The organism is Acinetobacter sp. ANC 4636, from assembly GCF_054454555.1.
In genome coordinates this window covers 111,128-168,798 of sequence record NZ_JBTKVD010000002.1, presented here as the reverse complement: position 1 = coordinate 168,798, position 57,671 = coordinate 111,128, and the positions used below count along the sequence as shown (strand labels likewise).

The following is a 57,671-nucleotide window of genomic DNA, read 5'->3' as shown; positions in this document are numbered from 1 at the left end:
CAGAAAAACCAAAATGTCCCTGAAATGCCCAGTAAATCATGGCTGCAATCAGAAAGCTGCCCAAACCGAGCGTACTGGATTTGGTCGGTGCATGTAAACGGGTAAATAAATCGGGTAGGCGAATCATGCCAATACCGCCCACTAGCATAAAAAAGCTACCGACCAGTAAGAAAAACGACACCAAGATTTCCATCAATAATTGCATGTTTGATTCTCCTGCTTAGTCGATCACATGACCTGTGGTGAAGTAACGTGCCAAAGCAACAGTCGACACAAAACCCAACATGGCAATCAGAAGTGCGCCTTCAAATAGTTGCGTGGTTGTCCAGTACACACCCAGCACTATCACAAGACCTGTGGCATTGAGAAACAGGGTATCTAGTGCCAGCAGGCGGTCAACAATCGAAGGACCAAATACCAAACGCACCAGACATAACAACATGGAAATACAGATCATGATTAAGCAAATGCCCAATACATACGGCAAAATCATCATGGTGTTTCTCCTTGTTTGGCATGGAAAATTTTCAGCAAAGGCGCTTCATAGCGCTGTTTGATCTGATCAATTTCGGCTTGTGGGTCGCTGCAACTGAGTGCATGTACCAAAATGTCTCCACGTTCCTGATCAATCCCTGCGCTGACTGTACCGGGTGTCGTGGTAATAATCATTGCCAGTAAAGAATTGACCTGTTCATGCTGAGAGTCGAGCGGAACACGGAACCATTTGGGTTGCAGTTTTTCGGTTGAACCCAGTACCAGTTTTGCCACCACAAAATTCGCAATAATGACATCGTAAAGCACCACAAAAAACAGTCGAATGGCTTGCTTCGAGTCAATATGGGGAGTGTGGGTAATAAAATGCTGGAGCAGTTTGGGAATCAATATTGCCAGTAGTGCTGCCATGAGTAGGTCTGAAGCATCCAGACTATGCGACAGCATGAGCCAAGATAGCCCGACCATAACCGAAACAAAAGGGTGGGGCAAGCGGTCGATCCAAAGGAATTTTGTCATGCTTAGCGCTCCACAGACTGTAGTTTCAGTTGTTCATGATCAGGCGTGTCGGGTACATCATGAAGATTGTTCAGCTGGTCATGAATCTGTTGTTGCTTGTAAAGTGAAATATGTTCGCCATGCAGCGTATTCGGGTGAATCATGGCAGGAATTAGATGGGCGTTAGCATCGGGGTTTTCACCGCCATATTTGGTTTCGGGAATATATTCAGGATCAAAGGGCTGGGTGCTGATATATTGCCTATCTTGATCACGTTGCAAAATATGCTGTTGATAAAGACTTTGTTGCTCCAGTTGTAGGCTGGCTGCACTTAAATAACGCTGTACAGGTTGTGCCGCAGCAACGTATGCCACCAATATTAGCAATAGCAGATACAGCGCCATCGCATTGCCTTTTGGCGCAATTGCAGGCAGTGCCTGATAATTTCGATAAGCTTGAGTTTCTGGATTATCCTCAGGTTCGCTCGATTGCCAAAATAAAATAAAGCCGACACGAATAAACGCCACAATACTGAGTAAGCTCACCACCAAAATGCCTGCAATAATCTCGAGTTGCCATGGGTGTTGCTGAACAGCATGTAAAATAAACACCTTACCCAAAAAACCACTAAATGGCGGTAAGCCTGCCATCATCAATGCAATAATAAAAAAGCAGATCGACAGTAGCTTTTCCTGTTTCATCCGCGGCGCAACTTTGAGGTGGTCTTTAAATTCACCACGCTGCGCTGTAATCCAGCCACAGAGTAAATAAAATGCTGCACCAATGATTGTGCTATGAAACAGATAATATAAGCCTGCCGCCCATGCTTCTGTACGGTGTAAGCCAATCGCAATACAGATCGTACCCAGCGATGATAAAATCATAAAACCGACAAAGCGTCGTAACCGCAAAGCACCAATCGCGCCAATCACACCATAGAGTGAACTGAGTAATCCCAAAATTAACAAGATATCAAACAGGGAGTGATCATGGTCATTGAGGAAAATCAACGAGTTGACCCGCAAAATTGCATATAAGCCGACTTTGGTCATCACAGTGAAAATTGCAGCGACAGGGGTGCTGGCAACGGCATAGGTTTTAGGCAACCAAAAGCCCAAAGGCAAAACCGCTGCCTTAATCGCAAATACAGTAAATAAAAGATAGCCACCTGCCTGAGCCAGTGCTGCCTGATCAGGGGCAAGTGTTGGAAATAAACGCGCGACATCTGCCATGTTCAGGCTGCCAACACTGGCATAAATCAGCCCAAGCCCAATCAAAAATAGAGCACTGGCGAGCAGGTTAATCACCACGTAGTGAATACCTAATTGAAAGCGTGCTTTGCCTTGTCCATGAATCAGCAAAACATAAGATGCCATCAGCAGGATTTCAAAAAATACAAACAGGTTAAATAAGTCGGCAGTCAGAAATGCACCGCATAACCCCATCAATAAAAACTGGAACAGTGCGTGAAAATAGCGCCCGCGAGCATCCCAGCCCTGACTGGCATACGCAACAATCGGTAGTGCAAGCGTATAGGTCAGGAGCAGCATAAATGCTGAAAGTCGATCTAACACAAGGACTATACCAAACGGCGCGGACCATTCGCTGAGTTGATAGACACTGATTTGCCCTGAACTTGCATGTACAAAATAGCTGATTGCTGTGATGAAACCCAAAGCAGTCGCTACAATACTAATCCCACGTCGCCATGTTTGACGATGATCTTTCGCCAGTTGCCCTGCACCAGGATTGCCTAAAAGCAGCAGAATAAAGCCTGTAAATGCAGGAATGAGAATACTAACAATAGGCGTATGTTGTTGCCAAAAATCAAACCATGTCATCATGATGCTTTATCCTCACTCGGGTCATCAGGTAACTCGGTAATTTCTTTGGAATCGACATGATCCGTCCCTGACTCATAGCGACTGCGTAGCGCTAATTGCACAATAAATGCAGTCGTGGCAAAACCAATCACAATTGCGGTGAGTACCAGTGCTTGAGGTAAGGGGTCTGTCACATGTGTAGTTCTGGTCAAGATTGCAGGTGCATTGACCTGAATCCGGCCTGTGGCAAATAAAAACAGGTTCACGGCATAGCCAATCATGGCAAGACCCAGCACCACGGGGAAGGTACGCGCCCGTAGCAATAAATACACACCTGTTGCAACCAGCAGTCCTATTCCTGAAGCTAACAGTAATTCTAAGCTAATCATTGTTTTACTCCTTTGGGATAGGGCCTGAAATGTTAGTGTGCCTTGAGTCGCCCAAGACTGAAATCATCAGCATGGTGGCACCGACAACAGTCAGGTACACGCCTAAATCAAACAGCGTCGCTGACGCTAAATGCAGCTTGCCAAAGATAGGCAGATATACATACACATGAGCACTGGTCAAAAAAGGACGTGACCAGAGCCATGCCAGTACGCCTGTTATGCCTGCAATGCTTAAACCCGTGCCAATCCAGATTTCATACAGTCGTCCAGATTTGGCTTTGAGCAGTTGTTCTGCATAGTCCTGACCTAGGGCAATATATTGAATAATCAATGCCATTGCCGTGATTAAACCTGCAATAAAGCCACCCCCAGGGAGGTTATGTCCACGCATGAAAATATACAGGCTGACCACTAATGCGATAGGCAGCACCCATGATGCAGTTGTGCGTACCAACAGTGGAGATGGATTAAAACGGTAGCTCAGCCCTTGGGTAATGGTGGTGCCGTGCGTACGCATCCCATCCATAAGCGATAATGTGCCAAGCGCAGCAATACCCAGTACCGTAATTTCACCGAAGGTATCGAAACCACGAAAATCGACCAGAATCACGTTAACAATATTTGAGCCGCCTCCCAATGGTAAGGACTGCTGCACAAAAAACCATGAAATTGAATCATGATCTCGGGTCAGAATCAGCCAGCTGATCCAGCCGACACCTCCACCTGCAACAATTGCTAAAATTGCATCGCGCCAGCGTTGGGTTTGAGTCGACTCATAGGGAGTCAATTGAGGTAATAGTGACAGGCTCATTAACAGTAGCACGGTGGTCACAACATCGACGGTAATTTGAGTCAGTGCCAAATCAGGTGCCGACAGCGCGACAAAAACCAGAGTCACCACCAGACCGACTGCGCCACTAATCAAGACAGCCTTGATCCGTTCATGATGAAACCACAACATCATCCAGCAGGCACTAAACAACAGTAACCAGAGCACGATGCCAATCCACGGTGCCTGAGTGAGGAGATGTGTACCTGTACGCAGTGGTTGGCTGCACAATGGAATGAGCAGCATGACAATACTAAAACTGATGATCCAGAACAAATAATGTTGCAGCTTGCCTGTTTCAGTTTTGAGCTTGACCACACGTCCAAAATAAACAATCTGCTGCATGAGGTATTCAAAAATTAGTTTGCCTTGCAGCTTGCGCAGATAATCTTCGATGTCAATATGACGGATCAGTGCCCCACGACTTAAATGCAGATAAAAGACCGAGCCGCCGACCAGCGCAACCATACTCATGAGTAGGGGTAAATTGACCCCATGCCAAATCGCTAAATGTACGCTGTGAAATTCATTGAGCTGTAACGATGCCCGAGTCACCTGATTGACTAGTGTTTCAGCAAAAAATGCTGGGAAGATGCCCACTAAAATGCACAGGCTGGCCAGTAAAATGATCGGGCCACGCATACCAAGTGCAGGTTCATGTGCATGAGGATTGGGAATCTGCTCGCCGATTTCGCCATCGAAAAACACTCCATGTACCAGACGGAACGAGTAGGCAACTGCAAAAATCCCTGCCAATGTGGCAACTGCAACACCTAAAATGAGGCTAAAACCAGACAAATGCTGAACCAGTTCAGTAAAGAACATTTCTTTGGATAAAAAACCATTGGTGAATGGCACGCCTGCCATGGCAGAAGCGGTAATCATGGTCAGTGTGCCTGTGAACGGCAGTAAGTACCAGATTCCTTGCAGTTTTTTTAGGCTACGCGTACCTGTTTCATGATCAATAATGCCTGCGATCATAAACAAGGCAGCCTTAAAGGTTGCATGGTTTAAAATATGGAAAATTGCAGCTGCAACGGCCAGAGGTGACCCCAGTCCAAGCAGACACATAATCAGCCCCAGATGGCTGATGGTTGAGTAAGCCAGCAAGCCTTTAAGGTCTTCTTTAAAAATCGCAAAAAATGCACCGAGTGCAAAGGTGATAAGCCCGACAATGGTGACTAAATTGTGAAACAAGCTAAAACCGACAAAAATCGGCAGTAGGCGAGCCACTAGAAAAATCCCTGCTTTGACCATGGTCGCCGAGTGCAAATAGGCTGAAACAGGCGTTGGGGCTGCCATTGCATTGGGGAGCCAAAAATGAAACGGGAACTGCGCACTTTTTGTAAATGCACCCAGTAAAATCAACAATAGCGCAGGGACAAATAACGGTTGCGTTTGCAAAGTTGAACCCAGCGCCAAAATCTGATCCAGCTGAAAACTACCTGCCATTTGTCCCAGCAGCATAAAGCCACCGAGCATCGCCAGCCCCCCCGTGCCTGTAATAATCAGTGCCATGCGTGAACCGCGCTGTGCAGCTTCATAGCGATGCCAGTACGCCACCAGTAAAAATGAGGAAATACTGGTCAGCTCCCAAAACACCAGTAAGATGATCAGGTTGTTGGACAGGGAAATACCGAGCATGGCCGCCATAAACAGCATCAGCAAGCCATACAGTTTACTCAGGGAGTTTTTTTCACCTAAATAATAATAGGCATAAATAAAAATCAGGGTTCCAATTCCACTGATAAGCAAGCCAAATAACAAGCCCAAAGCATCAAGGCGAAAACTGAAATTAATACCAATTTCAGGGAGCCAAGCCCAGGTTTGTAACAGGGTAGCACCATGAAAAATTGAATTTGACTGACTGAGCAAAAGCCCGAAACAACTTAAGCTAATACTTATAGCGGCGAGCATGTTGAGGCGGCGTGGTGCGTGTGATAAACACGAAACCAGTCCTGTGCCGAAAAGCAGAGGTAACAGTATGATAATGGCTAACACACTTGAATCCCTAAGTTGTCAATTAGGTCATGACCTAAAGTTATGTTTCTTTTAAAAATCAGAGGCGTGCAAAGAGCATTCCAATATTCAATTTTTAAAAGCCGAAGTGCGCTCTACTAGGCTGTAACCGAGAGACCGACTGGGTTAGATGGGTAAAATATGTGCTGAAATAAATTAAGTACAAGATTATTCTACATTTTTTGACGGCTAAAACTAGCCCTTTTAAAGGCTGTTGCGCCGTTTGTCCTGTAAATGCCTATTCTGATTATAATTTTTAAGTTTTATAAATTTGTTACTTAATTTCAGCCAATCGCATCTACAGTGAAGTGGGTGCAAGGGTATGCGGCTTAAATGGAGTTTTTTGTTTAAGTTGTTGGATTAGATCATAAATATAATGGATATTTAGACTGACTTTGGCACGGGTACATGCCACATAAAGTAAACGCAATTCTTCATCACTGATTTTATGATCATGTGCATTGAGCTTAAACTGATAGTCATCTTCCAGATGTACCCGATCCCATTCCAAACCTTTGGCTTTGTGCGCAGTAGAAATCACATAGTCCGCTTCCTGAATCGGCGTGATTTTTTCCAAAGCGCGTTTGAGTGGCGCAGTCCCATGATCATCCACCAGTTTGACGAGGGGTTTAATATCACTGCCTTCATTGGTTTCGCAGTATTCATGCACGTCATGCCATGAATTAAACCATGCCAGTTCAGGCACATCAGTGACGCGTTTGCCCTGTTTTAAAATGCTCGCGGCATCAATAAAGCGGTTCAGGCGAGCATGATCGGCCTGCAAACTGACTCTCTCACCACTGACCAGACCTGCCAGAAGCAATTCCATGGCGCGTGCGTTGGTACGACATAAAATCGCATCACGCTTTTTGGTATGTGGCTTATTAAATACTAAAGATTTACGTTCAGGATTGCCGCGCAACGGAACGGTTTCTTTCAGCCCACCGAGCAAGCTGTTGGCAACCTCGGCAATCGGTTCGCCAAAACGAAATGAAGTGGTCAGGCGTGACTCTGTCAGTGGCAGTTTTTGCATGGCATTGACTGCGCCACGCCATGCGTAAATCTGTTGATGGGCATCACCGACATAAATCACTTGGGTATTTTTCTGTTGTAGCAAAATCCCGAGCATGAGCGGGTCAGCATCTTGAGCTTCATCAAACAAAATATAGTCCGCAGGAATATACGGTTCAGAGAGTGCCCATAGCTTGAGGTAGATGTCATGCCCAATGCCTGCCTGATGTTGTGGATTCACCGAATCCAACCAGCGGCGTTCCAGTGCAGGGTATAAATGCTGTTGCAGGGCAGTTGCATCATCGGGATGCAGCCAGCTCGGCACCTGAATATGCCGTGGTGCAGGGTATTGTGAACTGGTGGCACAAAAGTAGCCCACAGCATTGACCACGATACTTGCAAGGCGACTTGGCATTAGTGCGTATTTTTCGTAACGCCCACCCATCAAACGGCGCAGGGTAATGGGTTCAAGCCGATATTCTTTGGCAAGAAAACTCGGACTCAGACGTGGCAGACGCAATTTGTCGGTAATGTTGCGTGGCACACTGCGATAGGCAAGCGAGTGAAAGGTGCGGCTGTCGACATTGCGGTGAAATTTCTGTTGGGCTTCACTGGCAATGGCTTTGTTAAATGCCAGATACATGCCACGCCGTTCAGGCATGGCAGCACTAATCATTTGCAGGGTGGTAGTTTTACCCGTACCCGCGTAGGCCACCACTTTGAACGATTCGCCACGGAGCGCATGCTCAATGGCGATCTGCTGTTCGGCAGTTGGTTTAGTGGGCTGCACGATTTGCTTTTTCAACCAGCCCTGACAGGCCTTGACGGCGTGCCAGTTCATTTAGCACGATTTGCGGGTCAATATCAAAATAACCGAGCATGACAATGCTGTGGAACCACAAGTCGGCCACTTCATAAATCAGGTCATTCTTGTTGTCTTCGCTTGCATGGCTGGCGAAATCTTTCGCGGCAATGATGGTTTCGACACTTTCTTCGCCGACTTTTTCTAAAATCTTGTTGAGACCTTTGTGATACAGCTTCGCCACATAAGAACTTTCAGGGTCGGCTGCCTTACGCTCAATCATCATTTTACCGAGGTAATCAAGCACTTCGACACTTTCCGCCTGTGCATTTGAAGCGGACATGGCAAGGGTATGCGGATTGCTAGAAGCGGTATTGTGATAGATCTCGCTCGGGTCTTTCAGCTGTGCATCGACAATTTCCCAACCATTTTCAGTCAGCTTGCGGTAGAAACATGACTCGCGACCTGTATGGCAGGCGATGCCGCCATGTTGTTCAATTTGCAGCACAATCACGTCGGCATCGCAGTCAAGGCGAATTTCATGCACAGTCTGGAAGTGCCCAGACTCTTCGCCTTTGTGCCACAGTTTTTGACGTGAACGGGAAAAATAGACCGCCTGTTTTTTCTCTGCAGTCAGCGCCAGCGATTCACGGTTCATCCATGCCACCATCAAGATTCTTCCGGTATGATGATGCTGTGCAATCGCAGGAATGAGACCTTGTTCGTTAAATTTTACTTCATCGAGCCATTGCATATTGTTCATGGAAAATCACCAAATTTCTTGCGTGGAAAAAAGAGGCTTAAATTAAGCAGGGCTATAGTGTACGGCAAAGCATTGCAATGCGGAAATATTCTTTTGATCTGATTCAACTGAAACATGACAGACAAACATGGTATGCAAGTATCAAAAATCAACAGACAATATGCAGATCTTGAAATCTCGCCTAACGCACAATTCGCCACAGCGCGATCAGACTGGCAACAACAATCAGTGGAATCGACACAAACCACGGACTGATGATGGCGATGCTGAGTAAAATCGCGATCATGCTGCCAAAAATCCAGCTGCGTTTTTGCTGCTGTTGCATCTGTAAACGTAAATGCTGTAATTCACGTAATTGCTTGTCTTGCCATGCCGACTGATTTTTTAAGCCATTGAGGCTGTCCACAATCAGCGTTGGAATATCCTGTGCACCCAAGAGCAAGTCTGGAATTTGCTGTCCTAACTGTTTGATATTTTTTACAGGATCCATGTTGGACTTGACCCATTCAGTCAGAATCGGTTTTGCCAGTTTCCAGATATCCAGCTCAGGGTAGAGGTCTGTACCCAAACCTTCCACGTGTACCAAGGTTTTCAGCAACAGCATCAATTGCGGTGGAATTTCCAGATGGAAACGACGGGCAATATCCATCACCTGAATCAAGATGCCTGCAAAATCTAGCTCATGCATGGGCTTGGAAATCATAGGTCCCACAGTACGGCGCATTTCACGTGCCAACGCATCCTGATCGGTGCCTGGTGGAATCCAGCCTGCCTGATGCACCACCTGAATCAGCTGCATGAAATTACCGTTCATCACAGCAAGTAGCATGCGGGCAACCGTCATTTGGTCTTGTTTGGAGAGTTCACCCATAATGGCGCAGTCGAGTGCAATATAGCGCGGCTGCTGAGGATTAATGGTTTCCACAAACACGTTGCCAGGGTGCATGTCGGCATGGAAAAAGTTGTCACGGAAGACTTGGGTGAAGAAAATGGTCAAGCCTTTTTCTGCCAGATCTGCACGGTTCATGCCGAGACGGTCAAAGGTTTCAGTATTTGAAATCGGTACGCCCGTAATGCGTTCCGCTACCATGACATCGGTACTGTCCATATAGACATCAGGCACATACATCATGCTTGAGCCTGTGAAGTAATGGCGCATACGGCGAGTATTATCCGCTTCGAGAGTCAGATCCAGTTCATTCAGAATGGTTTGGCGGTAGTTCTGAATAATTTCCGATAGATGCAGGGCACGAGCAGCTTCCAAACGGTTTTCGAGGTTATGTCCAAGCCACGTCAGAATTTCAAAATCTTGCAGAATTTGTGCGCGAATATTCGGGCGGGTGACTTTGACTACTACCTCACGTCCATCATGCAGTGCAGCAGTATGTACCTGTGCAATCGATGCTGCGGCAAGTGGTTGTTCGTCGAAACGGGAAAATAGCGAGTTGATATCCGCTTTCAAGGATTGCTGAATGCGTATTTTGGCGACATCGGCATCGAAAGGCTTCACCCGATCTTGCAGTAACACTAACTGTTGCAAGATTTCAGGGGCAATCAGGTCACGACGGGTCGATAATAACTGGCCGAGTTTGATGGCTAAAGGCCCCATCTCCTCTAAAGCTTCTTTGAGCTTGAGCGGATTTTTGCCCTGTTTGCTTGACCATGCCGCAGGATGCAGGCGAATCAGTTTCAGTAAGGGGCGCGCCTTGATAGGAATGTCTTCCGCAGCAACCAACGTGTCGAGTCTATAGTGCGCAGCAATACGCCACAGTTCGAGTAAACGGGAAATATGCGGAATCATTGAAGCGGTCACCTAATTTTGTTTTGGGAGAATTGTCTGCTGTAATGCCTGAACTTTGGCTTCCAGTCGGTCAATATTTTGTTGCAAGGCACGCGTGCCTTGTTGCAGTTCGTCCATTTGCCAGCGTGGTGCAAATAAACCACTGTCTTCTTTTAAGGTATCTGCGGCAAAAAACAGTTTGCTTTGCAACGAGCGTTTCGCCAGTTGGGGTAAATGCTGAATTTTACCCAGCTCATGTGCTAGCGTTGGACCAATCCACGGCGATAAATGTGCCGCCAAGTCTGGTTCAAGGCGTTGCAAAATATCTTGCAAAGTTTGCAGCAGGCGAAAATCACCCTGTACAGGAATCGTACCGACTTCTTTGTCCAGTAATAATTTCAGCAGCTCGACCACATTGGCAACCTGTAAGGTGGCGTTGGCAGTGCTTGGGCTATGCTGTGGGTCGAAAGGGCGTTGTTCAAACAGGCTTGGAGTTTCGCTGTGTCCTGTTGCCGTTGGCTCTAGACGTAAGATGTTTTCATCAAAAAAAACATCGACCGAGAGTTGTGGCGAGGCAATCACGACACGGAGGAGTTGCCCTTGGAGTTGGTTGAGTTGGATGCGTGTAATCGCGTCAAGGTCAATCACACGATTGACCAGACGTTCAGCAGCACCTAATGCAAGAATTGACCACATCAGGAGCGTCCTCGATTAGAGTTTGAAACCACGGTGTACTGCAACAATACCGCCAGTCAGGTTGTGGTAATCACAGTTCTGGAAGCCTGCTTTTTCCATCATGCCTTTTAAGGTGCGCTGGTCTGGGTGCATACGAATCGATTCAGCCAAATACTTATAGCTCTCTGAGTCATTCGCCACCAATTTGCCCATAATTGGCAATGCGGTAAATGAATACAGGTCATACAGTTTAGAGAATGGTTCAAATACAGGTTTAGAGAATTCCAGAATCAGTAAACGACCGCCTGGCTTCAATACACGATACATCGATTCAAGTGCTGCATCTTTATCGGTCACGTTGCGTAAACCAAAGCTGATGGTCAACAGATCAAAGCTGTTGTCAGCAAATGGCTCTAAGGTTTCGGCATTGGCAAGCACGAAATCGACATTGGTACAGCCTGCATCCAGCAAACGGCTACGACCGACATTGAGCATTGATTCGTTAATGTCAGACAGGACTACATGACCTTGAGGGCCAACTTCGCGGCTAAATACTTTGGCAAGATCACCCGTACCGCCTGCAATATCTAGAACATGCTGACCACGACGTACGCCAGACATGTTGATGGCGAAACGTTTCCATAAACGGTGAATTCCGAATGACATCAGGTCATTCATAATGTCGTATTTGCTAGCCACCGAGTGGAACACTTCCGCGACTTTTTGCGCTTTGTCTTCGGTACGCACGGTTTTAAAACCAAAGTGGGTAGTGTCGCCGACATTGCCTGTTTTGCCTGCACCGCGTGGCAAGTTGTAGTGAGGAACTGACTCTGTAATCGGAGTATCTTGCGGAGCTTGGTTGAGGCTAGTTTGCTGACCTTGTGGTGTGCCTTCAGGAAGCGGCGAAGTTAAAAAAGGACTAACTTTATTGGAATTTTGTGTCGACTCATTTGGTGTATTTGGCGTTGGGTATTCGTTCGACATGAGTCTCTCCTCATTCACCGGTATAAAAGAATTAGTGCGCATGATGACAGATTATGCAGAATTTTGCAGCGATCATCATGCTTGAATAGATGAATAATATACAGAAAAAAGTCTGCTTTGTGCGGAGCGATTATTGAAAAGGCTGTAGATCGCCTGTATGTACGCGGTGAATCACCTGACGTTCCTGTGCGGTAAAATCACGCACAAATTTTTCGGCAGACTTGAGTGGCTTCATGGCTGTAAATCCTTCATCCATAAAGTCATACATCATTTGGAAATGGTGCTTATAGGCCACTGATTTACAAATTTTAAAGGCAGTATGAACCACAAAAGAGCGCAAATAACGATCTAGATAATGCCCAAATTCATCCGCCATGCTGAGCTGTTGCAGGCGTGCCTGTGCCTGATCAAGCTGTAAATAGGTTTGGCGCATGATTTCATCATTCAACACTTGATTATGCGGATAATTGTTCTGAATGTGTGCCGCAACTTGTTCATCAAGTTCAACCGCATAAATGGCGAGTAAAATCCCGTGAGTTCCTGCTTTAATGGCATTTTCGGGAATAAACTTTTCAGCTTTATGGGCATGTTTCAGCAAGCGTTCAATCTGTTTGGCCAAGGTATCAAAATCTGGTCCGCCATATAAACGGTCGACAAAGTAAGCTGCCATGAGCCGATTATTTTTTTCGGAAAATAATGCCTGATGTGAGTGCTTTAAGCGGTTCTTTTGCCATTGTTGTACATCTTGTAGGCGTTGAAATAACACAGGATCTTGATGATATTGCAATTGTTTATAGCGTTGTAGCAACTGATCTAATGCACTGAGTTTCGACATTTTTTGAAAAATTACGCAAAAAGAAAGCTATCTTAAAGCAGAGATTGCCTTCAATTCTATGCTTTTGCGCAAATTAACTTGGTGAAACTGTTACAAATGGTCTGCTTACAAAGACTTAGGATATATAACCAGCTTCGCGTCCAACCATGTTGCGTAAGCCTTGTATCAGGCTTTCAATCAGTTTTTCAATCACTAAACGTTGCCCTTTACGTGACGCATAGACCAGTTGAACTGTGCCAATATTGGATTGCCAATCGGGCAATACCTGTATTAAGTCGCCGTTTTTCAGATCTTTTTGCACACTCAGCACAGGTAAGTCAGCAATACCCAAACCATCTTTGACTGCATAATAGACACCTGCCAGATCATTACACTTTAAACGGGGATCAAAATGAAAATTTACGGTTTCACCCGTAGTGAGGTGCTGCAAATGCCACGTATACTGGTTTTTCATTAAGCCTAAAGCCAATGCTGGGTACTGTGCCAGTTCCTGATAATGTTGAATGGTATGACCTTGTAACAGGCTTTGGCTTGCCACCAGACAATGTGTAGTTTTTACCACATCGCGGACAATTAAGCTGGAATCTACATTGGGGTTGAAACTGGTGCGAATCGCAATATCGATATTGTCATGCAATACATCGACACGGCGGCTGGTCAGTTCCAGTTCCAGTTGAACTTTGGGATATTGTTGCAAAAAAGCATTTAAAATCGGACGAATCTGAAATTGCAGCATGACATTGGGACAACTAATGCGTACCAAACCTTGAGGTTCGCTTTTTTGTTGTAATAGTACATTTTCACTGCATTCAATCTGGTTAACGACTTTCTGGCATTCTTCATAAAACTGTTGCCCAAGTGGTGTCACCTGAAAATGCCGTGTGGTACGCTGAATCAATTTAATATTAAAGCGTTCTTCAAGTTCTAAAATTCGCCGACTGAGTTTGGATTTGGTAATTTGAGTCGCTTCACTGGCTGCACTGAATCCGCCATGTTTGACCACCAGATAAAAATAATAATAATCATCAAAAATATGCATGGCAGCCTCTTGCGTTCAGACAACTAATTGATTGTAGCGGAAGTTGTTTATTGCATATATAAGATAATCCGTCTTATTTTTATGATTTTTTGACGGCTGCTTAGAATGTAAAATTATGCTCTAAATCAAGTGAGGATTCCGACATGAAAAAAGTCATTGGGCAGTATCGGACACAGCAAAAACATTGGGTGGGCGATGGTTTTCATGTCAGCACCTTATTTTCTTATGACCGTTTAGGGCAAGTGCTGAGTCCATTTCTGATGCTGGATTATGCTGCACCTGAATTTTTTAGCCCAACTAGCACGCCACGCGGGGTCGGGGAACATCCACATCGTGGTTTTGAGACGGTGACCATCGCCTATAAAGGTGAAATTTCGCATCGTGATTCGCATGGTGGAGGTGGAACCATCCAGACAGGTGATGTGCAATGGATGACCGCAGGTGCAGGCTTATTACATGAAGAATTACATTCGAAAGCTTTTGCCCAGCAAGGTGGTGAGCTAGAAATGGTACAGCTTTGGGTCAACTTGCCCGCCAAAGACAAAATGACTCACGGCAAATATCAAGCCATTACCCGAAGTGAAATTCCTTCAATTGTACTGGATGATACAGGCAGTTATTTGCGGGTCATCGCAGGACAATATGCCGATGTGCAAGGCGCGGCTTCGACCTTTAGCCCTGTGAATGTCTGGGATATTCAGTTGATGGCAGGGCAGCAGCATGAATTTAACGTGCCTGTGGGGCAAACCTGTATTGTGGTCGTACGACAAGGAACAGTTTCAATCAATCAACAGTATCAGGTTGCTGATCATAGCTTTGTCCTGTTTGACCGAGACGATGCCGAACCGATTCAGATCAGTGCTGAACAGGGAGCAGGAATTCTGATTTTAACTGGACAACCATTGAATGAACCGATTCAGGGTTATGGGCCATTTGTCATGAATACCCAGCAAGAAATTATGCAAGCTATTCATGACTTTAACCGTGGTGACTTTGGCGAAATGTAACGACATTCGCCAAGGTGTAAACTATGCTACAGGGTCGAAAATTTGTGTTTCGATCTTGACACTGCGCAACAAGGTTTTTGTGACGGGTGTTTTTTGACAAACGGCCAGAAGTTTCTGACGCAACTCATCGGTTATGGGCTGAGGAAATTCAATCTGACGCTGAATGTGTTCAGAACCATCCCGATGGCTTAGAAACTGAGCAGTGACCTTAAACTCGCCCAAGTCGAAACCTTTATGTTTGGCATACATGCGTAGCGTAATCATGGTGCATGCCACAAGACTACTGCATAGCAAGTCATAAGGCGCTGCACCCTGATCATGACCTTCCAGATGTTCAGGTTCATCAGTAAAAAAGTGATGTTCACCACAATGAACCAGCCCTTTCCATGGTTCAGGTAAGCTTTGAACTTGACTACGACCAACGATACTCATTTCGATGCCCTCATGTGTTCGGGAAATGCAGGTGCTTGTAAGCGTTCACCTGGATAATCGGGAATTTCTCCAAAGCGGCTGTCATGCTGTAACCAGTGTTGATGCGCAGCTTTAATCTCATCTTCGCTACGACCAACATAGTTCCACCACAGTAAAATCGGCGATTCAAAGGGTTCTCCACCAATCAGGAGCACGCGGCTATCGGCGGACAGTACCAGACTGATGTCACTTGAACCTGTTTCAAAGATGAGCATATTGTCTGTGGTCAGCACATGTCCATTGACCTGTGCCTGTCCTGAGAGTAGTAAAATGCCATATTCAAAATCGGGCTTCAGCGGCAATGTGGTCTGACTTGCCTGTGCTGCATACAGGTCGACGGCAAGTAATGGGCTATAGACTTCAACAGGGGATGTATGCCCCAAAAAATCCCCGACCAAAACCCGACATTCGATCTGGTCTTTCTGTATGACGGGTAGTTCAGGATAATGCTGAAACTTGGCAGGCATATTGCGTTTGTTATCGGGTAGGGCAATCCAGAGCTGTGCCGTGTGCAGTTGGGTTTCATGAGGTGGCGTGACTTCTGTATGAGAAATACCGTAGCCTGCAGTCATGAGGTTGACCTGCTTGGGCTGGATCAGTTGTTTTGAACCCAGACTGTCAGTATGCATTAGCGTACCTTCAATCATCCACGTGAAGGTCTGTAAGCCAATATGTGGGTGTGGGCCAATATCAAGTCCCTCACCCTGAACAAACTCGACTGGACCAGCATGGTCGAGAAAGCACCATGCGCCAATCATGCGTTTTTCTCGGTGTGGCAAGGCACGGGCAATGACTGTACCTTGCCCAATTTCGGCGCGACGTAAATGAAGCTCTTTTCCTTGATGTGGCATGCGATGCGTCCTTTGTTGTCAATGTCATGAGTATGATCTTAGCAAGCTCTGCCTTCGTGGCATGTTTGAATTTTATAAATCATCATCCTATAAATAGAAAAATTTATTGAAGATTAGGCTGTAATGGTCAAGTTGTGCTACATAGCTTTACTCAAAAATATCCTATAATACGTGCTTTATTTTTCACCTGTTTTGCTCATGATGCAAAGATTACTGTTTCTTGCGATTGCGGTGCTGCTGGCATTGTCATGGCTATCTCCATATCACTATACCCCGTGGCTGACACTATCTAGCGAATTATTAGCGTATGCGGCTGGCTTATGTACGTTGGCTTTATATATTGACAAGCCCTTACAATTGCCCAAGCTGAATGTGCCACTATTTGTGATGGCCTGTATCCCGTTTGTGCAGTGGGTATTTGGCATTGAGTTTTATTTTAGTAAGGCATTGTTGTCTGGATTGTATGTTTTTGCTTTTGCCATGATGGTTGTACTTGGATTTAATCTGACCCAAGATCCCGTGCAGCGTGAAAAAGTTTTTAAAGGCTGGAGCTTACTGACTTTTGTGGTCGGTTTAATCAGCGTTGGCATAGCGTTGTTGCAATGGTTGCATCTCGATCAGGGATTATCACTGATTATGCCATTACGTGGTAATCGTCCTTATGCGAACTTTGCTCAGCCCAACAATATGGCAACTTTCCTGATGATGGGGCTGATGGGTTGCCTGTATTTGTTTGAAAAACGCGCCTTACCCACTTGGCTGGTGACATTGGGGGCATTATTGCTCACCTTTACCATCGCACTCAGTCAGTCTCGTACGCCTTGGGTGGCCTGTGCAGTACTCAGTATTTATCTGTTTTTTAAACTCTCCCCAGCATATCGTTTCAAGCGTTACCATGTTGCCGCATGGGTGATGATTTACGTGGGTTGCTTACTGGCAATTCCAAGTCTAAATGCGATTTTGGTGCATCTGGGGTTATCTCATTCAGAAATGTCGGATGTGATTGCACGTGCCAGTTCGAGTCACTCTCGCTTTAATATCTGGATGCAAATGCTGTATGCCATTCAGCAACATCCGTGGCTGGGCTATGGCTGGAATCAAACCAGCTATGCACAATTGGTCGGGGCAGATTTTCTTCAGCACAATGAACGAACCAACAGTGCACATAATCTCATTTTAGAATTACTGGTCTGGAATGGTGTTATTGTTGGAACAGCGATTGTTGCTTATATCGCATGGTGGATTTGGCGACTCAACAAACAGGTGGAAAAAAGCGAGTCATTGGTTGCAACGCTGATGGTCTGTTGTGTATTGATTCATGCAATGTTTGAATTCCCTCAAGATTATGCTTATTTCTTATTACCTGTTGGCTTTTTACTAGGAGTCATTCAGGCGCAGACAGCCAAACTGAAGGCATTTTCACTATCTGCAAACTTGAATACTGCTATTTTAGTGATCGGTATTTTGCTCTACGGTTTAATCTGGCGCGATTATCTAAGTTCAATTGATGCCTTAAATCAGGGGCATAAACATTCTGATCAGGGAATTCCAGCAGTTAAACCCTATCGAGTTTATGTTTTGGATCAGTTCGATCAACGTGCTAACTGGTATTATCTGGATCGTTTTAGCCGTTTATCACCACAACAATTAGAACATTATCATCAGGTTGCGGTCACTACACCAACGCATTATGATTTATATAAATACGCTCAGCTTTTAGCATATAACGGGCAGAACCAAGAAGCCCAGCATCAATTAGCCTTGATCCATGGTTTATATCAAGTCGATCATCCTTATAGTCAACTCTTGCTTGACCAAGATCACAATGGTCGTGCTATTCGTAAGTAATGCTCAGTAGAAAAGCTGCTTTATAGCCTAATGCCAGTCAGTTAAGTAATTGACTGGCATTTTATTTTTCGAATTGATGATGCGATATGCTTCACAGAAGTGTTACCTACCATAATTCAAGATAAAACATATTGAGGACAAGACGCTTCCGAGATTTATCCATTCCATGAGGGTAATGACCTGTTTTTTGGGCGAGGAATATTGATTGTGTAAATTGGTAAGAATGAAGTTGATAGAATTATATGAATTATATGAATTATAAAAATTTATTTAAATTTATCGAGAACAGGAAGGAGATGATTAAAAATCTCCTTCACTGATCAGCATTTATCTTTTGGCAGGTTGTTACTCATCAGACATGTTGCTCTGAATATAGTTTTCGATACCTACACTTTCTGTTAGGTCGATCTGGGTTTCCAGCCAGTCCCAGTAATTTTCTTCATGCTCTAGAATTTCCTGAACCAGATCACGCGATACATAATCTTGTAGTTGTTCTGACAATGCGACTGCTTTTTGCAGTGCTTCAATATTTTCTTTAACTTTCCGCACATCGCACTGCAACACTTCTAAAGTATGCTGACCGATATATAATTTACCTAAATGTTGCAGGTTTGGCAGACCTTCAAGAAATAAAATACGTTCAATGACTTTGTCCGCATGTTTCATTTGACGGATCGATTCTTTGTACTCGGCAGAGCCAAGTTTCTCAACGCCCCAGTCATTAAACATACGTGAATGCAGAAAATATTGATTGATCGCCGTGAGATGGTGATACAACACCTGATTTAACTGATTGATAACATCGCGATTGCCTTTCATTATTATTTCTCCGCAAATAATGCAAGCCTCAACAGGGTTAAGGCAATGATAAGTTTATCTTAGCCAAGAAGTTGTATTGCTGCGAGTAATTTATCGAACGGCAAATGAAAATCACAATCACATGGTGAAGGTGAGTTTTGACACCTAAAATAAACCCACTCTAAATCAAAAGCGGACAAGGAGACGTTGCCCTTGTAATGGGGCTATGCGGCGATAGAAATCTTTGCAGCAATGGCAGCCAATTCTTCATTAATCAGGCTACGGGCTTCAGGTGCACAACGTCCACAGCAAGTGCCTAAATCGAGTAAATCACGAATTTCCCGAAAACTTTCTGCACCATTGGCAACAGCATCTTTGATATCTTGGTCGGTAATCCCACGACATAAACAAACATACATGTGCGCACCCATGAAAAGATAAATACGATTACTGATATTATTGATAATTGTTATCGTTTGTCAATGGGTTTCATCTTCATATTTACAAAACTATAATTGGCTTTTTGGATGAAAAAAAACCACCTGATCGGTGGTTTTATATACATCATTTTGTACTTAAGGAATGATTACAATACCATCCATTTCAACCAAAGCCCCTTTAGGTAAGCTTGCCACGCCCAACGCTGCACGTGCAGGGTAAGGTTGTGGGAAGTATTCGCCCATAATCTGGTTGACCAATTGAAAATTAGACAAGTCTGTCAAGAAGATATTCAATTTTGCAAAATCTGCTAAAGAGCCGCCAGCAGCTTCACAAACAGCCTTGATGTTGTCAAAAACACGACGAATTTGTGCTTCAATACCATCCACCAATTCCATGCTGTATGGATCTAAACCAATTTGTCCAGAAAGATACAGTGTATTCCCAACTAAAATGGCTTGGGAGTAAGTTCCAATTGCAGCAGGTGCATTTTCAGTATGAATCACTTGGCGTGACATACATGTCTCCTTTACAAATTCAATGACCTATATCATTTATATATAGCACACAATCTATGTGGGATGCGCTTAAATTATACAACTTTATGCGTTTCGCTAATCATTACAGGCGTATCTTGGCGCAGAATTCGTGGAAAACCAAAGTGTAAACGCAGCTCACGAATCACTTGAGCAATTTCTTTACGGTTATTGACGACGACATTGACATAGGTTTTGTTGTCTTGGGAATTAATCATTTCTACCCCAAATTTAGCTTTACGACATTGATATATCAGGTCAGAAATCTGCTCGTCATTCATGCTCATATCAATGCATAAATATGCGGTAAAACTCACATCATCGACTTCGTAATCACTCCACTGTAATGGCATGATATTTTCAGGATGTAGATGCTGCTCATGTAGCAAGTTATGGCAGCGTTCACGGTGTACAATCAACCCACGGCGCGATAAATGCCCTTGAATTGGATCGCCCAAAATTGGGTTACAACAGCGTGCATACTTGACATCAATACCGTCTGTACCCTGAATCAAACGATGTGAACTTGGTTCTTCCAATTGACTGTCGATGGAAAATAAATGATTGGCAACCAGTTGTGGTAGCAGATCACCGACAGCAATTTGTTCATATAGGGTATTTTTATTGTCTACATGACGCCATTCTAAAACATTGATCCAGTCATCTTCAGATAACTCATGACTAGAACTGTTAAACAGGCGTAAAGCACGGTCAAGTGCCTGTTTACCAATAATACGCTGTTCTTCAACATCTTGATCACGCAAGATATTTTGAATCGCACGGCGTGCTTTTTGTGTATTAATGAAACTCAGCCAGTCAGGGTTCGGGCTTGCGAGCACATCGGTTAGAATTTCTACAACTTGCCCGCTAGCAAGAGGAGTAGACAGAGGTTTGGTTTCTCCATCCACTTTTGCCCCAATCGCATGGTTACCTAAAAACAGGCTGGCAGCATAGGCAAAATCGACAATGGTCGCACCTTGCGGTAGCTCATGCAGATGGCCATGTGGTGTATAAACCCAGATCTTTTCCTGATGCAAATAGTCTAGCAAATCACTAAAAGTCGTTTTGGCACATTCACCGTCAATTAAGGTATTCAGGTTTTGCATAGATGCCTGAATGGCTGAGCGGCATGCTTGAGGTGCATTTTCACCGAGAACCACACCAAAACGCGCAGCTTTACGCATCAGCTCAGTTTGAATAGTCAAGGATAGGGTGGTTTTTTCACCCTTCAATCGCATCATCAGGGACTGGTTGCCACCTGGTAATGGTCGACGGATATGATCGTTAAATTGTAGAACCTGAAAGTTTTCCCGTAACACATCGACAAGACGGTCGCAGTCGGCAATGCTGGTTAGAATAATTTCAAAGGTATGACTACGGGTAAGTTCTTGTAGATTAATGTCATTTTTAAGGAAGTGGCGAATCAGCTCAATATTGTTGTTTTTCTTTTTAATGCGACCTGTAATCTGGTGTCGCTGTAGTAACTGTGTGAGATTTTTTTCCCAGATTTGTTGATATTCACAGCGTTTTGGTCGAGTCTGTTGGAGCGCTTGCTGAATTTTGTTGAATACGTCAAGGTCAAGATTTTGATAACACAGATATTCGAGATTATCACCCATTTCATTCATCCCTACGATACGTGCCATAGGCACAAAAATATCAAAGGTTTCTTGGGCAATTCGGGCACGTTTATCAGGGCGCAACGCATCAAGCGTGGTCATGTTGTGATAGCGGTCTGCAAGTTTGATGATGATTACGCGTGGGTCTTGCAAGGTAGCTTGTAGAATTTTACGAAAAGAGGCTGCTTTATTGACCTGTTTGTCACTAGAGTGGGTCAGTTTGGTGACACCATCGACCAGTTCGGCAACGACTTTACCAAACTTGCTTGCAATCTCTTCTTTACTAAATTCGGTATCTTCAATTACATCATGCAGCAACGCTGCCATCAGCGTTTGGGAATCAAGTCGCATGTGCGCCAGAATGCTAGATACGGCAATTGGGTGCAGCACATAAGGTTCGCCGCTTTTACGTGTGATCCCGCTGTGAGCAAGGTCGGCAAAATCACAGGCAGCAAGCACCAGTTCGACATCTTTTTCTGACAGATATTCGTCAATAATCAGTTTCAGTTGTTGCTTGGCTTGGCTGACTTCTTCGCCTGGCATAAACCACCCTTAATTCAATGCTAAATCACAAATGGAAACGTTAGCCCTTTAATGAAAAACATTCTGTGGGTCTTGTCAATTTTTCTCACTGAAAAAACCAAAAATATTTCAATAAAGTTGATTATTTCACTCAATATTGCATCATAACAGTGCAAACAAAAAAGCCTAGTTGAACCAACTAGGCTTTTTTGCAAAAAACTTAGACTTAGAAAGTAAAGCCTTCTAGGTTTAAGTTATTTGCAGAAAGAGCAAGATCAAGGCTTGATACTTGGTAGTCTTGCTCACGTTGTTTCAAAATGTCTTTGCTTATATGACCGGCTGCAATTTCACGTAGAGCCACAACAGTTGGCTTGTCATTGTCCCACTCTACAGTTGGTTCAATGCCTTGACGTGATAATTGGCGCGCACGTTTACTTGCCACAAGGACCAATTCAAAACGGTTATCTACATGGTCTAAACAATCTTCAACAGTTACGCGTGCCATAACAAATCTCTTGCTGAGTTAAATTTAACTAGACTGTGCAGTATAAGATGCTTTGCACATAGACTCAAGTTTTAATCAATTCTCTGGGTGCAACAATTTTTCAATCAGTTGCTGATGACGCCGAGCTTGCTGTGGCATAGTCAGGCGGTTAGCGTTGATTACGGATTCTAAATCATGTAGGGCTTTATTAAAGTCATCATTAATAATCACATAATCAAAATTGACGTATTGCTGCATGTCGGTAATTGCACAACTTAAACGATGTTCAATGACTTCTACCGCATCTGTACCACGGTTTGACAGGCGTTGGCGTAAATCAAACTGACTTGGCGGTAAAATAAAAATCTGTTTAGATTCAGGGAATAATTTACGAACTTGCTCTGCACCTTGCCAGTCAATTTCGAGTAGAACGTCATGTCCTTTTTCAAGCTGTTGCTTGACGGTTGTTTGTGACGTTCCATAGTAATTACCAAATACTTCCGCATATTCGATAAAACCACCTTCTTTCACTTGCGCTAAAAAGTGATCTTTACTGGTGAAGTGATAATGCACGCCATCGAGTTCACCGGGACGCTGCCCACGAGTAGTATGAGAAACAGAAACATGTAGATTGGTTACACGTTCAAGCAGGGCTTTGACCAGAGATGTTTTGCCAGTTCCTGACGCTGCAGAAACGACAAACAATAGACCCGACATGATATTTTTTCCTGATATGATAAAATATCTTCTCTATATTAGAGTAGAGCGCGGCTAAACTGAATAGTTTGGTCAATAAATTCAAAAAATACAGTCATTGCCTGTCAGATTGAGGAAGTTATGGAAATTGTATTGGCGAACCCACGAGGCTTTTGTGCAGGTGTTGACCGTGCGATTGCGATTGTCAATCGGGCACTTGAATGTTTCCAGCCACCAATTTATGTACGCCATGAAGTCGTACACAATAAATTTGTCGTAGATGACCTGCGTCAGCGTGGCGCGATCTTTGTCGATGAACTTGATGAAGTTCCAGACGATAATATTGTGATTTTTAGTGCGCATGGGGTGTCCAAAGCAGTCCAGCAGGAAGCAGCGCGCCGTGGTTTAAAAGTATTTGATGCCACTTGTCCGCTCGTAACGAAAGTACATATTGAAGTCACCAAATATGCTCGTGAAGGCGTAGAAGCGATTCTGATTGGACATCATGGTCACCCTGAAGTTGAAGGAACGATGGGGCAATACGATAAAAATAACGGTGGTGAAATTTATCTGGTTGAAAACGAGCAGGATGTTGCTGAATTACAAGTGAAACATCCTGAAAGAGTAGCTTTTGTCACTCAAACCACGCTGTCGATTGATGATACTGCGAAAGTGATTGATGCCTTGCGCCAAAAATACCCTCATATTCAGGGCCCTCGTAAAGATGATATTTGCTATGCAACCCAAAACCGTCAGGATGCGGTGCGTGATTTAGCTGAAAAGTGTGATGTGGTCTTGGTGGTGGGTTCTCCCAACTCATCCAATTCTAATCGTTTACGTGAGCTTGCTGAGCGCATGGGGAAAACCGCGTATTTGGTCGACAATGCTGAACAGTTGCAACAAGACTGGTTTCAATCAACCACTAAGGTCGGTGTAACCGCAGGCGCATCAGCTCCAGAAATTTTAATTAAGCAAGTGATTCAGCGGTTGCAGGACTGGGGTGCGGAGTCTCCTGAAGAACTTGATGGGCGTGAAGAAAATGTAACATTTAGCCTGCCTAAAGAGTTGCGTATACATATTGTGCAAGCTTAAGCATTGTAGTTTTTAAAACGGATCGTGACTGGTCCGTTTTTTTTATTTTATTTTTTGGTAAAAATTGATATATTATGTGATATGTATCACATAATAGATACATTTTAAATATATCTTATTTCATAAATTATGAATTTTATTAATAAATAACGGTACTTAATTTTTACATATTGTGAAGTAAATCTTATTAAAAATATGAGTTATTTAAAAATATGAGGGGAATATGCAATCCATTCGGGGATTTACATTATTCGAATTAATCGTAGTGGTTATTATTATTTCTATTATTTCGGTAATGGCTGTGCCAGCTTTTGCTAATATGCTTCTTAAACAGAATTTAAATAAAAGTACACGAGATTTAGTCATTGTCTTGGAAAAAGCACGCTCTAAAGCTGCTCTAGAGCGTCGTTCTGTGACCGTAAATTTAAATTCATCCTCAGCAGATACAGACAGCGCTTTAAATTGGACTGCATCAGGAAAGGCAGCTCTTGTTTCAGCGATGACATCAATCGTATTTCGTTCCGATGGCATGGTTCAGGATCCAACCACCACTACAGCACCGCTGAATTCTGATTTAACTTTGGTTTTGTGTGATCAAGCGCAGGCACAGGCGCAATATTCAAAAAGAATAATTCTTTCTCGTATAGGGGTAGTCCAACAACGTGATCTTGTGACGGGGAACTGTAATGCCAGTTAAATATCAGCAGGGCGTCGGTTTGCTCGAAGTTTTGGTTGCATTACTACTTTTGGCAATTGGAGTGTTGGGCTTTGTGGGCTTGCAGTTACGTGCTGTTGAAGCAACATCCGAAGGATTTAATCGTATTCAAGCCATGAATATTGCACGTGATTTGGCTGAAAAAATGCGCATGAATAATTCTACAGCAGCACTCGCCGCATATAAAACTAATTTGGAAAGTATGACCAATCAGGCGGCTTCAGGTAGCAATTGTTATAGTAATTTTTGTACGCCAACCGCAAAAGCAGCATTTGATGTGCATGAAGCCTATGTACAAGCGACTAATACAGGTATGACCTTAAATATAATGACTTGCCCTGGTACAGCAAATGGTCGCCAGTGCATTTATGTCGCATGGAATAAAACTGACCCTGTAGATAAAACTACGACAACAACAGGGCATATTGCATGTACCAATAGTACAAGTTCAGGGTTTTCCTATAATGATGCTTCAACCTGTATTGTGATGGAGGCATATTAAGATGCGATATTCACAACAGGGTTTAACACTCATTGAGCTCATGATGTCATTGGTTCTGGGCTTAATCATTGTGGCAGCAGCGGTTATGCTTTTTATTGCAGGGCAAAAAAGCTTTGCCCTGCAACAAGGGGCTGCTGATATTCAGGATAATGCCAATTTTGCCTTAAATTACATGACCAAAGATATTCGAATGGCAAATTTAAATGCTGTAACGGCAGCCATGACAGCGAGTTCTGCAAATGGAGGCATTGTTTTTAGCACGACAAACTTAGCAGGCGTGGCATCTTCTGCTGTCAGTCAAAGCGCGGTCAGCAATACATCGAATATGAATGTTGGTAGTGATCAACTGGTTATTCAATATGTACCGACACAAGCCCAAATTGACAGTGGTTTATTTGATTGTGAAGGAACACAAGTGACAGATGCCTCTGTTTATGTAGTTGAACGTTATTTTGTACGTCAGGATGCCAATATTAATAACAATGAAACGTCCGCGACAGCATTGGCGTTAGCGTGTGCTGCTGGGCGTTCAAATAATTTGACAGCCTTTAATAATGATAATGGTCAAATCATTATGAAGCGTGTGGATTATTTTCATGTCTTGCTCACAGTGCAGGATAGCTCTGGTAATTTTAGAGACATGACGATTACACAATACACAACTAATGCACCAACTGCTCGTATTATGGGTATCAAGTTAGGTGTTTTGGTACGTTCTAACCAAACAGTAGGTATCGATTCTAATATTGATTTAACGAAATCTTTTACTGTGTTCAATCAACCCGTCACTTTAAATAACACAATTCAAACGATGCCAGCAAAAAATTTACGTCAGGTGATTACACAGACTGTTGCAATTCGTAATGCGTTGGGGGGGCGTTAATGATGAATCAGCGTTTTCAACGGGGTGCAACTTTAATTGTTGTATTAATCATATTGTTGTTTATGACGATTATTGGAACATTAGCTATTCGCCAAAGTCTGGTGTCATTAAATATTGCAACCAATGGTCAGGCACAGCAGTTAATGTTTGAAAGTTCAGATGCCGCATTATTTAAAATTGAAGATCCTACCCAAGTTGAAAACCAACTTGCAGCGAATGGTATGTTTGCTTATTTTGACTCTGCGGATCATGCACAAGATCAATTGGTATTTTGCTATAAAGCGAACAATACCAATTTTTTTAATTTGCAAAATGCGAGTGTGATTTCATCTGATGGAACTATAACAAAAAATGGAGTGGCGGGTTATTGTCAGTCTACCTGGTTTTCAACAGGTCGATCAGCGATTTTGACGCAAGTTTATTTGACACAAGTTGCTAGTAACTCTAAGCCATTGGCTAATTTTACATTAGGTACAAGTGCTGGGCAAAGCACGAATATATCAAATACAACAAAAAGTATTTCTGTGACAGTAATTTCAGTGTTACCAAGTTTTTCTAGTGCATCTTCAAGTGATATAGAAGATTGTTTTAAAAAGAATAAAGATGAGGTTGGTACATGTTTTGGCGACCTTAATATTCCCTACAATATACAGCGCGCAGATTATACAGTTGGCGCTATACCAACACTGAAAACATCGTAAAAGATTGAGGATTTAAATATGAGTAAATTATATCAGAAAATGCTTACTTTCACGGTGTCAGCATTTGTATCCTGTATTGTTTGTCAAAGTGTATCTGTGCAAGCAAGTGATATTGATATTTATGCCAATGCCACAGGTGGAAAAACTTCAATTTTATTGATGTTAGATACTTCTGGAAGTATGGGAATTAGTTCATTGGTTTTACCTAAAACTAACCCATATGGTAGTCCAGGCGATGTGGATAACTCATTGTGTGATCGCGTCAGTGTTTCAGAATATCAAAGCAATAGATCATCAGCATCAAATTTTTATGAGTGGACATATAATTTAAAAGATACCAATAGGAGTAGCACAACCTATAATAAAACCTCGATTTATAAAACAGTGACGATTGGTACAACAGTAATTCCTTATTATGTGCGTGGCTGTACAAGTGGTGGAGTTACGCAATATGATCGGTTATCACGATTAAAAGATGCAATTTTACCTTTACTAGCAGATACTTCAAGTGCAGGATTATCCAATAATACCATTATGGGATTGGGGCAATTTTCTTCTAAAACAGAGCTTACTATTGGCACAGCGACTAACCGTTTAACAGATGGTCATTCTGGTCGTATTTTGGTGCCGAATGGGGCCCTAACTACGGCTCAACGGATTAGTATTGCTCAGCAGATTGCAGCCATTAAGTCTTTGGATACGACGACCAATGAAGATGGGACTACAAATTCTAATTTAAAATTATCAAGTAACAATTATCCTGATGTAACAAAAGCATCTAGTGGTACGCCTACTGCTCAAGCCTATGCTGAAGCTGGTGCCTATATGATGGGTACAGGTACAGGTACAGGGGGTACGAATAGTGGTTCAGTTTCTACTATTTATGATGGTTATATGGTGATGCAAAATGGCTCAGAGCAAGTCTATTTTGTTTGTACTGCTTTAGGGACTGGGACTACAAGTGCTTTAGGGGCAACGGTTAAGCAATGTAATAATAATTGGCCTTCTTATGACAATACTAATAAAACTGTTACAACAGGTACTATTAGTGGGGGAGTATATAGACCAGATGGAAATGGTGGTTGGACTCAGATTACTTCACAGAATAATTTTAAGACACAATCTGGCGTTACCATGGCTAATGGTTGGGAAACGTTTACTAAACTACCTGTGGGATGGCGCTATGGTGGTTGGATGAAAGTTGCGAATGAGCCGATGGATATTGAGCCGATAGTTGGTACAGTCTGGACAGGATATGCTGGTAAAAATGGCAATGATACAGTCGGTCTTGTATCTTATCGCACAAATCCCTTTTTAGTGGGAGGAACATCGGACAGCTTAATTGGTGGTTTTGCTTTTTCTGCTGATGCATCTAAAAATGGGAATGTTTATAAAGCAGGCGGAAGTACATCCACTTGTGATGGTAATGGGATTTACTTTTTAACAGACGGTGCGCCAAATTCAACTAAAGATTCGATGGCGCAAACCATTATGAATCTTACATTGAATAATAATAGTAATTACACATTTACTGCTAAACCATCTGACACCAATGCATTGGTTTCACCAACATTACAATCAGGACTATTTACAGGTGAAACAGGTGGGTGGGAATATATTGGTGAGTATGCTAAAAAATTATTCGATAAAACTAAAAACCCAGCAAATATATCAATTAAAACGGCAGTAGTCGGGTTCGGTTCATCTTTTTCAGGGATTCCAAAAAATGCAGATGGCACATATAACTGTGCCTCAGTACAAACAACAAATCAGGATGCTTATAATGCGTGTAAGTGGGGAGGATCTGATTTTGGTAAAGGAGGATTTTATTATGCTGAGAACTCTGATGATATTAAAAATAGTATCACAAACTTTGTAAAAAATGTTACACCGACATTCCAGTCAGTTGCTACAGGTTCTCCAACTTTACCACAAGATGTTTTAAATCCATTGCGTGCTCAACCATATGGTTACTATGCTTCGTTTGTTCCGACTCCGCAGGATTCTACGCAACTTTGGGTAGGAAATTTAAATAAATATAATTTACTTAATGGTCAGTTATATGGCGCAGATAAAACGACTAAATTATTTAATACGGATGGCTCTTTAAATTCTAGTGTTTCAGGTATTTGGACGGATGGTGTAAAAGGTCAATTACCTTTAGGTATTGTTACTGGTTCTAAAGTAAATCGCACAATTTATACTAATCGTAAAATTACAAATAGCGCAGCATCGGAAGATAAAACCTTAAATCAAATTACTTTTACAAGTGACTACCTGAATTCAGATCCACAGCGTAATTATTGGTTAAATCTACTCGGTTATAATGTGGCAGCCAATGATCAGTCAGATTTAAGTACTTATATTGGAAAAACACCAGATTTACGCCAGCTTGGTGCTACCATGCATTCTACCCCAATATTACTGACACAAAGTGGGACAATTACAAGCACGTTAGATACAACAGCACGTCAAGATTATTTGCTTTTTGGAACTACGCAAGGGTTGTTACATGTCGTAGATAAAAATGGTAAAGAAGTCTTCGCTTTTGTACCGAATGAAATGATGAATAATACTAATCAGCGCAATGCATTTTTGAGTACAACTTCTAGTACGGGTGGTAGCAGTAATTTATTTTATGGTATAGACGCTCCTTGGGCAGCATATACTCAATATGTTGCAAATAGTGATGGTTCTTTAACCGTTGGAGCATCTGACCGCAGCACAACGGATAATTCCATTCAAGGAAAGCAATGGGTATATGGTGGTTTACGTATGGGTGGGCGAAGCTATTATTCGCTAGATCTCACCAATATCTCTATCCCAAGTTTAAAATTTCATATCAGCCCTGATGGTTCAAGTATTACCAATTCGACAGGAACAACATCGAATGTCACAGCGCTAGGCTTTATGGGGCAAAGTTGGTCTAAACCAACTATTGCACGCGTGAAATTTGCAGGTCAGTCAAAACTAGTAATGATCGTTGGTGGTGGATATGATGCTGGTTATGAGTCACCAAATTATGATCAAACCAATCAGAAAGGTGCGGGCATTTATATGTTCGATGCAGATAATGGTCAGTTACTATGGTGGGCAAGTGCGAATGCATCAAGTGCGACTGATGTGCAGGGTGCGCAAGCAGTTACAGCAAATTCTAACTTAAAATATAGTGTTGTTAGTCAAATTAATGCAATTGATCGAGATGGTGATGGCTATGTTGATAACTTGTATTTTGGTGATTTGGGTGGGCAGGCTTTTCGAATCGACTTAAATAACACAACTTCAACAGCTACACAAAAAATTGATGCTCGTGTGGTTCGTATTACTAATCAACATGTTACAGGTGGAGCAAGCCCCCGTTTTTATGAAATGCCAAGTTTCTCTGCCCAAAACGATTCTTCTTTAGGGTTATTTGGTGTGGTGGCTTTTAGTTCTGGTAATCGTAGTTCGCCATTGTCTGGTGTAACAGGGACAAATAATGCAACGGCTACAACCAGCGCGGATGACGGTGTATTTGTAATTTATGACAAAGATATTAGTAAGAGTGATTTATATAAATCTACTTATTCGTTACTGACTCAAGATGTAACATTACAGTCATTAAATACAAATTATAGCACTGGCGTTGCAGTAACAAATGGTGGTTGGGTTTATCACTATAGTAATGCAGCAGGTAGCGCGGGTGTGTGGAAAGGAATGAATAGTTTGTATGCGGTAGATAGTATTTTATATACCAATGTTTATTATCGTGATGGTGTTGGTATAGGTGGTTCATGTGGGGCAGGTATAAAAGGTGACTCTTATTTATACCGTTTTTGTTTGCCAACAGGTAAATGTGACAGATTTGCTTCGTCACTCAATACTAATGGAAGCCCTGATCGTGCCAAATTAGGTGCTGGTATTTTGGGGAGTGGCCTAGGTGCATCTAATACTACCGGTAATGAAGTAAAAAGTACCATTACGACATCAACAGATTGTACACAGGCTGCTAATAAAAATAAGCTTGAATGTCAAAGTTTTAGTAATGCAGGCACAATCCGTACTTTACGTTGGTATGAGACCAGTAGCAAATAAGGATTAAAGTATGCAAACGATTACGTTGTATAAAAAAAGTTGCGGCTTTACCTTAATTGAAATGATGGTTGTTGTCGTAATAGTTGCTATTTTAGCGGCTATTGCGATACCCAGTTACCAAGAATATGCGCGGCGCTCGCGTGCAGCTCAAGCACAACAGGAAATGCAGCGTTTGGCGGTATTGCTTGATCGTTGGAAAGCACGTAATTTTAATTACAAAGGCTTTTCAACCGCCACCACAACTGTTGCGTCTACAACAAGTTATCCCTATACCGTTACGATTGTAGATCCTGATGCGAGCAATGTTGCTTTAACGGGTAATGCTGCAGTGGGTCGAAATTGGGCCATTAAGGCAACCACAACGGATCCGAAAAATTATAATTTTTTACTGACCAGCAGAGGTCTGCACTGCAAAAATAAAACAGGTTTTAATTCATACGGTGACTGTGGTTCAAGCGGTTCAGAGAATTGGTAATGAAAATAACAAAACGCGGTTTTACTTTAATTGAACTGATGATAGTGGTTGCGATTATTGGAATTTTGGCGGCAATCGCTTACCCAAGTTATAAACAGTACAGAGTTAAGACCAATCGTGTTGATATGCAAACGGAGCTGATGCGTGTAGCAGGGCGTTTGCAAAGTTATAAACTGATCAATAACAGCTATGCAAGTGCAACCCTAACAGGTGTTGGCGGCACTGCAAATTATCCAAGTACAGGAACTGCTTATTATGGCATTGTCTTGGAAATTGATGATGATAATCAAGGGTATAAGTTAACAGCTACACCTGTGAGTACAAGTGTGCAGAAAGGCAATGGTGTTGTGTGTTTAAATCAAGATGGGCAAAAGTATTGGTCAGAAGGTGCAGCAAGCTGTGTTTTAAGTAGCTCTTCAACCTGGGACAGTAACTAAAAATAAATTCAAAACGGTGGATAACTTACGATTTGATCTTTCCTTTGGGGTGAATATCACGTAAAATACCGCCCTCTATGAAAGGGGTTTGAAGTGTTGCCGATGGTCGGCACAGGGATAATCCGTAAGAATTATAAGGCTTTTATCATGGTAGTTATTCGTTTAGCGCGCGGTGGTGCAAAAAAACGTCCATTTTATCAAATCGTTGTGACTGATAGCCGCAATGCACGTGATGGTCGTTTCATCGAACGTATCGGTTTCTTTAACCCAACTGCTCAAGGTCAAGCGGAAAAACTTCGTTTAGATACAGACCGTTTTGCACATTGGGTTGCTCAAGGCGCTCAAGCTTCTGAACGTGTTGCTTCTTTAGCTGCTCAAGCTAAAAAAGCTGCAGTTGCTGCATAATTTTTGTAGTAGGTAGCCCATGACACCAACACAGAATGTACCCGAAGATCGTATTCAGATTGGACAGTTACGTTCAGCTTATGGATTGAATGGGTGGCTCTGGGTCTATTCCAATACAGAACCCATGAGCAATATCTTTGACTACCTGCCTTGGTACATTGAAACCAAAGCAGGTTGGCAAACAGTCGATGTAAAACGCTGGAAACCACATGGTAAAGGCTTGGTTGTTGCGCTTAAAAGTGTGAATGATCGCACTGCAGCCGACAGCTTGGTTGGCGCTAATATCTGGATTTCAAAATCGCAATTACCTCAACCAGGTGTGGATGAGTATTACTGGTCAGATTTGAAAGGCTTAACTGTGTTAGGTCTGGACGATAATGAGCAGGAAGTCAATCTCGGTCAAATTCACGAGCTGTTTGAAACAGGTGCTAATGATGTCATGGTGGTTCGAGCCACAGCTGACAGTGTTGATGCCGAAGAGCGAATGATTCCATGGCATAAAGATGTGGTGCAGCGAGTTGATCTTGAAGCTGGTCGAATTTACGTGAATTGGGGCGTAGATTACTAATCCTTTTTGCGAAGGATGAACGCAGCAGGAAATAGAGGAATCTGTAGTGTTTTTTGCAGTGATTACGCTTTTTCCTGAAATGTTTGAAGCGATTACAGCCTACGGGATTAGCGGACGTGCAGCAAAACGCGATATTGTACAAGTCACTTGTATTAATCCGCGTGATTTTGCTGAGGGCAACTACAAACGAGTGGATGAACGTCCATTTGGTGGTGGTCCAGGTATGGTGATGATGGCTGAGCCGTTGGCAAAAGCAATCTCTCATGCCAAACAGCTTGCAGAGCAGGCAGGAGCGGTTCATGTTCCTGTGGTGTATATGTCACCACAAGGTAAAACCTTAAATGAGCAGGCAGTACAGCAGTTTGTTGAATATGACGGATTGATTGTACTGTGTGGACGTTATGAAGGGGTTGATGAGCGTTTACTCCAAAAATATGTCGATCAAGAATGGTCGATTGGAGATTACGTTTTATCGGGTGGTGAACTCCCTGCGATGGTTTTGTTAGACAGCATTATTCGTCGTTTGCCGAATACGATGTCAGATGAGCAATCTGCAATACAAGATTCTTTTGTGGACGGTCTGTTAGACTGCCCACAATATACCAAGCCAGATCATTTTGAAGGATTGGACGTCCCAGAAGTCTTAAAATCTGGGCATCATGCCAATATTGAAAAATGGCGGTTTTTGCAGCGCTATCAACGTACACTTGAACGTCGTCCCGAGTTGGTCGAGCAGGTGGAGTTGACCAAGCAGCAAAAAAAATGGCTAAAAGATGAACGAGGAAATAGCAGTGATTAGTCATCACTGTCCTTGTACAAGAAGAAGCAATGCTTCGAATTGGGATTTAAACTTATGTTTAAGTCTTCTTGAATAGGCTCTTTATGCATTGAAGTGGTCAAACATAAAGAGAAAGATAATCGGGTCTATGCGATTTAGCCTCTATACCCAGTGGATATCAGACCTCTTCTGACCCACATATAATTGGAGATACCCCATGAGCGGTAAGCATCCTTTAGTTCAAGCTGTTGAAAATGCACAGTTAAAATCTGACATCCCTGCTTTTGCACCAGGTGACACTGTTATTGTCCAAGTAAAAGTAAAAGAAGGTGATCGTGAACGTCTTCAGGCTTTTGAAGGTGTTGTCATTGCTAAGAAAAACCGTGGTTTGAACTCTGCGTTCACAGTACGTAAAATTTCTAGCGGTATTGGTGTTGAGCGTGTTTTCCAAACTCACTCTCCAATCGTTGCTAAAATCGAAGTGAAACGTCGTGGTGACGTTCGTCGTGCTAAACTTTACTATCTTCGTGACTTGTCTGGTAAAGCTGCACGTATTCGTGAAAAATTGCCAGCTCGTAAAGCTTAATCCGCTTTATTTGAGTCAAAAAAATGCGCCGAATCAGGCGCATTTTTTTATGCCTATGATTATGCTAAGCGATAAAAATTCGACTGTTGAGAATAAGTACACAATCCTGCTGAAGATTGGTTAGGCTTTTGTTAAGATGGCGTGTCATTTTTTTTGATTACTTCATGTATGTCTGTTGCTAAGCCTAAAATTCAGCGTCGTCCAATTAGCGGTGTTTTTTTACTGAATAAACCACTGGATATTAGTTCTAATGCCGCATTACAAAAAGTGCGCTGGCTATATCGGGCAGAAAAAGCAGGACATACAGGTGCACTTGACCCTTTAGCAACAGGTTTATTGCCAATTTGCTTGGGCGAAGCCACCAAGTTTTCGCATTATTTACTCGAATCGGTAAAACGTTATCAAACGACCGTGAAGCTTGGGCAAACCACCACTACAGGTGATGTGGAAGGTGAGATTTTACAGCAACGTCCTGTACCTGAACTGACTCCAGAAAAAATTGAACATGTGCTTGAGCAGTTTCGTGGTGATATTCAGCAAGTCCCACCGATGTATTCAGCATTAAAAAAACACGGCAAACCATTATATGAGTTGGCACGCCAAGGAATCGTGATTGAGCGTGAGGCACGTCCGATTACGATTTATCAACTACAATTAATTGAATTTACTCAAGATAGTTTAACTTTAGATGTGATTTGTTCTAAAGGTACATACATTCGTGTATTGGGGGAAGATATTGGTGAAGCACTGGGCTGTGGGGGGCATTTAAGTGCATTGCATCGAACGGCAACGGGTCATTTTGATTTAATTCCAAGCTATACCTTACCGTATTTGGAAAGCTTAACTGAGGCTGAGCGTGAGGCATTGTTATTGCCTGCGTATGCACCTGTTGAGCATTTACCACAGGTTCAAGTTCCTGAAGGGCGTAGTAAGTATTTCTGTAATGGTTTGGAAAGCAATATTGATCATGCTGCCGCAGAGCAAGTTTTGGTATTTGATGGTGAACGCTGTTTAGGTTTGGCACAAATTACTGATAAAAAGCGCTTAGTTCCTAAGCGAGTCCTTCATTTAGAAAAGTGATGATTACTGCATGGATACAATAACGATCTTAAGTCTGCTTGGGTTTGCATTTACCGCAGGAGCCATCGATGCTGCTGTGGGTGGTGGCGGACTCATTCAGATTCCAGGGCTGATGAGTACTTTCCCATCAATGTCAACTGCTACGGTAATCGGAACCAATAAGGTTTCTTCGATTTTTGGTACAGCATCGGCAGCCTATACGTTTGCACGTAAGGTCAAGTTGCAGTGGAAATTACTGCTGGTGATTGCGATTTGTGCCTTGATTAGCTCTTTTGCTGGTGCGGCATGTTTATCTCTCATTCCCCAATCCGTTTTGCGTCCTTTTGTGTTGGTGATGCTGATCATCATTGCCATTTACACGTTTATGAAAAAAAGTTTTGGGCAAGTGGCAGTCGATTTACACATTACCCCAAAATTGCTGGTGTTGGCTGCTCTCGGCAGTTTGGCAATTGGTTTTTATGATGGGGTTTTTGGCCCAGGAACGGGAAGCTTTTTTATTTTCTTCTTTATCCGTTTTTTGGGTGTGGATTTTCTACATGCCTCAGCCTTGTCGAAAATTGGCAACTTTATGACGAACCTTGCAGCATTAAGCTTTTTGATTCCAACTGGGCATGCAATTTTACATATCGGTTTAATGATGGCGGCTGCCAATGTTGTGGGTTCTGTGGTTGGTGTGCGAGCTGCCATGAAGTATGGTAGTGGCTTTGTGCGTAAGATTTTCTTGGTACTGGTGACAATTTTGATTTGTCGAATTAGTTATCAGACTTTTACCTCGAGCTAACTTCGCAGCGCATTTTGCTTTGGATTGTTGTCTAACGTAAATATATTGCAGGTTTTGAAAGAGTGGCAGAGATGCCACTTTTTTTATGCTTGGTTTTGCTTGAGAGAATTGAGTTGTTGCTCTATCTTCTGTTTGCTGAGTTGAGTGGTATATGTACAGCCAATTGAGGCAATCATAATGGTGGCAAGCGCGAACCATTGTGTCCAAAGTAAATGTTCTGATAAAAACAGCACGCCTGATAGTGCTGCAAAAGCAGGTTCCAAACTGGTCAGCGTACCAAATAGCAATGGACTTAAATGGCGCAATGCCACCATTTCTAAAGAAAAAGGCAAAGCGCTGGCGAGGAAAGCCAAGCCAATAAAATACAGTAGATAAGGCAGCTCTAATACCTTGATTGGTGTTCCAATCCATAGTGCCATCGGGAGCAATACACAAGAGCCGATCAACATACCTAAACACACGGTATGATTGCCTGAAATGCCCGAAGGGCGATTGCCTGTTAAAATATAAACGGCCCAACAGGCACCAGCACCAATCGCCAGAAAAATTCCAACAGGGTCGAGTGCTTGCTGCGTTTGATTCCACGGGAGCAACAATAACAAACCTACAATCGCCAAGCCCACCCAGATCAAGTCATAACGATGTTTGGCATGCAGTAATGCGACACTCAAAGGCCCAATAAACTCAAACGATACGGCTATACCCAGCGGTAGGCGACTTAAAGATAAGTAAAATAAGGCATTCATGCCTGCAAGTGCCAAACCATAACCGAGAATGGATGCCCAGCGAATCTGTTGCCATGCCACGCGCCAAATTTGAAAAAATACAGCCAGAAGGACGAAGCCTAAAAATAACCTTAATGCGGAAACGCTGAGCACGGGAAATGAGGCAAATAGAATTTTGGCGAGAGAAGCACTGGCTTGTACACTGACAATCGCAATCATAAACAAGGCAATTGACTGGACAGTATGATTATTTCTGAAAAAGCCCATGTTGAAATTATTGACCAAATGGTAAAAATATAACGACAAAAAAGCCACAACACAAGGTTGTGGCTTTTAAAGACGGTCTGTCTAGGCTTAGAACAATACGCGAACGCGGATTGTGCCTTCAACGTGGTTCAACATCTCAAGTGCTTCGTGAGATGCAGATGCGTCAACGTCCATCACCAAGTAACCAACATCACCTTTGGTCATTAAAGTCTGACCAGAGATGTTAATGCCTTGTTCAGCAAACAAGTTGTTGATTTTTGACAATACACCTGGAATGTTTTTGTGGATGTGTAGTAAACGGTGTTTACCTTCCATCAATGGTAATGCGATTTCTGGGAAGTTCACCGCAGAAAGCGTCATACCTTTGTCAGAGTAAGCCACAAATTTCTCAGCAACTTCTAAACCGATGTTGGCTTGTGCTTCCATGGTTGAACCACCAACGTGAGGTGTTAAGATCACGTTGTCTAAACCACGAAGTGGAGAAACGAATTCTTCACCATTGGCTTTAGGTTCTTTCGGGAATACGTCAACCGCAGCACCTGCAAGGTGACCCGATTTGATTGCATCTGCCAAATCTTCAATGATTACACATGTACCACGTGCAGCATTTAAGAAGATTGCACCTTCTTTCATTTTACTGAATTGTGCTTTACCGAAGAAGTTACGTGTCGATGGAACGTCTGGTACATGTAATGTTACAACATCAGCAGTTTCAAGCAATTCATCTAAAGAACCGACTTGGCGCGCATTACCCATTGGTAATTTAGTCACTGCATCATAATAAATCACGTGCATACCCAAGCTTTCTGCAAGTACAGAAAGTTGCGAGCCAATTGAACCGTAACCAACAATACCTAAAGTTTTTCCGCGAGTTTCAAAAGAACCTGCTGCAGATTTGTTCCAGCCACCACGGTGACAGCTTGCTGATTTTTCTGGCACGCCACGAAGTAACAGGATAGTTTCTGCAAGAACAAGTTCCGCAACTGAACGGGTATTTGAATATGGTGCGTTAAATACTGGAATACCACGAAGCATTGCTGCTTTAAGATCAACTTGGTTTGTTCCAATACAGAAGCAACCGACTGCGATGAGTTTGTTTGCAGCAGCAAACACTTCTTCAGTCAATTGTGTACGAGAACGAATACCAATAAAGTGTGCATCTTGAACAGCTTCTTTCAAAGCTTCGCCTTCAAGCGCAGTTTTACGATAGTCGATGTTGGTATAACCCGCAGCATTTAAAGTGTCGATGGCATTTTGATGCACACCTTCTAACAATAAGAAACGAATTTTATCTTTAGGTAGTGATAGATGTTGGCTCATTACCGCTCCGCTACATAAGGCCAAATTTGGTCGCAATATGATAACATAGTGAGCAACAACTTGTTTATTTCTTGCTAGGCGTGTACACGATGAATGCTTCTGTCGCTTTATCACCTGACTTACTGACTCAATTGACGGCAATTGTAGGTGAAAATCGCATCAAAACTGATGCCGATAGCTTAGGAAATTGGGGGAAAGACCATACTAAGCACTTTGACCCAAACCCTTCGGTGATTGTATTCCCATCGAGTACTGAACAAGTCCAAGCGATTGTTCAGCTTGCCAACCAGTACAACGTTGCCGTGACACCATCGGGCGGCCGTACGGGCTTGTCTGCGGGTGCTGTTGCAGCCAATGGTGAAATCGTGGTGAGCATGGACAAGATGAACCAGATTCTGGAATTCTTCCCAGCAGATCGTATGGTGCGCGTTCAGGCAGGCGTAGTGACAGAGCAACTGCAAAACTATGCAGAAGAACAAGGCATGTATTACCCAGTCGATTTTGCATCGTCAGGTTCAAGTCAGATTGGTGGTAACATTGGTACTAATGCTGGCGGTATCAAAGTGATCAAATACGGTATGACCCGTAACTGGGTGTTGGGTCTCACTGTCGTGACAGGAAAAGGCGATATCTTGCACCTGAACAAAGGCATGGTTAAAAATGCAACAGGTTATGCATTGCAACACTTGTTTATTGGCAGCGAAGGCACATTAGGCTTAATCACTGAAGCTGAAATCAAGCTTGAGCGCCAACCGCAAGACTTGCAAGTGATGGTGCTGGGTGTACCAGATTTTGATGCAATCATGCCATTGTTACATGCATTCCAAAGCAAGATTGACCTGACTGCATTTGAGTTCTTTGGCGAACTTGCCATGCAAAAAGTGTTAGATCATGGTCATGTACAACGTCCATTTGAAACGCCATGCCCGTTCTATGTATTGCTTGAGTTTGAAGCACCATATGAGCCAATCATGGAAAAAGCCATGGAAATCTTTGAGCATTGCATGGAACAAGGTTGGGTGCTTGACGGTGTGATGAGCCAAAGCCTTGAACAAGTCCAAAATTTATGGCGTTTACGTGAAGATATTTCGGAGTCGATTGCGCCGTTTATTCCGTACAAAAACGATATTTCAGTGCTAATCACTCATGTGCCTGCATTTATTAAAGAAATTGATGCGATTGTGACTGAAAACTATCCAGACTTTGAAATCTGCTGGTTTGGTCATATTGGTGACGGTAATTTGCATTTGAACATCTTAAAACCTGCTGATTTGACTAAAGATGAATTCTTTGCCAAATGTCAGGTGGTGAATAAGTATGTATTTGAAACTGTGAAAAAATACAACGGTTCAATTTCGGCTGAACATGGCGTGGGTATGACCAAAAAACCTTATTTGGAATACAGCCGTTCTGCTGAAGAAATTGAATATATGAAAGCCTTAAAGAAAGTATTTGACCCGAATGGTTTGATGAACCCAGGGAAATTATTTGATCTTTAAGACTTGATTGAATAGAAAAATTTCTGCTAAAAGCGTATCGAAAGATGCGCTTTTTTTATATTGAGAATAGATAACATGAACATCGAAAAAAATATTCAACAACTCTTTGAACAGCGTCAGGACATTCCACTGTTTTATATTGAAAGTGGCAGTCGCTTATGGGGCATGGCAAGCCCTGACAGTGATTATGATGTACGTGGTTTTCACTTGCCGAGTAAAGCACAATATTTTGACTATAAAAAACATCGTGACCTGATTGAAATCATGGATGGTGATTTCGATTTCGTATCTTACGATCTCGACAAAATGTTTGGGTTACTGGCAAAAAGCAATCCAACTGTTTTGGAGTGGGTGCGGGCGCATATTGAATATATGAATACTTTCCCCGAATGGGATAGCTTTAAACAAGGTTTGCTTGAATGCATCGACTATAGTGCATTGTATTATCACTATTTGTCTTTGGCTCAAAATGGCATGAAAGTCATGCAAGTCGCAGATAACTTTACTTATAAAAAAGTGTTTTATTCGATTCGAGGTTTATTGTCGGCTGAATTGGCATTACAGCAAGATATGCCTGCATTGCTAATTACAGATTTATTTGCACAAATTGATCAAAATGACCCGCTACGTGACTGGGCTGAAAATTATTTAGAAATCAAAAAACAACAGAAAGAAAAAGCGTTGTTGTCCGAGCTTGAGCAGGTTGAAATTTTAAAACACTTAGAGATTAAGCAAACACAATTGGCAGCGAAGAATATGCCAAAAGCCAATCATCGTGAGCAGCTGGATCAGTATTTGACAGATTATAGTCAGCATTTAAAACAGCATTTTTATGGTTGATTGGGATGCTAAGCATCAAGACCTATCGTAAGCTCCCCAAATAAAAAAAGACGATATAAAATCGTCTTTTTTTTCGAAACTGTTAAAAAACAGAGAAAAACTTAACCGAAACGACCAGTAATATAGTCTTCAGTTTGCTGTTGTTTTGGATTGGTAAAGATATTGTTAGATGTATCCAACTCAATCAACTTACCTAAGAACATAAAGCCCGTATAGTCAGAAATACGCGCTGCCTGTTGCATGTTATGCGTTACGATCAGAACGGTATATTTGGTTTTAAGCTGTTCAATCAGTTGCTCAACTTTTGCAGTAGAAATAGGATCTAGTGCAGAGGTTGGCTCATCAAGCAATAACACTTCAGGTTTCAATGCCACAGCACGAGCAATACATAAACGCTGTTGCTGACCACCCGATAAACCCAATGCGCTTTGGTGTAGTTTGTCTTTAACTTCATCCCACAAAGCTACGTCACGCAAAACTTTTTCTACGCGATTGTTCATCTCAGCTTTAGACAGTTTTTCATAATGACGGATTGCATAAGCAATATTTTCATAAATGGTCATTGGGAAAGGGACTGGTTTTTGGAAAACCATACCGATTTTAGCGCGGAGTTCGTTTACAGAAATATTGTCGTTTAAGATATTTTGACCATCAAACAAAACCTCACCTTCAGCACGAAGTTTTGGGTAAATGTCATAAATACGGTTAAACACACGCAATAACGTAGATTTACCGCAACCTGAAGGTCCGATCAGCGCTGTGATTCGGTTTTCAGGAATAATCATATTAATATTTTTAAGTGCCTGTGCCTGGCCATAATAAAAATTTAGATTGCGTATATCTAGCTTAGCCGTCTCAGGTGTTAACTGCGGCGAGGTATGAAGCACTGAATTAAACATAGGCGTATTATGCGATGGTGTATGCTGTGCGCGTTGCGCATCTTGCAAGTTGTTCGATAGAGATGGAGATGTTGTATTCATTTTATTTATCCTTTTTGATTAAGATTGTGCGAGACACAATGCCAAGCACAAGGACAAAAAAGGTCATGAGGAGTGCGCCAGCCCATGCGAGTGCATGCCAGTCATCATAAGGACTCATCGCATATTGGAAAATCACTACAGGCACGTTTGCCATTGGTTGTAATAGATTAGTTGACCAATATTGGTTGTTGAGCGCAGTAAAGAGTAGTGGTGCTGTTTCACCCAGAATACGGGCAAGTGCCAGCAAGATGCCTGTAACAATCCCTGACATGGCAGCACGGTAAAGTACCTGCTGGACAATCTTCCAGCGTGGAATACCTAGAGCCTGTGCAGCTTCACGTAGGGTATTGGGAACCAGTTGCAGCATCTCATCGGTTGTACGTACTACAACAGGCAGAACTAAAAATGCCAATGCTACTGCGCCTGCGATGGCAGAGAAATGCCCCATTTGTCGAACCATAAGTTCATATACAAACAGACCAATCACAATAGAAGGCGTTGAAAGTAAAATGTCATTAATAAAACGAATACAAAAACCAAGTTTGGTTTCGCGTGCGTATTCAGACAGGTAAGTTCCTGCTGCAATGCCGACAGGCGTACCAATCAAAACTGCAATTGCACTCATAAAAATACTGCCAAAAATGGCATTGAGTAATCCACCTGTTTCGCCAGGAGGAGGTGTCATTTGAGTGAGTAGATTTAAATGCAAAGCAGGTAGACCATTTTTCAAGGTGGTCCACAAAATCCAAACTAACCAGAACAATCCAAATACAGCAGTGAATAAGGATAGGGCTTTTGCAAGAAAATTTTTAACTTGACGGGTTTTCCAAAGCGCAGTTGACATGATTACGCTCCTTCACGGCGTGATAGACGCCCTAACATGAAACGTGCAATCGCGAGCACAATAAATGTTACGACAAATAAAATAAAGCCTAGAGCAAGCAGTGAAGACAAGTAAATACTAGAATCTGCTTCGGTAAATTCATTGGCAATGGTTGCCGAAATTGAGTTGCCTGGTTCAAGCAATGACAAACTAAGCTGATGAGCATTACCTAATACGAATGTCACAGCCATTGTTTCACCTAAGGCGCGGCCTAAACCTAGGAAAATACCACCGAGTACTGCTGAGCGTGTATAAGGTAAAACAATATCCCAAATGACTTCCCAAGTGGTATTGCCGACAGCATAAGCAGATTCAATCAGTGGTGTTGGCACGGTTGCAAACACTTCACGCATGATAGAAGAAACAAAAGGAATAATCATGATGCTCAGTACAATACCTGCGGTGAGCATGCCTAAACCAATTGGTGGCCCTTGAAACAATGGGCCGATAAGTGGCCATGTACCCATATGGTCATTGACCCAAGGGTAAATGTGATCCGCCATAAATGGGACAAAAACAAATAAACCCCACATACCATAAATGATAGAGGGAATACCTGCGAGTAGCTCAATTGCTGTTGCAATTGGTGTACGGATCCACTTAGGTGCAATGTTGGTAATAAAAATAGCGATACCAAAACTGACAGGAACGGCAATCAACATCGCAATCAGAGAGGTGACTAATGTGCCATAAATGGGAACAAGAGCACCAAAATTTTTCTCAATCGGATCCCAAGAACTGTTCCAGATAAATGAAAATCCAAAGGTTTGAAAAGCTTCTTTGCCACTCCAAATCATGGAAAAAGATGCAGCAAGCATAATCAGAAGCACAAAGATGGCACAGCTTTTGACCACATAGTGAAACAGTCGATCATTACGCTGATCTTTTGAGTCTGTTTGACTATTTAGGTTCATTGTTCTATCTAGTTTCATCATTGAAAATCTTTAATTAAGAAATAGAGATAAATCCAACAAAACGAATTCTGTTGGATTTAAAAAAAGAGGCGATGTCCAGATTACTTAACGTTAATGTTTTTAATCCAGTAACCTTCAATTTGTTTAGTTAAGTTTGCAGGTAAAGGAATGTAGTCCAAAGCACGTGCATTTGCTTGACCATGCTCAAGTGACCATTTGAAGAAGTCTAGAGCTTCTTTGCTTGCTTGAGCAGATTTTGGTTGCTTATGCATGATTACAAATGTAGTTGCAGTGATCGGCCAAGAGTTAGCGCCAGATGCATTGGTAATTACATTATAAAAATCAGGTGATTTGTTCCAGCTTGTACCCGCCGCTGCTGCTTGGAAAGTTGCAGTGTTTGGTTGTACAAAGTGACCTGCTTTGTTTTGCATTGCTGTGTAGCTCATGCGGTTTTGTAAAGCATATGCAAGCTCAACATAACCAATAGAACCTTTGATTTGTTTCACATAAGCAGCAACACCTTCGTTACCTTTGCCGCCAATACCTGTAGGCCAAGAGATAGATGTACCTTCACCAACTTTAGATTTCCAAGTTGGGCTTACTTTTGATAGATAGTTTGCCCAGTTGAAAGTTGTACCAGAACCATCAGAGCGGTGAACAACAGAAATACGTTGGTCAGGAAGGTGCAAAGAAGGGTTCAAATGTTGGATTGCTGGATCATTCCACTTGGTTACTTTACCCAAGAAAATGTCTGCTAGAACAGGACCAGTCAAACGTAAAGCGCCTGGACGTACACCATCAATGTTCACAACTGGAACAACACCACCAATAATAATTGGGAATTGTTTTAAACCAGCAGCATTTAACTCAGCAGGAGTTAATGGCATGTCTGATGCACCAAAAGTTACAGTGCCTGCTTTAATTTGAGCAATACCACCACCAGAACCGATAGATTGGTAGTTGATTTTATTGCCTGTTTTAGCGTGATAAGTTGCTGACCATTTTGAAAGCACAGGATATACGAATGTAGAACCTGCACCCGTAATTTCACCTGCATGCGCTACGCTAATCGCAAGCGTCGCAGAGGCTACTAAAGCGCCAAATATTTTTTTAGAGAAGTAAGTCATAGATATTCCCTGTATGGAAGGTATTTCCACCTTAAGTTCATTAAGGTTGGAAGATGAGAATGAACTAAATTGAGTGTTAATTTAATGTGACTGTGTGACAACAAAGTGACTGAAATATGTCACTTTTGTTACAATGAAAAATATTAAAAAAGAACGGTTGCTTAATTACTTTGTTGCAAAATAAATTTTAAAAATTAATATTGGTTTAAGTTTTTACTGAAAATTTAATTTTAAATCTGTACATTTAAGATCAAGGTTTTGTTAAAAATCAAGCATATGGAAAAATACTTTTACCCGAAATTTTTGTGGTTAATTTTCGAGGAAGGTGTGAATCATTGCGTGTATTGAACCTGATAAAGTGTGATGCGCGAACCTATAAAATGACAAGTTTTTATTCAGCCTAAAAATATATGACAGTGCATTGTATGCACTGTAATCATTCGGTCATTGCTATAAAAAGTGTTATGGTATGACTCAATAACATCTAAACTGCTGCTTATTTTATTTTTTGAATGCCTTATACATACGCTGTATTTTTTATTTTGCTTGAAACCTCTCTCTGTATTTTTGTCTGCTGCTCCAACGTTTGGCGCGGTTCTTTATTGAAGAAAAACGATGCAACCCATCCCAAAAACATTGAATCGTTCAACCCTGATGTTTCCGTTGGCACTCGTACTGTTTGAGTTCTCAGTTTACATTGGAAATGATCTGATTCAGCCAGCCATGCTGGCAATCACCCAAGATTTTTCTGTCAGTGCCACTTGGGCGCCTTCGTCCATGTCGTTTTATTTATTGGGGGGAGGATGTGTAGCCTGGTTGCTTGGCCCACTCTCTGATCGCCTTGGACGCAGGCGAGTGCTGCTGACAGGTGTATTGTTTTTTAGTGTGTGTTGTCTGCTGATTTTATTGACCCAAAATATACAACAGTTTTTAGCCCTGCGTTTTCTGCAAGGCATTGGTCTCACGGTGATTTCAGCAGTGGGTTATGCGGCGATTCAGGAAAATTTTGCTGAGCGCGATGCAATTAAAGTCATGGCGCTTATGGCCAATATTTCTTTGCTGGCGCCCCTGCTTGGGCCTGTGCTGGGTGCATTTTTGATTGATTATGTGTCATGGCACTGGGGATTTATCGCCATTGCCATTTTGGCTGCACTGAGCTGGTTTGGTTTAAATAGCCAAATGCCACGACAACAGCGGAGCATCACACGCCAGCCTTTTCTATATTTGTTCGATGATTTTAAGCGCGTATATCGTAACTCAGAATTTTTAGGGCTAAGTCTGGCTTTACCTTTGGTGAATATCCCATTGATGTTATGGATTGCGCTGTCACCTGTGATGTTGGTCGATGAGCTTAAACTGAGCAGTCTGGCTTATGGATTATCACAATTTCCTGTGTTTTTAGGGCTGATCGCAGGGAATGCGCTATTAATTAAAGTGATTGATCGTTTTGCATTGGGGCGAACGGTTTTTGTGGGCGTACCGATCATGTTATGTGGTGCTTTATTTTTACTGAGCGCCGTTTGGTTGCCACAGTATGCGCTCGCTTTACTGCTTATCGGTATGACCTTAATCAGTTTTGGTGAGGGCATCAGTTTTTCAGTCATGTATCGTTTTGCCTTAATGTCTTCAAATGTATCGAAAGGCACAGTTGCAGCTGCGGTTTCGATGCTGCTGATGCTGAGCTTTTTTGTGGTGATTGAAGTTGTACGTTGGCTTTATACCCAATTTCATCTGATTGCATTTTCTGGAAGTTGTGTACTGTTGTTGAGTCTATGGTTTTTTTATCCGAGGAAAGTGCTAAAACAATTACTTGATCAGCGACAGCAGGCAGGTCTGTTTTAGTGCGGGCTTGCAGTTATATTAATTAAAATATTTAATCAGGCGTGGCATTGTCTTCAAGCGCACGCCTGAGAGGCCTTACTTAATCTCTTGTATCAGTAACTGCTGGCGTAAGTGGAGTAACTCAGGCAGAGTTTCTAATAATAAACTGATCTGTTTTAAGATTAATAACAAATGATCTGACAAGTTTGCTTGCTGACTAAGCCTCTTAATTTCTTGTAATTTTTCCTGAATCTGAATTTCAGCTAGAGGCTGTTGTTGAAGTAGTACAGCATTTAAAGTCTGCTGACACCAATGCATTAATTCGAGAATCTGTGGATCTTGTACCTGTTCGCGATGACTCCCCAGCGCTGAAATATAACTGAGCTGACTATGGCTATAAACCAGATAACGAAAGGCATGATGAATCAGGGTTGGATTGGGGTGTGGTTCAGCACTCAGACTGGAAATCATGGCAGACAGCTCGATCTGTTTATTATGTGCAAAACGCCGAGCTCTACGATAATGCATACTGTTACTTTTACCTTGCTGATACTGCTCAACTACGGCATCCAGATAAGCCAATGTGGCTTGGGTTGAGTTTTTGATATTGTTGGAAATATTTCGGAAATTCCAGTCAGGCCAAATCAGACTGACTGCTAACCATGCAATCCCGCAGCCGAGCAGGGTATCAATAATCCGCGGTAAAATAATTTCATAGCCTGACCCTTTAATATTAAAAATCAGTAGCACCATCAAGGTTGCCATGAGGGTTGCCATCGAATATTTTTTGACCCGCAAATAAAAGAACAGCACGCCACAAATGACGGTCAGCAGCAGTTGTCCTTCAATACTGGGAACAAAATATAAAATGGGAATACCACATAACACGCCTAGTAGTGTGCCTAGAGTCCGCATTTTTAGGCGTGATTTGGTGGCAAAGTAGCTGATTTGGCAGACAAATAAACTGGTAAGTAAAATCCAGTAACCATTTCTGGCAAAAGGTAATAAAGAAATTGCATAACCCACCAGAAAGACGACTGCGATGCGTACCGCATGGCGAAACAAGGCAGACTGGGGGCTCAGATGTTGCTTAAGTTTTAAAACGAGATCATGCCAGCCTTGAATATCATCATCGAGTAAATTCAGATTGTCATCGAGTGTGGTCGTGTGTTGTGGCAAATGATTCAGTGCCAAAAGTTGCTGATGTAGATTATGCAAATTATTTAAAATGAGCTGTAAATTTTTCACTTCCAGATTCTCTGGATTGAGTTGTACCCAGTCGTGCATAGATTGTTCTAAATGCTGAAGTGCCAAACTATGCTCAGGATTGACCACATAGGGTTGCCGATTCAGTACACACTGTGCAATTTGCTCGCAGGCGAGCGCATTCATGCGGATATTTTTTTGAATACGAAAAATTAAATCGCTACGGCTAAAATTGGCTTGGATCTGTTCGTAATGTAAATAATTGGAGGTTGCCTGTTCGTGAATATCCTGCGCCAGAAAGTAGAGATGTAACCAGTAGATGGTATTTTTATTGGCACGTGAGGCTTTCAGGCGTGTCAGTAGAGCGGTTTTGGTCTGATTCAAACTTTGTACGACAGCGGCATTTTGCACAGATAAATCAAACAGCAGTTGCTCAACCAAATGCTGATGGTCGGGGTCGAAGAGCTTGGATTTGATTTGAAGTAACTGGGCAATCTGTTGAAAACTGGTCGAGAGATAGTCCTGTACCACCAGTGTCGGTTTGAGCAGGTAAAAAATAATCGCTGCACAACTGTACCAGATTGCGCCTAAAACAAAGCAGCTGGGTTGCCAGTACCAGACGTGTACTTCGCCCAAACCAAACATGGTATAAATGGACAGCAACACTGTTCCAAACGAAATGGTAGCGTAACGCTGCCCCAAGCCGCCCAGTAAAATAAAACCTGCACTGGACAACGATAAATACAAAATAAAGAAAATAGGATAGGGATGTAACAACTCTAAAATGGTACTGGTGATAAAAAACAGCACACAAACATAGAGTAAATTACGCAAGCGAATACTCAGCCGATCATCGAAATCGGTTAGGGCTGCTGCAATCGTTCCTAAGGTCACTGGGACAATAAATTGTCCCAAGTGCAAATAATATAAACCGAGTGTGGTGCCAGTCAGCACAATCCACATTTGTAAGCAATACATGATCAATGCATTGCTCAGGTAACGCTGAAGCAGGGTATAAAAGCTATTCACGTTATTGATTTTTAGGTGATTATGTCAGTATTTAGACTGGACTTTTTTCAAGTTCTTGTCAATTACACTGCGTGCTTTATGGAATCAGCCCACATGCAATCCGTTCACCGCCACCACCAAATGGTTTTGGAGAGTCCGAATAGTTATCACCACCGGCATGAACCATGATTGCCAAGCCGTGGACATCACTGAGTTTTAGGCGAGGTGCGAGTAGTTTTTGATTGGCATTGCCATTGGCATCGACCTGAAGTACAGGTAAATCGCCCAAATGTCCTGTGAGGGGCGTGCCATGATGAGGGGTTTGTTGAGGGTTAAAATGTCCGCCTGCAGCAAGGCCAGCAGCCATCTTGCCATCTTTCATCGCAGGGTCACATGATCCTTTTTCATGAACATGAAAACCATGCATGCCTGAAGGCAGTTTGGATAAATGGGTGGTAATGACTAAACCTCGAGCAGAATCCTGTAACGTCACAGTTCCGATTTTCTCGGCAATTCCCTGTGCAGTCACAGCATTCATGGTCACTTGCTGCTGTGAGGTGTGTTTTGAAGACCAAGACTGGCAACTGGTCAGTAGCATGGAACCGAGAAGGCACAAGCCTGTGAGCTGAATAAAATGACGCATGTGATTATTATCCTGTTTTATTTTTTTACGTCTTTTATTCAAGCAAACAAAAATTGAGGCATTGTTCGTAATCGGTTAGCACATGTATGAATTTGTTATACCGATATCAGTAAATGCGTGGTATCACTCTAATGTTGAAGTTGGGTTTTCCATTTGTTGCTCATGAATCCATTCTCGCCAGATTGCCAGTAAAATTGCCAGAACAACAGGGCCAATAAACAGTCCGATGAGACCAAAACTGGCAATGCCCCCCAAAACGCCAAACATAATCAATAAAAACGGAACTTGGGTCGCTCCTGAAATCACCAGAGGGCGAATCACATTGTCAGAAGTACTGACAATACACACCCCCCAGGTTAATACACCAATCGCTGCGAAAATGTGCCCTTGTGAAAATAGCCACAAACTGACTGCGATATAAGAGATAGGTGTACCAAATGGAATCAGTGCCAACACAAAAGTGACAATGGTTAAGAGCATCGGGTTGGGAACACCCGCGATAAAATAGCTCAGGCCTGCCAAAACTGCTTGCGCAATTGCAGTTAAACCAATGCCGTACACCACAGCGCGTGTGGTTTTGGAAATCGTTTTTAAATAATGATGAATACGGGGACCAACGACTTTTTCCAAGGCATGTTTAACCTGATTGAGTAAGGTAATGCCATCACGATAAAAGAAAAACAGGGAAAACAGTGCAAAAAATAATTTCACCAGATTACGGCTAATTTCACCCAGCACAAGGCGACCGTAGTTTAGGTGGCTTTGCAACCACAGCGTAATATTTTGTCGTAAAGCGTACGGATTGCTATTTATCTCGTCCAGTATACGTTGAATGTCATGACCAATAATTGGAAGACCTGTAATAAATGCAGGTAAGTTCAGATGCCCTGAAAATAATTGTTTTTGAACTTCAGTAAATAACTGTTGCCCCTCATTTTGTAAAATAAAAATTGCAAATACAAAGGGCACGCCAATCACCAAAATAATCAGCAATAACATGAGGGTTGCACTGAGGTTAGGGCGTTGCTCACCGCATTTTCTCAAGATCCAGCGGTAAATTGGCCAAGTCATATACGCAATAATGATGGCCCAAACCACAGGCACAATAAAATACTTAAGAACACTGAAGCTTAAATACAGCAGGATAAAAAACAATCCGAACAATAAAATACGATGTAATAAAATAGGAGCAGATTTTTGCACGTGCATCTCAAAATTAAGGTTTTTTTAATATTCGTATATTAACTGAAAAACACGTGGCGGCAAATTGATCTACTTTACAGGCTTTAAAACCATGCAGTCGGGTCGTCAATAATGGCGTTGAGTAGTGGCTGCCATTGTTTTTGAATAGTCTGATAGATTTTCTGTTGTTTATCAAAAACACTCAAACCTTGCATGGCAAGTTGTCCATAAGCACTGCGCTCAGAAATCCATGCAATCGGTTGTTGCTCAATTTTACTAAAAAAATCCTGAATATCTTTAGAGCTGGCACTGTGGGCTTTGACCCGGTTAGCGAGTAACAATAGCTCAACCTTACCTTTGCGTACACGTTTAATTTCTTGTAAATGCTTGAGAAAACGGCGTGTGCTGTCGATGTCGAAAAATGAGGGCTGTATCGGAATAATAATCGCATGGCTTTCGCTGATGAGTTGTTCAGCATGCTCACCTGACAATGCACCTGGTGCATCAATAATTAAATATTCAAGATTTTTTGGCACATCGCCAATTGATTTTTCATTGCGCCAGTCTAGCGACTGAATAGAAGAGATACTATGTTCAGGGCGTTGTTTTAACCATTGCAGGCTCGATTTTTGATTGTCAGCATCGGCGAGTGCAACGCGGTAATTTTTTGCTGCAAGAGCACTGGCAAGCGTAATGGCTGTATTAGTTTTTCCGCATCCGCCTTTTTGATTAGCAATTAATATCGTTTTCATGTCTTTTATATAAAAAATATAGGCTTGATTACTTTAGCACTTTTTCCCTGATTACGCTTATGACATGACAAAAAGTCCTAAGCCTGTTTAAATGCGTCAATTTAGACACAGGAAGCATCGTATGCCCATTTGGATTGCTATGGTCATTGGTTTAGGCATTGGCGTTATTTTGACTTATGCATTATTGTCGAACCTGAGGAATGGCAAAATTCAAGCGGAATATGAAGTTCAGATTTCAGAGCTAAAACGCAAACATCAGAAAGAATTACGCTTAGCTCAGTCACGCAGTGTCAACAGTAGCCGTGCGATTTTAAAGGGAAGAATGGCGGAGCAGTTCGCCCCGATTTTCCCTGAATTTGAATATTTACCCAGCGATGCCAAATTTCTGGGAGATCCTGTCGACTATGTTGTATTTAATGGTTATAACGCTTTTCGCGATGGAGATGGGCGTGCCGATGAGATTGAAGTCGTGCTTATTGATATTAAAAGTGGCAATGCACGTCTGACCAAAGGACAGCAGGCGATTGCCGATGCAATTAAAAAAGGTCGAATTCGCTTTGAAACCATTCGGGTCGAATTTGAGGACTAGAAAACGAGATGACAAAATTACTACGCTTTTGCGTGTAGTCGTTACCATTTAGCTGCATTTGATCAAGATGAACATTCTAAAATTCTAGAATGAGATTGATTTTTGATGAGATGAGGAGTCGCTATGCAAGCCCTAAAATTTTTCGCATGTGGTTTAGGATTGGCGCTGCTTACAAGTCATAGTTTTGCTTCAAATTCAGGTGCAGAATACAACATTGCCAATGGCTTGGCACCTGAGGTGACATGGCAGTCCATTTCGCCGCTGAAAGCCTTTCGGGGTGACTTTCGAATTTTAAGCACCAAAAGCTATAGTCAGGATGAACAGGCAAAATTTTCCCCGATTGATTATGCGGTGAGTTGGGGCATGTTTGCTGATCCATATTTTGCTAAACAGATTAGCGTGCGTCAGTATGACCGCTTTCTCAACTGGAAAATGAAAACCTTACCTGTGTCAGCAGAGCAAGCCATGCAAATGGTGTCCAATATGCACATTATTCCTGCGAACCCTGACATCGCCAAACAGATCAAGCAAGTCCAGCGGGGTGATCTGGTGCGTTTACAAGGTGAGCTGGTTGAGGTTAAAGACCGCAATCTGGTCTGGCGTTCTTCATTGACCAATACTGATGTGGGTGATGGGGCTTGTGAGTTGTTTCGGGTACATTCAATTCAGTGGATTGAGCATAAAGCATTGTAAAATAAAGCTCTAAAAATAAAAAAGCATGGCGTTTGCCATGCTTTTTTTATGATGCAGGATTGGCATTGGCTGTATGCGCTTTCCAGTATTCAAGTTGTTGAGTGGCTTGAATGACTGGGGTTTTATCGACTTTCTCCGTGGCTTTTTGATGCTGTCGCTGATCCCAATAGTCGTACATCATGCCCTGAATATAGCGACCCTGTTCCGTCTTCAGATCCAAGTCCTTGAGCATGTTTAATGCCGAATGAATCTGGTCATGCTTGCGTTGTTCGACAAATTCAACAGTCAGTTGATTCTGCTGTTTGAGTTGTTCTAGTTCGGTACGCATGTCTTGCGTCATGTCATGAAAAGCACGGTTAAAGTTGTCGAGTTGCTGAATGTCATGCGCATCATCAGGCGTTGCAGCAAATGCTCTAATATTTTGTGGAATGGTGGCTTCACTGGCAGTATGCGTCGCTGCTGAGGATGCGGTTGTTGCCGAACTGCTCTGCTCAGGCTGTTTCTGACATGCCGCAAGGCCCAGACTGCCTGCAAGCATGAATGCGGGCAGGAGGGAACGAGAAAAGCATTGCATCATAAAGTTACCAAAATCCAAACCGTATGATTTTATTATATTTTAATAAAATCATACGCATAAGTTAAATATGGAAAATCAATTTCATCGTCAGGGCGTTTGCCCAAATAGTCAAAAATCACCTGCTCAAACTGTTGTTTGAGTTGCTGCTGTTGTTCAGCAGGCATCATGGCAATAAAACTGGTGGAAAGTAAACGGTTACTGACCACTTGCTCGACCGTGCCATGATGCAAATGGATAAAATGCTGCTCGCTACCGAGTTTAAACCATGACTGATTTTGAAAGGCTTTTTTCCATTCACCACTATGATAGCGTGGCGTATCGTTTTCTAGGGGTAATAAAATATCCGCAATCGCTTTGACCCACGGTACACTGGTATCACGCTGGTTCCAGACCAGTCCAAAATGCCCATGTGGTTTGAGCAGGCGGTGAACTTCAGCAAGGGTTTCATGGTTGGCAAACCAGTGAAAAGCCTGTGCAGCCAGAACGGCGTCATATTGTGCCGACTCCAGTGGAATCTGGTCGCTGTAGGCAGTCAAAGTGGTGACGTCAGGATAAGCTGCCTTGAATTGTTGTTGCATTTCAGCAACGGGTTCAACTGCAACGATATGCGGAGTGACCTGTTTGAGGTATTGGGTAAATTTACCTGTACCTGCAGCAAGATCAATTACCTGTGACTGGCTGCTCAGCTCCAGCTCACTGCGTAGCCAAGAGACAATTTGTAAAGGATAACTTGGGCGGGTTTGCTGATATAAAGCTGCACCAGAACTAAAGCCCTGCGCCGCGGCAGGATGAATAGTTGACATGATCTCATTCCTTGAATTTATTTGGTTTATTATAAAAACTTCCTGCTATATCAGGGTGAAAGTAGCATTATTTATACAATTTAACCGATTTCAACAACGGTGCTGCGCCATAATGTTTAAAGCATTGCCAGAGAGAAAAACAGCACATGAATCGATCTGAACATATTCCGAATTTGACCTTGCATGACGGTTATGTAATTCCTGCCTTGGGTTTTGGAACCTATAGTCTGAATGGACATATAGGCGTTCAGACCATGCAGCGTGCTTTGGCACATGGTTACCGTATGCTGGATTCGGCATTTAACTATGAAAATGAAGGGGCAGTGGGGCAAGCGGTTCATCTTTCGGGACTTCAGCGTGATGAACTGTTTATTACTTCCAAGTTGCCAGGTCGCCACCATGCATATGACAAGGCGGTGGTAACCATCGAAGAGTCACTGTATCGGGCGAAGATTAACTATTTTGATTTATATTTAATTCACTGGCCGAACCCAAATCAGGGGTTATATGTGGAAGCTTGGCAAGCCTTGATTGATGCCCAGAAAAAAGGGCAGATTAAGTCGATTGGCGTGAGTAACTTCTTGCCTGAACATATTGAAGTGTTAAAAAAGGAAACAGGGATTGTACCTGTGATTAACCAGATTGAGTTACATCCGTATTTTAACCAAGCCGAGCAATGTGCGTATCATCAGCAACATGGCATTTTAACCATGGCGTGGAGTCCGTTGGGACGCGCGCGCGATGTATTTCAAGATGCAGTATTGCAAGAGATTGCCCAGCAAATCGGCAAATCTGTAGCGCAGGTGATTTTAAGATGGCAGATTCAGCTTGGTGTGATTCCAATTCCCAAAGCCAGTAGCGATGAAAACCAGCTTGCCAACAAAGCGATTTTTCAGTTTGAACTCAGTGACGAGCAAATGCAGCAGATCAACGCTCTGACGCGCAGCAACGGCCGCCTGAGAAATCAGGATCCTGCGGTGTATGAGGAATTTTAATCGCAGACCATCGGGATAGGGCCCATAGACCGTCCATTGGATTGTAAATGGCAGTTTGGCGGCACATGATATTCTGGACGATGTGGTCGATAATCATAGTCTGGGTTTTGTATAATAATGACTTGTGGACGACTGATTTCAACCTGTGTGTCATGGGCATTGCTATCCACAAAAACTCGTGTGGTAGATTCGACCTGTCGGGTGTGTTCAGGCACAACAAGACAGCCATGTAAACACATGCTACAGTACAGCACACTGCCTAATTTTATCCAGCCTCGCATCGTGTCACCTAGCAGATCTTAATTTTATTTTACTGTAAATGACTTTATGTACAGGCTCAACTACTGGTTAGTTTCTGTTTCATGCAAACGATAAAATTTCTGTAAGTGTTTTACTTGGCTATGCAGTTGCTTGGCAGGCAAACGGGTTTCCTGCAATAGTGTCAACCATGCTATATGGCAGCGTTTTAGTTCACTGACATTTTCACACTTGTCGATTTTCTCAATTAAGCCTCTTGCCAACAGCCCACCGTATTGTCGTAGAGTATCAATCATCAAGCCTTTAATGGCAGGAAAGTTGAGCGCAATATCCAGATCGGGTGGAGGAGTGGTATCGAGCTTGAACGCTGCCTGCTGCTCTTCTTCGGCAATTTCTTCGGCTAATGTTGGTTTAGCTCGGGGTTGAGAATAGCGCTGTAAGACTTGAGAAAGCACATTGACAGTGGGGGTAGCTGAAGCAATGGTTTCTGTTTCTGTTTCTGTTTCTGTTTCTGTTTCTGTTTCTGTTTCTGGCGCTAAATTGGTAATAAAACCCAGCTCCAGTAAATGATCAATAACCTCTGGCTGAAACAGGCGTTGGCGGCTGGCGGCGGGTAATTTATCAAAATCATCCGTACCCATGAGAAATAATAACTGACGTTGTTTGGCTGAAAGTTGTTTAGAGCGTTGTTGTAATGCTTCTTGCCCAGCTGTTGTTTTTACATAATGCATTGCCCAATTTCCCCTCAATTGGAATAATCCAATATTCAAGCGCAGCATTGTGACAGCTTAATTAATTTCATTGAATTTATATGAATTGTGTTGCGAAATTGTGCTAAAACATGAATTTAATGACTTTTTAATAAAATCCATTTTGGGATGTAGCAGATTGGTTTTAAAATACAAAAATCTGACCGCGGCGTGGCAAGATGTCATATTTTGCCCTGTTTAATCTCTATTGCCTTTATACAATAGGCATTCGCCAGTCCCTTCTTTTTTGATTGCATTTTGGCAGTCGCTAATTTTTATTTTCGGTGCGTGAATGGATAAGCAAATTATTTTTGAAGACGAACAAATCCGGGTTATTTTTCTAAAAGGAAATTCCAAAGAACTGATTTTTTCGTTTGGAGATTTAATTACTCGCGCCAAAGGCTTAACGATTAATGCAGAAAAGTCGTTGGCGAAGTATGAATATAACGTGATTGGCGTAATGCCAAAAATTAAATCATGGTTTCCTGTGGCGAGTATGCAGGCGATGATGAGCGCGGTACAACCCATTCTGGACCAGTTTGAAACAGTGGTCGGTTATGGTGGTTCAATGGGGGGCTATGCGGCAATTAAATATTCTAAATTACTGAAAATGAACCGCGTGATTGCTTTTGTGCCGCAGTACAGCATTGACCCGCAGGAAATTGAAGATCGCCGTTATACCGAGTTTTTTGATGAAAGTTTGCATCAGGACATGCACATCACCACGCAGGATGTCTGCGCAGGCAGTGAATACATTGTGGTGTATGACCCATACTATGCCAATGACCGCGAACATTATTTAAAAATCAAACATATCTTGCCACAGCTCCATACCTTGCACTTGCCATTTACAGGGCATGAGGCGCTGTCGGTTTTGGCGAGCTCAAGTTTGCTCAATGATTTTATTCGTCATCCATGGAATAAAAACTATTTTTACCAGCAAATGCGTACGGTCAAGAAAAAGAGCAAATTCTACTATCGCACGGTGATTAATAATTTATTGTCGCGCCATAGTGCCGCGCTCGGACGGATTTTACGTAGTAATGATTTGCAGCTTGAGGATCAATACCTCGATGCCAACTTAAAGCAACTTATTACCCGAATTATGTTGAGCCGCCGTCAGGTCACTGAGCAGGATTTGCAAAAACTCGGGATTAAGGTCAATCTGCCACAAGACAATCATCCGACGCAGTTGCAAGACTGCTATGGTAATTTCCTTGTGTTTAATATTATTAGCAACAAGATTGAAAGTTACCCTGAAGAAGCAATTCATCTGAATTATAAATATTTGATTCCATTGCTGATTAAATCGAGTTGTATTGTCAAAATTGAACTGAACAATGAGCGTTATATTGTCGGAATGAATGATCGTCGTGTCATGAAACTGTTCAAAGAAGACGATGCCTTGTCGATGGATATGAGTCCAATTGTCGTGAAAAAATACCCTGAATATTATGTGTTGAGCTATAAAGAGCAAAATATGCGCTGTGATAGTTTGGGTATTTGTTATTTTGTTGAGCCGCCGTTGCTCGATGAAGAGAAATTTATATTGGC

General features: G+C 42.5%; 58 protein-coding genes (2 of these 58 running past the window's edge). 23 read left to right on the top strand and 35 right to left on the bottom strand.

Annotation, left to right across the window (positions count from 1 at the left end; translation table 11 throughout):
• The 13 genes from ACX1N5_RS02965 to ACX1N5_RS02905 all read right to left on the bottom strand — a co-directional run.
• Positions 1–205: the 5' portion of a Na+/H+ antiporter subunit G gene (locus tag ACX1N5_RS02965; protein ID WP_458799637.1), read on the bottom strand. The gene continues 203 nt to the left of window position 1, outside the view; 205 of the gene's 408 nt are visible here — the first part of the coding sequence; the start codon lies at positions 203–205; its stop codon lies beyond the left edge, outside the window.
• A 15-nt stretch (positions 206–220) separates the two neighbouring features.
• Complete coding sequence (locus ACX1N5_RS02960) at positions 221–496, bottom strand: monovalent cation/H+ antiporter subunit F (protein ID WP_004754496.1); 276 nt, start codon at positions 494–496, stop codon at positions 221–223.
• Positions 493–1,011, bottom strand: coding sequence for a Na+/H+ antiporter subunit E (locus tag ACX1N5_RS02955; RefSeq protein ID WP_458799639.1), 519 nt, complete (start codon positions 1,009–1,011; stop codon positions 493–495). Before ACX1N5_RS02955 ends, ACX1N5_RS02960 begins: the two co-directional genes overlap by 4 nt.
• Before the next feature lie 2 nt (positions 1,012–1,013).
• Positions 1,014–2,834 carry a monovalent cation/H+ antiporter subunit D gene (locus ACX1N5_RS02950; protein ID WP_458799641.1) on the bottom strand — a complete coding sequence of 607 codons (1,821 nt, stop codon included), beginning with the start codon at positions 2,832–2,834 and terminating at the stop codon, positions 1,014–1,016.
• Positions 2,831–3,202: a Na+/H+ antiporter subunit C gene (locus tag ACX1N5_RS02945; protein WP_004754490.1), complete on the bottom strand. Its 372-nt coding sequence runs from the start codon at positions 3,200–3,202 to the stop codon at positions 2,831–2,833. Before ACX1N5_RS02945 ends, ACX1N5_RS02950 begins: the two co-directional genes overlap by 4 nt.
• Positions 3,203–3,206: 4 nt before the next feature.
• Positions 3,207–6,032: a monovalent cation/H+ antiporter subunit A gene (locus ACX1N5_RS02940; protein ID WP_458799643.1), complete on the bottom strand. Its 2,826-nt coding sequence runs from the start codon at positions 6,030–6,032 to the stop codon at positions 3,207–3,209.
• Positions 6,033–6,348: 316 nt separating this feature from the next.
• Complete coding sequence (locus ACX1N5_RS02935) at positions 6,349–7,902, bottom strand: UvrD-helicase domain-containing protein (protein WP_458799645.1); 1,554 nt, start codon at positions 7,900–7,902, stop codon at positions 6,349–6,351.
• A complete protein-coding gene (gene hisIE, locus ACX1N5_RS02930; protein WP_458799647.1) occupies positions 7,838–8,626 on the bottom strand; it encodes a bifunctional phosphoribosyl-AMP cyclohydrolase/phosphoribosyl-ATP diphosphatase HisIE in 789 nt (262 codons plus the stop codon). Before hisIE ends, ACX1N5_RS02935 begins: the two co-directional genes overlap by 65 nt.
• A 181-nt stretch (positions 8,627–8,807) precedes the next feature.
• Positions 8,808–10,427, bottom strand: a complete 1,620-nt coding sequence (locus ACX1N5_RS02925; RefSeq protein WP_458799648.1) for an ABC1 kinase family protein — start codon at positions 10,425–10,427, stop codon at positions 8,808–8,810.
• Between the two features lie 12 nt (positions 10,428–10,439).
• Complete coding sequence (locus ACX1N5_RS02920) at positions 10,440–11,102, bottom strand: hypothetical protein (RefSeq protein ID WP_458799650.1); 663 nt, start codon at positions 11,100–11,102, stop codon at positions 10,440–10,442.
• Between the two features lie 15 nt (positions 11,103–11,117).
• Positions 11,118–12,065, bottom strand: a complete 948-nt coding sequence (ubiE, locus tag ACX1N5_RS02915) for a bifunctional demethylmenaquinone methyltransferase/2-methoxy-6-polyprenyl-1,4-benzoquinol methylase UbiE (RefSeq protein WP_458799652.1) — start codon at positions 12,063–12,065, stop codon at positions 11,118–11,120.
• Between the two features lie 130 nt (positions 12,066–12,195).
• Entirely contained in the window at positions 12,196–12,900 is a 705-nt protein-coding gene (locus ACX1N5_RS02910; RefSeq protein WP_458799654.1) for an FFLEELY motif protein, read from the bottom strand.
• A 115-nt stretch (positions 12,901–13,015) separates the two neighbouring features.
• Positions 13,016–13,939 (bottom strand): LysR substrate-binding domain-containing protein, encoded by a 924-nt coding sequence (locus ACX1N5_RS02905; protein WP_116726688.1) that lies wholly within the window; start codon positions 13,937–13,939, stop codon positions 13,016–13,018.
• Positions 13,940–14,082: 143 nt separating this feature from the next.
• On the opposite strand from ACX1N5_RS02905, the gene ACX1N5_RS02900 reads away from it, so the two are divergent.
• Entirely contained in the window at positions 14,083–14,946 is an 864-nt protein-coding gene (locus tag ACX1N5_RS02900; RefSeq protein WP_458799656.1) for a pirin family protein, read from the top strand.
• Positions 14,947–14,967: 21 nt separating this feature from the next.
• Here ACX1N5_RS02900 and ACX1N5_RS02895 read toward each other — a convergent pair whose 3' ends face one another.
• A complete protein-coding gene (locus tag ACX1N5_RS02895; RefSeq protein ID WP_116726690.1) occupies positions 14,968–15,378 on the bottom strand; it encodes an OsmC family protein in 411 nt (136 codons plus the stop codon).
• Complete coding sequence (locus ACX1N5_RS02890; protein ID WP_458799659.1) at positions 15,375–16,268, bottom strand: pirin family protein; 894 nt, start codon at positions 16,266–16,268, stop codon at positions 15,375–15,377. Before ACX1N5_RS02890 ends, ACX1N5_RS02895 begins: the two co-directional genes overlap by 4 nt.
• A 198-nt stretch (positions 16,269–16,466) precedes the next feature.
• On the opposite strand from ACX1N5_RS02890, the gene ACX1N5_RS02885 reads away from it, so the two are divergent.
• Positions 16,467–18,116, top strand: coding sequence for a PglL family O-oligosaccharyltransferase (locus ACX1N5_RS02885; protein WP_458799661.1), 1,650 nt, complete (start codon positions 16,467–16,469; stop codon positions 18,114–18,116).
• A 345-nt stretch (positions 18,117–18,461) separates the two neighbouring features.
• Here the strand turns inward: ACX1N5_RS02885 and bfr are convergent, their stop codons facing one another.
• From bfr to gmk, 6 genes are all read right to left on the bottom strand, one after another.
• Positions 18,462–18,935, bottom strand: coding sequence for a heteropolymeric bacterioferritin subunit Bfr (gene bfr / locus ACX1N5_RS02880; RefSeq protein WP_131312825.1), 474 nt, complete (start codon positions 18,933–18,935; stop codon positions 18,462–18,464).
• Between the two features lie 203 nt (positions 18,936–19,138).
• Positions 19,139–19,333, bottom strand: a complete 195-nt coding sequence (locus ACX1N5_RS02875; protein ID WP_034426091.1) for a bacterioferritin-associated ferredoxin — start codon at positions 19,331–19,333, stop codon at positions 19,139–19,141.
• Between the two features lie 156 nt (positions 19,334–19,489).
• The gene (locus ACX1N5_RS02870) at positions 19,490–19,870 is read right to left on the bottom strand and encodes a RidA family protein (protein WP_004754460.1); all 381 of its coding nucleotides are present in this window, start codon (positions 19,868–19,870) and stop codon (positions 19,490–19,492) included.
• Positions 19,871–19,944: 74 nt separating this feature from the next.
• Positions 19,945–22,050, bottom strand: a complete 2,106-nt coding sequence (locus ACX1N5_RS02865; protein WP_004754458.1) for a RelA/SpoT family protein — start codon at positions 22,048–22,050, stop codon at positions 19,945–19,947.
• Between the two features lie 205 nt (positions 22,051–22,255).
• The gene (rpoZ, locus tag ACX1N5_RS02860; RefSeq protein WP_004754456.1) at positions 22,256–22,534 is read right to left on the bottom strand and encodes a DNA-directed RNA polymerase subunit omega; all 279 of its coding nucleotides are present in this window, start codon (positions 22,532–22,534) and stop codon (positions 22,256–22,258) included.
• 75 nt (positions 22,535–22,609) lie between these two features.
• On the bottom strand, positions 22,610–23,230 hold the full coding sequence (gene gmk, locus ACX1N5_RS02855) for a guanylate kinase (RefSeq protein WP_131379563.1): 621 nt from the start codon (positions 23,228–23,230) through the stop codon (positions 22,610–22,612).
• A 120-nt stretch (positions 23,231–23,350) separates the two neighbouring features.
• On the opposite strand from gmk, the gene ispH reads away from it, so the two are divergent.
• The 14 genes from ispH to ACX1N5_RS02785 all read left to right on the top strand — a co-directional run bounded on the left by ispH (position 23,351) and on the right by ACX1N5_RS02785 (position 36,286).
• Positions 23,351–24,301 (top strand): 4-hydroxy-3-methylbut-2-enyl diphosphate reductase, encoded by a 951-nt coding sequence (gene ispH, locus ACX1N5_RS02850; RefSeq protein ID WP_131379561.1) that lies wholly within the window; start codon positions 23,351–23,353, stop codon positions 24,299–24,301.
• A gap of 223 nt (positions 24,302–24,524) precedes the next feature.
• Positions 24,525–24,998 carry a pilus assembly FimT family protein gene (locus ACX1N5_RS02845; protein WP_458799665.1) on the top strand — a complete coding sequence of 158 codons (474 nt, stop codon included), beginning with the start codon at positions 24,525–24,527 and terminating at the stop codon, positions 24,996–24,998.
• Positions 24,988–25,518 carry a type IV pilus modification protein PilV gene (gene pilV / locus ACX1N5_RS02840; RefSeq protein WP_458799666.1) on the top strand — a complete coding sequence of 177 codons (531 nt, stop codon included), beginning with the start codon at positions 24,988–24,990 and terminating at the stop codon, positions 25,516–25,518. Before ACX1N5_RS02845 ends, pilV begins: the two co-directional genes overlap by 11 nt.
• A 1-nt stretch (position 25,519) precedes the next feature.
• Positions 25,520–26,401 carry a PilW family protein gene (locus ACX1N5_RS02835; protein WP_458799668.1) on the top strand — a complete coding sequence of 294 codons (882 nt, stop codon included), beginning with the start codon at positions 25,520–25,522 and terminating at the stop codon, positions 26,399–26,401.
• Entirely contained in the window at positions 26,401–27,102 is a 702-nt protein-coding gene (locus tag ACX1N5_RS02830) for a pilus assembly PilX family protein (RefSeq protein ID WP_458799670.1), read from the top strand. Before ACX1N5_RS02835 ends, ACX1N5_RS02830 begins: the two co-directional genes overlap by 1 nt.
• Positions 27,103–27,120: 18 nt before the next feature.
• Positions 27,121–31,176, top strand: coding sequence for a pilus assembly protein (locus tag ACX1N5_RS02825; protein ID WP_458799672.1), 4,056 nt, complete (start codon positions 27,121–27,123; stop codon positions 31,174–31,176).
• A 10-nt stretch (positions 31,177–31,186) separates the two neighbouring features.
• Positions 31,187–31,651, top strand: a complete 465-nt coding sequence (locus tag ACX1N5_RS02820; RefSeq protein ID WP_458799674.1) for a type IV pilin protein — start codon at positions 31,187–31,189, stop codon at positions 31,649–31,651.
• Entirely contained in the window at positions 31,651–32,088 is a 438-nt protein-coding gene (locus tag ACX1N5_RS02815) for a type IV pilin protein (protein ID WP_131379548.1), read from the top strand. Before ACX1N5_RS02820 ends, ACX1N5_RS02815 begins: the two co-directional genes overlap by 1 nt.
• 147 nt (positions 32,089–32,235) lie before the next feature.
• A complete protein-coding gene (gene rpsP / locus ACX1N5_RS02810; protein WP_004754439.1) occupies positions 32,236–32,493 on the top strand; it encodes a 30S ribosomal protein S16 in 258 nt (85 codons plus the stop codon).
• Positions 32,494–32,512: 19 nt separating this feature from the next.
• Positions 32,513–33,061 carry a ribosome maturation factor RimM gene (gene rimM / locus ACX1N5_RS02805; RefSeq protein WP_004754436.1) on the top strand — a complete coding sequence of 183 codons (549 nt, stop codon included), beginning with the start codon at positions 32,513–32,515 and terminating at the stop codon, positions 33,059–33,061.
• Positions 33,062–33,107: 46 nt separating this feature from the next.
• Positions 33,108–33,860 (top strand): tRNA (guanosine(37)-N1)-methyltransferase TrmD, encoded by a 753-nt coding sequence (gene trmD / locus ACX1N5_RS02800; protein WP_458799677.1) that lies wholly within the window; start codon positions 33,108–33,110, stop codon positions 33,858–33,860.
• A gap of 196 nt (positions 33,861–34,056) precedes the next feature.
• The gene (gene rplS, locus ACX1N5_RS02795) at positions 34,057–34,425 is read left to right on the top strand and encodes a 50S ribosomal protein L19 (RefSeq protein WP_004754432.1); all 369 of its coding nucleotides are present in this window, start codon (positions 34,057–34,059) and stop codon (positions 34,423–34,425) included.
• A gap of 168 nt (positions 34,426–34,593) precedes the next feature.
• Entirely contained in the window at positions 34,594–35,505 is a 912-nt protein-coding gene (truB, locus tag ACX1N5_RS02790; protein WP_458799679.1) for a tRNA pseudouridine(55) synthase TruB, read from the top strand.
• Between the two features lie 10 nt (positions 35,506–35,515).
• Positions 35,516–36,286: a sulfite exporter TauE/SafE family protein gene (locus ACX1N5_RS02785; RefSeq protein WP_458799681.1), complete on the top strand. Its 771-nt coding sequence runs from the start codon at positions 35,516–35,518 to the stop codon at positions 36,284–36,286.
• 83 nt (positions 36,287–36,369) lie between these two features.
• Here ACX1N5_RS02785 and ACX1N5_RS02780 read toward each other — a convergent pair whose 3' ends face one another.
• Both ACX1N5_RS02780 and serA read right to left on the bottom strand, forming a co-directional pair.
• On the bottom strand, positions 36,370–37,278 hold the full coding sequence (locus ACX1N5_RS02780; protein WP_458799683.1) for an EamA family transporter: 909 nt from the start codon (positions 37,276–37,278) through the stop codon (positions 36,370–36,372).
• 87 nt (positions 37,279–37,365) lie between these two features.
• The gene (gene serA, locus ACX1N5_RS02775; protein WP_131388600.1) at positions 37,366–38,598 is read right to left on the bottom strand and encodes a phosphoglycerate dehydrogenase; all 1,233 of its coding nucleotides are present in this window, start codon (positions 38,596–38,598) and stop codon (positions 37,366–37,368) included.
• Between the two features lie 89 nt (positions 38,599–38,687).
• Here serA and ACX1N5_RS02770 point away from each other — a divergent pair, with 89 nt between their 5' ends.
• Positions 38,688–40,097, top strand: a complete 1,410-nt coding sequence (locus ACX1N5_RS02770) for an FAD-binding oxidoreductase (protein ID WP_131379544.1) — start codon at positions 38,688–38,690, stop codon at positions 40,095–40,097.
• A gap of 75 nt (positions 40,098–40,172) precedes the next feature.
• Complete coding sequence (locus ACX1N5_RS02765) at positions 40,173–40,937, top strand: nucleotidyltransferase domain-containing protein (protein WP_458799685.1); 765 nt, start codon at positions 40,173–40,175, stop codon at positions 40,935–40,937.
• Between the two features lie 101 nt (positions 40,938–41,038).
• Here ACX1N5_RS02765 and pstB read toward each other — a convergent pair whose 3' ends face one another.
• The 4 genes from pstB to pstS form a co-directional block, all read right to left on the bottom strand.
• Positions 41,039–41,917 carry a phosphate ABC transporter ATP-binding protein PstB gene (pstB, locus tag ACX1N5_RS02760; protein WP_131388596.1) on the bottom strand — a complete coding sequence of 293 codons (879 nt, stop codon included), beginning with the start codon at positions 41,915–41,917 and terminating at the stop codon, positions 41,039–41,041.
• 1 nt (position 41,918) lies between these two features.
• Complete coding sequence (gene pstA / locus ACX1N5_RS02755) at positions 41,919–42,761, bottom strand: phosphate ABC transporter permease PstA (protein ID WP_004754415.1); 843 nt, start codon at positions 42,759–42,761, stop codon at positions 41,919–41,921.
• Positions 42,762–42,763: 2 nt separating this feature from the next.
• A complete protein-coding gene (gene pstC / locus ACX1N5_RS02750; RefSeq protein ID WP_004754413.1) occupies positions 42,764–43,714 on the bottom strand; it encodes a phosphate ABC transporter permease subunit PstC in 951 nt (316 codons plus the stop codon).
• 101 nt (positions 43,715–43,815) lie between these two features.
• Positions 43,816–44,841, bottom strand: coding sequence for a phosphate ABC transporter substrate-binding protein PstS (gene pstS, locus ACX1N5_RS02745; RefSeq protein WP_131379540.1), 1,026 nt, complete (start codon positions 44,839–44,841; stop codon positions 43,816–43,818).
• Positions 44,842–45,456: 615 nt separating this feature from the next.
• On the opposite strand from pstS, the gene craA reads away from it, so the two are divergent.
• Positions 45,457–46,683, top strand: a complete 1,227-nt coding sequence (gene craA / locus ACX1N5_RS02740) for a chloramphenicol efflux MFS transporter CraA (RefSeq protein ID WP_458799687.1) — start codon at positions 45,457–45,459, stop codon at positions 46,681–46,683.
• Positions 46,684–46,758: 75 nt separating this feature from the next.
• Here the strand turns inward: craA and yccS are convergent, their stop codons facing one another.
• The 4 genes from yccS to ACX1N5_RS02720 all read right to left on the bottom strand — a co-directional run bounded on the left by yccS (position 46,759) and on the right by ACX1N5_RS02720 (position 51,453).
• Complete coding sequence (yccS, locus tag ACX1N5_RS02735; protein WP_458799689.1) at positions 46,759–48,897, bottom strand: YccS family putative transporter; 2,139 nt, start codon at positions 48,895–48,897, stop codon at positions 46,759–46,761.
• Between the two features lie 76 nt (positions 48,898–48,973).
• Positions 48,974–49,519: a superoxide dismutase [Cu-Zn] SodC gene (gene sodC, locus ACX1N5_RS02730; RefSeq protein ID WP_458799691.1), complete on the bottom strand. Its 546-nt coding sequence runs from the start codon at positions 49,517–49,519 to the stop codon at positions 48,974–48,976.
• Positions 49,520–49,642: 123 nt separating this feature from the next.
• A complete protein-coding gene (locus ACX1N5_RS02725; RefSeq protein ID WP_458799693.1) occupies positions 49,643–50,728 on the bottom strand; it encodes an AI-2E family transporter in 1,086 nt (361 codons plus the stop codon).
• Positions 50,729–50,805: 77 nt separating this feature from the next.
• Positions 50,806–51,453, bottom strand: coding sequence for a ParA family protein (locus tag ACX1N5_RS02720; RefSeq protein ID WP_131379530.1), 648 nt, complete (start codon positions 51,451–51,453; stop codon positions 50,806–50,808).
• 121 nt (positions 51,454–51,574) lie between these two features.
• Here ACX1N5_RS02720 and ACX1N5_RS02715 point away from each other — a divergent pair, with 121 nt between their 5' ends.
• Together ACX1N5_RS02715 and ACX1N5_RS02710 are read left to right on the top strand one after the other, a co-directional pair.
• Positions 51,575–52,042 (top strand): Holliday junction resolvase-like protein, encoded by a 468-nt coding sequence (locus ACX1N5_RS02715; protein WP_004754401.1) that lies wholly within the window; start codon positions 51,575–51,577, stop codon positions 52,040–52,042.
• Between the two features lie 123 nt (positions 52,043–52,165).
• Complete coding sequence (locus ACX1N5_RS02710) at positions 52,166–52,735, top strand: hypothetical protein (protein ID WP_458799696.1); 570 nt, start codon at positions 52,166–52,168, stop codon at positions 52,733–52,735.
• Between the two features lie 46 nt (positions 52,736–52,781).
• On the opposite strand, the gene ACX1N5_RS02705 is transcribed toward ACX1N5_RS02710, so the two are convergent.
• Both ACX1N5_RS02705 and ACX1N5_RS02700 read right to left on the bottom strand, forming a co-directional pair.
• Positions 52,782–53,312, bottom strand: coding sequence for a hypothetical protein (locus ACX1N5_RS02705; RefSeq protein ID WP_458799698.1), 531 nt, complete (start codon positions 53,310–53,312; stop codon positions 52,782–52,784).
• 32 nt (positions 53,313–53,344) lie between these two features.
• Positions 53,345–54,118, bottom strand: coding sequence for a class I SAM-dependent methyltransferase (locus tag ACX1N5_RS02700; protein ID WP_458799861.1), 774 nt, complete (start codon positions 54,116–54,118; stop codon positions 53,345–53,347).
• A gap of 143 nt (positions 54,119–54,261) precedes the next feature.
• Here ACX1N5_RS02700 and ACX1N5_RS02695 point away from each other — a divergent pair, with 143 nt between their 5' ends.
• The gene (locus tag ACX1N5_RS02695; RefSeq protein ID WP_131379524.1) at positions 54,262–55,110 is read left to right on the top strand and encodes an aldo/keto reductase; all 849 of its coding nucleotides are present in this window, start codon (positions 54,262–54,264) and stop codon (positions 55,108–55,110) included.
• Here ACX1N5_RS02695 and ACX1N5_RS02690 read toward each other — a convergent pair.
• Positions 55,107–55,391 (bottom strand): hypothetical protein, encoded by a 285-nt coding sequence (locus tag ACX1N5_RS02690; protein WP_458799700.1) that lies wholly within the window; start codon positions 55,389–55,391, stop codon positions 55,107–55,109. The two genes, ACX1N5_RS02695 and ACX1N5_RS02690, sit on opposite strands and share 4 nt — an antisense overlap.
• A 60-nt stretch (positions 55,392–55,451) precedes the next feature.
• Positions 55,452–56,099 (bottom strand): hypothetical protein, encoded by a 648-nt coding sequence (locus ACX1N5_RS02685; RefSeq protein ID WP_458799702.1) that lies wholly within the window; start codon positions 56,097–56,099, stop codon positions 55,452–55,454.
• Between the two features lie 310 nt (positions 56,100–56,409).
• Here ACX1N5_RS02685 and ACX1N5_RS02680 point away from each other — a divergent pair, with 310 nt between their 5' ends.
• Positions 56,410–57,671, top strand: the 5' portion of a protein-coding gene (locus ACX1N5_RS02680; RefSeq protein WP_131388582.1) for a hypothetical protein. 4 nt of this gene lie beyond the right edge of the window; 1,262 of the gene's 1,266 nt are visible here — the first part of the coding sequence; the start codon lies at positions 56,410–56,412; its stop codon lies off the right edge, out of view.

Bases quoted from the DNA above. Each gene is read 5' to 3' on its own strand.
- serA (WP_131388600.1), bottom strand. From the start codon at position 38,598: ATGAGCCAACATCTATCACTACCTAAAGATAAAATTCGTTTCTTATTG.
- rpoZ (WP_004754456.1), bottom strand. From the start codon at position 22,534: ATGGCACGCGTAACTGTTGAAGATTGTTTAGACCATGTAGATAACCGT.
- ACX1N5_RS02835 (WP_458799668.1), top strand. From the start codon at position 25,520: ATGCGATATTCACAACAGGGTTTAACACTCATTGAGCTCATGATGTCA.
- truB (WP_458799679.1), top strand. From the start codon at position 34,594: ATGTCTGTTGCTAAGCCTAAAATTCAGCGTCGTCCAATTAGCGGTGTT.
- ACX1N5_RS02830 (WP_458799670.1), top strand. From the start codon at position 26,401: ATGATGAATCAGCGTTTTCAACGGGGTGCAACTTTAATTGTTGTATTA.
- ACX1N5_RS02875 (WP_034426091.1), bottom strand. From the start codon at position 19,333: ATGTATGTTTGTTTATGTCGTGGGATTACCGACCAAGATATCAAAGAT.
- pstA (WP_004754415.1), bottom strand. From the start codon at position 42,761: ATGTCAACTGCGCTTTGGAAAACCCGTCAAGTTAAAAATTTTCTTGCA.
- ACX1N5_RS02900 (WP_458799656.1), top strand. From the start codon at position 14,083: ATGAAAAAAGTCATTGGGCAGTATCGGACACAGCAAAAACATTGGGTG.
- ACX1N5_RS02690 (WP_458799700.1), bottom strand. From the start codon at position 55,391: ATGCGAGGCTGGATAAAATTAGGCAGTGTGCTGTACTGTAGCATGTGT.
- ACX1N5_RS02710 (WP_458799696.1), top strand. From the start codon at position 52,166: ATGCAAGCCCTAAAATTTTTCGCATGTGGTTTAGGATTGGCGCTGCTT.
- ACX1N5_RS02695 (WP_131379524.1), top strand. From the start codon at position 54,262: ATGAATCGATCTGAACATATTCCGAATTTGACCTTGCATGACGGTTAT.
- ACX1N5_RS02845 (WP_458799665.1), top strand. From the start codon at position 24,525: ATGCAATCCATTCGGGGATTTACATTATTCGAATTAATCGTAGTGGTT.
- ACX1N5_RS02960 (WP_004754496.1), bottom strand. From the start codon at position 496: ATGATGATTTTGCCGTATGTATTGGGCATTTGCTTAATCATGATCTGT.
- rplS (WP_004754432.1), top strand. From the start codon at position 34,057: ATGAGCGGTAAGCATCCTTTAGTTCAAGCTGTTGAAAATGCACAGTTA.
- ACX1N5_RS02865 (WP_004754458.1), bottom strand. From the start codon at position 22,050: ATGCCAGGCGAAGAAGTCAGCCAAGCCAAGCAACAACTGAAACTGATT.
- sodC (WP_458799691.1), bottom strand. From the start codon at position 49,519: ATGCGTCATTTTATTCAGCTCACAGGCTTGTGCCTTCTCGGTTCCATG.
- ACX1N5_RS02925 (WP_458799648.1), bottom strand. From the start codon at position 10,427: ATGATTCCGCATATTTCCCGTTTACTCGAACTGTGGCGTATTGCTGCG.
- ACX1N5_RS02770 (WP_131379544.1), top strand. From the start codon at position 38,688: ATGAATGCTTCTGTCGCTTTATCACCTGACTTACTGACTCAATTGACG.
- bfr (WP_131312825.1), bottom strand. From the start codon at position 18,935: ATGAAAGGCAATCGCGATGTTATCAATCAGTTAAATCAGGTGTTGTAT.
- ACX1N5_RS02895 (WP_116726690.1), bottom strand. From the start codon at position 15,378: ATGAGTATCGTTGGTCGTAGTCAAGTTCAAAGCTTACCTGAACCATGG.
- craA (WP_458799687.1), top strand. From the start codon at position 45,457: ATGCAACCCATCCCAAAAACATTGAATCGTTCAACCCTGATGTTTCCG.
- pstC (WP_004754413.1), bottom strand. From the start codon at position 43,714: ATGAACCTAAATAGTCAAACAGACTCAAAAGATCAGCGTAATGATCGA.
- ACX1N5_RS02885 (WP_458799661.1), top strand. From the start codon at position 16,467: ATGATGCAAAGATTACTGTTTCTTGCGATTGCGGTGCTGCTGGCATTG.
- ubiE (WP_458799652.1), bottom strand. From the start codon at position 12,065: ATGTCGAACGAATACCCAACGCCAAATACACCAAATGAGTCGACACAA.
- ACX1N5_RS02825 (WP_458799672.1), top strand. From the start codon at position 27,121: ATGAGTAAATTATATCAGAAAATGCTTACTTTCACGGTGTCAGCATTT.
- ACX1N5_RS02785 (WP_458799681.1), top strand. From the start codon at position 35,516: ATGGATACAATAACGATCTTAAGTCTGCTTGGGTTTGCATTTACCGCA.
- ACX1N5_RS02950 (WP_458799641.1), bottom strand. From the start codon at position 2,834: ATGATGACATGGTTTGATTTTTGGCAACAACATACGCCTATTGTTAGT.
- hisIE (WP_458799647.1), bottom strand. From the start codon at position 8,626: ATGAACAATATGCAATGGCTCGATGAAGTAAAATTTAACGAACAAGGT.
- ACX1N5_RS02890 (WP_458799659.1), bottom strand. From the start codon at position 16,268: ATGCCACATCAAGGAAAAGAGCTTCATTTACGTCGCGCCGAAATTGGG.
- ACX1N5_RS02955 (WP_458799639.1), bottom strand. From the start codon at position 1,011: ATGACAAAATTCCTTTGGATCGACCGCTTGCCCCACCCTTTTGTTTCG.
- gmk (WP_131379563.1), bottom strand. From the start codon at position 23,230: ATGTCGGGTCTATTGTTTGTCGTTTCTGCAGCGTCAGGAACTGGCAAA.
- ACX1N5_RS02725 (WP_458799693.1), bottom strand. From the start codon at position 50,728: ATGCACGTGCAAAAATCTGCTCCTATTTTATTACATCGTATTTTATTG.
- ACX1N5_RS02905 (WP_116726688.1), bottom strand. From the start codon at position 13,939: ATGCATATTTTTGATGATTATTATTATTTTTATCTGGTGGTCAAACAT.
- ACX1N5_RS02705 (WP_458799698.1), bottom strand. From the start codon at position 53,312: ATGATGCAATGCTTTTCTCGTTCCCTCCTGCCCGCATTCATGCTTGCA.
- pilV (WP_458799666.1), top strand. From the start codon at position 24,988: ATGCCAGTTAAATATCAGCAGGGCGTCGGTTTGCTCGAAGTTTTGGTT.
- ACX1N5_RS02935 (WP_458799645.1), bottom strand. From the start codon at position 7,902: ATGAACTGGCACGCCGTCAAGGCCTGTCAGGGCTGGTTGAAAAAGCAA.
- ACX1N5_RS02765 (WP_458799685.1), top strand. From the start codon at position 40,173: ATGAACATCGAAAAAAATATTCAACAACTCTTTGAACAGCGTCAGGAC.
- ACX1N5_RS02780 (WP_458799683.1), bottom strand. From the start codon at position 37,278: ATGGGCTTTTTCAGAAATAATCATACTGTCCAGTCAATTGCCTTGTTT.
- ACX1N5_RS02685 (WP_458799702.1), bottom strand. From the start codon at position 56,099: ATGCATTATGTAAAAACAACAGCTGGGCAAGAAGCATTACAACAACGC.
- ACX1N5_RS02815 (WP_131379548.1), top strand. From the start codon at position 31,651: ATGAAAATAACAAAACGCGGTTTTACTTTAATTGAACTGATGATAGTG.
- ACX1N5_RS02870 (WP_004754460.1), bottom strand. From the start codon at position 19,870: ATGTCACGCCAAGTGATTCATACTGAAAATGCACCTGCTGCAATTGGA.
- ACX1N5_RS02715 (WP_004754401.1), top strand. From the start codon at position 51,575: ATGCCCATTTGGATTGCTATGGTCATTGGTTTAGGCATTGGCGTTATT.
- ACX1N5_RS02820 (WP_458799674.1), top strand. From the start codon at position 31,187: ATGCAAACGATTACGTTGTATAAAAAAAGTTGCGGCTTTACCTTAATT.
- ACX1N5_RS02945 (WP_004754490.1), bottom strand. From the start codon at position 3,202: ATGATTAGCTTAGAATTACTGTTAGCTTCAGGAATAGGACTGCTGGTT.
- pstS (WP_131379540.1), bottom strand. From the start codon at position 44,841: ATGACTTACTTCTCTAAAAAAATATTTGGCGCTTTAGTAGCCTCTGCG.
- rpsP (WP_004754439.1), top strand. From the start codon at position 32,236: ATGGTAGTTATTCGTTTAGCGCGCGGTGGTGCAAAAAAACGTCCATTT.
- ACX1N5_RS02720 (WP_131379530.1), bottom strand. From the start codon at position 51,453: ATGAAAACGATATTAATTGCTAATCAAAAAGGCGGATGCGGAAAAACT.
- pstB (WP_131388596.1), bottom strand. From the start codon at position 41,917: ATGAATACAACATCTCCATCTCTATCGAACAACTTGCAAGATGCGCAA.
- ACX1N5_RS02910 (WP_458799654.1), bottom strand. From the start codon at position 12,900: ATGTCGAAACTCAGTGCATTAGATCAGTTGCTACAACGCTATAAACAA.
- ACX1N5_RS02920 (WP_458799650.1), bottom strand. From the start codon at position 11,102: ATGTGGTCAATTCTTGCATTAGGTGCTGCTGAACGTCTGGTCAATCGT.
- rimM (WP_004754436.1), top strand. From the start codon at position 32,513: ATGACACCAACACAGAATGTACCCGAAGATCGTATTCAGATTGGACAG.
- ispH (WP_131379561.1), top strand. From the start codon at position 23,351: ATGGAAATTGTATTGGCGAACCCACGAGGCTTTTGTGCAGGTGTTGAC.